This is a genomic window from Leucobacter sp. Ag1 (genome assembly GCF_000980875.1).
Classification (GTDB): Bacteria; Actinomycetota; Actinomycetes; order Actinomycetales; family Microbacteriaceae; genus Leucobacter; species Leucobacter iarius.
This window is the reverse complement of the sequence record NZ_LAYO01000105.1, coordinates 1-57,312: the sequence shown is the minus strand read 5'-3', so window position 1 is coordinate 57,312 and position 57,312 is coordinate 1. Positions and strand designations below refer to the sequence as shown.

Below are 57,312 nucleotides of genomic sequence, written 5' to 3'. Positions count from 1 at the left end.
GCTCCAAGCTCGCCGAGCTCGGCCTCACCGCACGCACCGCGTGAGCGAGCAGCCCGCACGGTCCCGGATCCTGTCCTCCGGGCTCGTGGCCGAGATCGAGGACGACCGCTTCGTGCCCGGCGCCGTGCAGCTCGTGGTCGACGGCACTCCGCAGTCGCACGTGAACCTCGACGACCCGTCGGACCTGTTCTTCGAGTACATCCGCCGCATCGGCCACGTCATCGACCTGTTCCGCCCGAGCGGCGCCCCCATCTCGGCGCTGCACCTCGGGGGCGGCGCCTTCACCCTGCCGCGCTACGTCGAGGCCACCCGCCCCGGCAGCCGGCAGCAGGTCATCGAGATCGAGGACGCGCTCGTCGATCTGGTGCGCGAGCACGCGCCGCTGCCGAAGCGAGCGAGCATCCGCGTACGTCGCGGCGACGCCCGCGCGGTGCTCGCGAAGCTCCCCGCCGGGATGCAGGGGGCGATGGACCTCGTGATCGTCGACATCTTCGCGGGCGCCCGCACGCCCGCGCACGTGTCCAGCCTCGAGTTCTACGATCTCGTCCGCCCGCTGCTCGCCCCCGACGGACTCGTGGTGCTCAACGCCGCGGACGGCACCGGCCTGCCCTTCGTCCGCGGTCAGGCGGCAACGCTCGCCGCCCGCTTCGCGAACGTGGCCGCCGTGGCCGAGCCCCAGGTGCTGAAAGGCCGACGGTTCGGCAACGTCGTGCTGATCGCGTCGAACGGCGACGTGAGCGAGCTGGACTGGCTGCCGCGCCTGCTGGCCGGCGGGCCGCACCCGGCGCGCATGCTGGAGGGCGCCGAGCTCTCGGAGCTCATCCGGGGCACCTCGCCCGTGACCGATGCGACGGCGGTGGACTCCCCCGCTCCCGCGCGCGAGCTGTTCGGCCGTGGCTGACCTCGAGCGCGTCCGCGTGTGGGCCGATGCGCTCATCCGCATGCACCTGGATCCCCGGGCCTGGAGCTTCGGCTTCGACCACGCCCGGCGCCGAGCGGGCCTGTGCGACTACACGAACCGGCGCATCACCGTGTCGAGGCATCTCGCGGCGAAGTTCGACGACGACGAGATCCACCAGGTGCTGCTGCACGAGGTGGCGCACGCGATGGCCGGCCCCTCGGCCGGCCACGGCCCGAAGTGGCGGGCGGTCGCGGCGGGGATCGGCTACGTCGGCGGACGGACGCACGACGGCGAGATCGCGCACGAGCTGGCGCCGTGGGTGGGCACCTGCCCCGCCGGGCACGAGCACTTCCGCTTCCGCAAGCCGACCCGGGTGTCGTCCTGCGCGCGTTGCGCTCGGGGGTTCCGCCCGGAGCACACGATCAGCTGGCGGCGGCGCGAGGACGCCCAGCGGGGCTGACCGTCGCCCAGCGGGGCCGCGACCGCCCGTCGCCGAGGCCGCCGACTCAACACCCGACGGTGGCGAGCACCTGCCGGAGCAGGCGGCCGCGCCCGCCGACCAGCTCGGCGAGCGTCTCGGGCGCGAGCGCTTCCTCCGGCGACATCCAGGTCACCTCGAGCGCGTCCTGACGCGGTGTGCAGCTGCCCGTCACCGGCACCACGTAGACGAGCGACACCGCGTGCTGGCGCTCGTCGACGTAGGGTGTGAGACCGGGCAGCGGGAAGTACTCGGCCACCTGCGCGGGCACCGGGGCCGCCGGGATCAGCGGAAAGGCCATGTGGCCGAGGTCGTTCTCGAGGTGCCGGAACAGCGCGTCCCGCAGCGCCTCGTCCTTCCGAACCCGACCCGAGACGAGCGCCCGGGTCATGCCGCCGTCGGCGGTGCCGCGCAGCAGCAGACCGACCTCGGTGACCCGCCCGACGCCGTCGACCCGCACGGGAACCGCTTCGACGTAGACGAGCGGCACCCGGCCGCGCACGAACGAGAGCTCGTCGTCGCTGAGCCATCCGCTGCCGTCCGGGCCGAACTGCGGACGGTCCTCGGGGTCCTGCGGTTCCGGCAGCTCGGCGGTGTCGATGCTCATGCGGCCCATTCTGCCCGACTCCGCTCGGGAACGCGCCGCGCCGGGAGGAATCGGCGCACCGCGGCGCCCAGGCGGTTTCGAACTACGCTGGACCCATGGCAGAGCTGCAAATCGACCCGGCCCGCGTTCGATGGGCCGTCGACGGTGCACCGGCGTCCGAGGCGGAGGCGCTCGCCGCACTGGCCGACCGCCCACTGCTCGTGCTCATGCACGGCTACGGATCCTTCGAGGGCGATCTGATCGAGCTCGCCCCGTTCCTGCCGTCGGCCGTCTGCGCTTCGCCGCGCGCACCGCTGGTCGCCCCCGCGCCGGTCGAGAACGGCTACGCCTGGTTCCCGCTGTCGTTCGGCGCGCAGGGCCTCGCGCACGATCCGACGCCCGACCGGTTCGAAGGCACGGCGCCCCACGCCGCGGCCGTCGCCGCACTCGCCTGGATCGACGGCGTCGTCGAGCGCGCGCTCGAGGCCGGGGCCGAGCGCCGCCCGTCCGTCGCGCTGCTCGGGTTCTCGCAGGGCGGAGCGATGGTGACCTCGCTGCTGCGACTGCGCCCCGGAGGTTTCGCCGCGGGTGCGATCTGCTCGGGCTTCGTCCCCGCCGGCGCCTACGACGGGGATCGGGAGCTCGCCGCCGCGCGCCCGCCGGTCTTCTGGGGCCGCGACGTGGAGGACCCCGTGATCGACGCCGCCCGCATCGCGCGCACCGCCGAGTGGCTGCCCGAGCGCACGTCGCTGGTCTACCGGGAGTACACCGGGATCCTGCACGGCATCGGTCGCGACGAGCTCGACGACATCGCCGCGTTCCTCCGACCGCTCCTCGCGGACGAGCGCGCTTCCGCGGCGGGCGCCGACGGAGCGGATCAGCGATGAGCGCGGATCCCCAGGCCGGTCCCCGCGACAAGACCAGGCGGGTCTACGACCATGTGATGGAGCGGATCGTGGCGGGCGACTTCGCCGCGGGCGACCCGATCCACATCGGCACGCTCGCGGGCGAGACGGGCGTCAGCCTGATCCCGGTCCGCGAGGCGCTGCGCCGCCTGGAGTCCGAGGGGCTCGTCGAGTTCGAGTTCCACCGCGGCGCCCGGGTCGCCGAGCTCGGCGCCGAGGGGTACCGCGATGTGATGCAGACGCAGGCCGTGCTCGAGGGGCTCGCGGTATCGCTCTCGGCGCCGCTGCTGACCGCGGAGGACCTCGACCGGGCTCGGGAGCTCAACGCGCTGATGGACGCGGCGCACGAGCGCGGCGACTTCCACGCCTACAACGAGGCCAGCCTCGAGTTCCACGGCCTCCTGCAGTCGCGCTGCCCCAACCATTACCTGCGCGACACGCTGCAGCGCGGGCAGCTGCGGGTGGCGGCCATGCGGGCCTCGGTGGTCGGGTACCGCGGGGAGATCAGCGAGCGGCTCTCGCACGAGCACACCGAACTGGTCGACCGGATCGCCGCGGGCGCGCCCGCCGACGAGATCGAGGCGCTCATGCGCGCGCACCGCACGGGCACGCTCGCGCACGACTCCGCCGGGATCGCGGAGCGCGCAGCGAGCGCGGATTCCGCGGTGTCGGAGGTCGACTCTAGGCTGAGGGCATGACCGTATCCGAGAAGGACCTGCTCCGCGCGAAGCTCGACGAGGTGCGCGGCGCGCTGCTCTGGAAGCTCGACGGGCTGGGCGAGTACGAGCTGCGTCGTCCGATGACCCCGACGGGCACCAACCTGCTCGGGCTCGTGAAGCACACGGCGAGCGTCGAGCTCGACTACTTCGGCCGGGTCTTCGGCCGTCCTTCGGGCATCGCGCTCCCCTGGCTCGCCGACGACGCCGAGCCGAACGCCGACATGTGGGCGACCCCCGACCAGACGAGCGCCGAGATCATCGCGCTGTCCCGCGCGGCGGCCGAACGCACCGCCGCCACCGTCGACGCGCTCGACCTCGACGCCGAGGGCACGGTGCCCTGGTGGACCCGCAACCCGGTCACGCTCCGGCAGATCTTGGTCCACGTGACCGCCGAGTACGCCCGCCATGCAGGCCACGCCGACATCGTGCGCGAGCTCGTCGACGGCTCGGCGGGCATGCGCCCGGGCGCGACGAACCTGCCCGCGGTGGACGACGAGTGGCTGACCGACTACCGGCAGCGACTCGAGGCCGCGGCGCACGAGGCGGCCCGGCGCAGCGACGCCCGCGTGAGGATCGACGCATGACCCGCGTGCTGCTCGCGCAGGTGGCGAGCCCCGACGATGAATCGCAGCCGGACCGCATCGCGCGCGTCGAGCAGCTGCTGCTGCGCGAGGCCCCGGGCGCCGATCTCGTCGTGCTCCCCGAGCTGTGGAGCGCCGGCTACTTCTCGTTCGACGCGTACGCCGATCGCGCCGAGCCGCTCGACGGCCCGACGGTGGCCATGGGCCGCCGCGTCGCCCGCGCCACGGGGGCCGCCGTGCACCTCGGCAGCATCGTCGAACGCGACGGCAGCGGCCGGCTGTTCAACACCGCCGTGCTGCTCGACCGCGACGGGCGCATCACGCAGACCTACCGCAAGATCCACGTCTTCGGCTACCGCTCGCTCGAGGCCGAGCTGCTGACCCCGGGCGACCGTCTAAGCGTCACGAGCAGCCCCGTCGGCGCGCTCGCCAGCACCACCTGCTACGACCTGCGATTCCCCGGGCTCTGGCAGCAGATCAGCTCCCGCGGCGCCGAGAGCGTCGTGGTGCCGGCGGCCTGGCCCGCCGCGCGGCGCGAGCACTGGCAGCTGTTCACCCGCGCCCGCGCGGTCGAGCACCAGCTGTTCGTCATCGCGGTCAACGCGTGCGGCACGCAGCGCGGCGTCGAGCTCGGCGGCAGCAGCCGGGTGGTCGATCCGTCGGGGCTCGTGCTCGCCGAGTGCGGCGCCGGCGAGCAGCTGCTCGCCGTCGACCTCGATCCGGCCCGCGTCGCCGAGGTGCGCGCGGAGTTCCCCGTCATCGCCGACCGGCTCGTCGACTATGCGGGTCTCTCCGCAGACGCGGGGGCCGAGCCCGAGGCCTAGCCCTCCAGCTCGCCCAGCACGGCGTCGAGCGCGGCGACGAACACGTCGGCCTCGGCGATCGTGAGGGTCATGGGCGGCTTCACCTTGAGCACGTTCTGCCGCTCGGAGGTCGCCTGCATGATGATCCCGTGGTCGAGCAGCCGCTCGCAGATGCGAGCGGTCTCCTCCTGCGCGGGCTCCAGGGTCTCGCGGTCGCGCACCAGCTCGACGCCGAGGTAGAGCCCGCTGCCGTGCACCCTGCCGATCAGGCTGCGACGGGCGGCCAGTTCCTCGATCCGCGCGCGCAGGTGCGCGCCGACGATCGCCGCGTTCCGCTGGAGCCCCTCGTCGCGGATCACGTCGAGCACCGCGGACGCGGCGATCGCACTCGCGGGGGCTCCCGCCGCGGACGAGAAGAACATGCCCTCGTCGCGCAGCGCGTCGACGATCTCGCGTCGGGCGATCACCGCTCCCACCGGGTAGGCGTTGCCCGCGGCCTTCGCGACCGCGATGATGTCGGGGACCGCGCCCTGCAGCTCGGATCCCCAGAAGGCGCCGCCCAGGCGACCGTAGCCGACCTGCACCTCGTCGGCGATCGCGAGCCCGCCGTTCGCCCGGATCGCGTCGTATGCGGCCGCGAGGTACCCCTCGGGCGGCATCACGCCCCCGGCGTTGCCGAGCACCGGTTCGCAGATGAATGCCGCGGCCGGCCGGCCCTCGTCGCCGAGGCGGGCGGCGACCCGGCCCACCTGCGCGGCATAGGCGGCGCCCGCACCCGCGCCCCGGTGCGGGCCGCGGTAGTCGTTCGGCGCGTCCACGAGGTGGACCCACTCGGGGCGGGAGGCGAGCGCCGACGGGTTGTCGAAGGCCGAGGTGCTGACGGCGTCCGCGGCCATGGTCCAGCCGTGGTACCCCTCGCGGGCCGCGATGAGGTCGCGCCGGCCGGTGGCCGCCTGAGCGAGGCGGATCGCGAGATCGACCGCCTCGGAACCGCTGTTGACGGGGATCACCGTGTCGAGCGAGGGATCCGGCGCGTGCGCGAGCAGCTTCTCGGCGAAGTCCGCGTAGGCCTCGTAGAGGAACCGGGAATTCGTGTTGAGCAGGTGCAGCTGCCGACCGACCGCGTCCGCGAGCCGCGGGTGCGAGTGCCCGATCGCGGTCACGTTGTTGACCAGGTCGAGGTACGCGCGACCGCGCGTGTCGATGAGCAGGGTGTTCCAGCCGCGTTCGAACCGGGGCGGGTCGAGGTAGTACCGCTCCGCGGCCCCGCCCATGGCGTGCTCGCGGCGGCGCTGCTCATCGCGCAGCTCGCGGGTGGGGTCCGGCACGGCGACGAGCCCCAGCAGCGCCGAGGGATCGGCGGCGCCCTCCGGCGCGTACTCGTCGAGCGCGCCCGCGAAGAGCGGAGCCGGAGCCGCATCGAGCATGCGGCGCGCGACCACGAGCCGGCCGAGGCCCGGGGCGTACGCTCCGACGCGTCCGAGCTCCGCCCCAGCGCGGACCTCACCGGAGGACGGGGACACCGCGGGGTCGATCCCCTCGATGCGCAGCACCACGCCGTCGGCGCGCAGCTCCGCGAACCCGGCCCCCGTCTCGATGCGCCCGGCGAACGGAGCGGTCACCGTCGCCCCGGGCCGGGTCCAGAGCTCCACGCAGCGGGAGCGGGTGTCGACGGGTTCGCGGACATCGGTCGAGACCCGGCTCAGGCGGGCCTCTCCGAAGCGCATGACGGCGACGGACGCGGTGCCGAGCGCCGCGCGGGCGAGCTCCTGCTCGACCCCGGCGTCGGTCCAGCGCCCGCGGTCGAGCGCCTCGCTGCGGATCCCGAGGTCGATGACCCGCGCGCGGTCGAGCCCGGGCACCAGATCCCGGTAGGCCAGGCCGGCCCGGTGGGTCAGTCCTGCGGCCAGCCGCAACTGCGCCTCGACCGGGTCGGGATCGAGCGCGGCGGCGCGTTCGAACACCCGCCACTCGTGCTCGAGGCGCTCGCGCGCGTACGCGTTGTCCGGATCGATGCGGATCTGGCTCCATCCGCTCACCGCGAGCACGGCGCCGCGGAGCGTGACGAGGGGCCAGAGCGCGGCGAGCTCCGCGTCGGTCAGCGGATCCTCGCACGTCGCGGCGAATCCGCTCACGGCGCGGGCCGCGGTCGCGAGGCTGCCCGTGCGTCCCAGCACATCGGCCACGAGCACGGCGAGCTCCGCGATGCGCCAGGAGCGGGCGGCGTCGCCCAGGTCGATGACCCACAGCGCTCCGGCGGCGTCGAGCATGATGTTGTCGCTCGTGAGATCCCCGTGGATCAGCTGGGCGCGCAGCAGCGGACGCACGGCATCGAGCCGCTGCAGCGCTTCGTCGACCGCGCGACGGCACGCGTCCCTTCGTTCCTCGGGCAGTTCTCCGATGAGCCGCTCGACCACCGCTGCCGCGTTGCCGAGCTCCCACTGGTGTCTGCGCCGCGCCGCGGGATGATCGACGGAGGCCAGCGCGTTCGCGACGCGCGCCGCCAGGGATCCGAGCTCCTCGGCGCGGGCCCCGTCGATCTCGTGGCGCTCGGCCAGCGCGACGCCCCGAACCGTCTCGTAGGCGAGGACGCGGGACTCGCCGCCCTCGCGGTCCGCGATCGCGAGGGAGCGCTGACCGGACGCGGCGGTGAGGATCCGCGGAGTGCGCACCCCGGCCTCGCGCAGCGCGTCGGAGACCCGGACCTGGAGCGAGACCTCGGCCTCGGTCACCGTGGGGTGGACGACCTTCAGCAGGATGCTCGCGTCGCCCGCCGGATCGCCGATCAGGAAGTTGCGGTCCTGCTGGCTGCCCAGTTCGCCGAGCGTACCCGTCGCACCGAATTCGGCCTCCGCGATGCGGGCGACCTCTGCGAGGTCCGGTTCCGGGCGCCGGAGCAGCCAGTCTTCACGCAACGCATCACCCATCGATCCCACTCCATCCAGTCTGGTCATTTTTCATTACCAAACAGAGCGTACCAGTAACTTTTCATCCTCGATACACTGGTCAGTGTTCGCCCGCGACTCCACGGAGGCCCCATGCACGACGCACCGCACGACACCCCGGACGTCCTCGACGACATCGATCGCGCCCTGCTGACCGCGCTGCAGGAGGACGGCCGACTCGGGTACGCGGAGCTCGGGCAGCTCGTCGGGCTCACCGCCGGGGGCGCCCGCAAGCGGGTCATGCGGCTCGAGGAACGCGGCACCCTGCAGATCGTCGGCGTCACGAATCCGCTCCGGCTCGGATACCGCAGCATGGCGATGGTCGGGGTCGTCGCCGACGGCGATCTCGAGGTCGTCGCCGAGGCGCTGAGCGAGATCGAGAACGTCATCTACGTCGTGCTGGCCGCGGGTCGCTACGACCTGCTCGTCGAGGTCATCGCCGAGGACCAGGAGGCGCTGTTCGAGCTCATCAATCGACGCATCCGCCCCACCCCCGGGGTCTCCCGCGCCGAGACCTTCACCTACTACGGCATCCGCACCCACCGCTTCGGCTGGGGCGCCCGCTAGCCCCTCCGCAGACGGAAAACCCCGGTGCCCGCCTTGCGGGCGGGCACCGGGGGCGGATCGGGACGGGCTGGTTCGGGGGACGAGGACTCGTCCCGATCCGACTACTCAGAGCGCTCGCGCGAGCGAATGTGACGCGTTTCGGCGCGCGATTTCGAGAGCGGTCTGCCGGCCCACCGCAGGTAGACGACCGCGAGCAGGATCGCACCGGTCATCGCCGGGATCCACCAGGGGAAATGCGGCACCGCGGAGGGCTTGCCCGCCGCCTCGACGTCCGCGGGCGGCGTCGGAGTGATCCGTTCGCCCGTGACGAGGATCCGGTGCGAGTTCACTCCGAGCGGGGTGCAGGTGATGAGCGTGACGAGGTCCTCGCCCGCGACCTGATGCAGCGTCTCGGTGTCCTCCGGCGCCACCACGGTGACGTCCTTCACACGGTAGGTGAGCACCTCGCCGAAGGTCTCGATCGTGAAGGTGTCGCCGGTCTTCACCCGATCCAGATTCGTGAACATCTCAGCGCTGGCGAGCCCCCGATGACCGGTGATCACCGAGCGCGTGCTCGACCCGCCGACCGGGAGCGACGTGCCCTCCAGGTGTCCGAGCCCGCGCAGCAGGGTGTCGTCATCGGTTCCGTGGAAGATCGGCAGGTCCAGGTCGATGGCCGGCACCCGCAGGCGGGCCATCATGCCGCTCGGGGTCACCAGCTGCGATCGGTACGGCCGCGCGCCGGAGTCCCGGGACTCCCCCGCACCGACCGGGGCGTTCGCGCCCGCCGGCAGCAGGACCCCGGACGACAGCGCCTCGTTGTAGGCCCGTGCGTTCTTGATCTGGGTCCGCCCGTCGGGCGACGCGTGCTCGACCTGCCGGTCGTAGAAGCCGATCAACGTGGACTGGTTGTATTGCGAGATCCAGGCCGCGGCGGTCGGGTACAGCAGGATCGCGACGCCGAGCACCCAGCAGGCGGCCGTGATCCAGGGGGCTGCGCCGAGCGGTCTGCGTCCGCGCCGCGCGCGCAGCTCGCGGCGCGTGACGGACGGCCCGGGGCGCGCCTCGGCGGTCTCGGCCGGGTGCAGCTCGTGATCCATGCGCGATGTCTCCGATCAGTTCGGGAGGTTCGGGGTCTGGGGGCGGGTCCCGGGGTTTCGGGAACGACCGCGGCCGGTCCGGCGCTCCCGCGAGGGTGCGCCGGACCGGCCGGGAGCCGCGTACGGCAGGCGGGAGGCTAGGCCCGCTGCTGCTTGCGGCGCGAGATCAGCACGGTGCCCGCGGCGACCGCGACGAGCGCGAGCCCGCCCGCGATCATGAGGACCTGGCCGGCCGCACCCGTGAGGGGCAGCTCGGGAACCTCCTGCTGCTTGTTCTCGATGTCGATCGCGGCGTTCGCGGTGGTGCCCGGCTTCACGACCACGTTCGTGAGCGCGTCCGCCCCGGTGGGCAGCACGAAGCCGGCGGGAGCCTTCACCTCGACGAGCTGGTAGCAGCGCGTGGCGAGCCCGATGGTCTCCTCACCCTTGTCGTTCACCGAATCGCTGCCGACCCACAGGCCGGGGATGTTCACGACGCCGTTCGCGCCGGAGGAAATCACCAGCTTCTTGCTCGTGTCGGCGGGATCCTTCACGTCCGCGAACACGGTGTCGGCAGTGCACTCGGCGGTGTCGCCCATGCGCACCTCGAACTCCGCGCCGGTCAGCCCCTTCTTCGAGGGATCGACCTTGGTGATCTGCGCCTGGCCCCAGCGGGTCTTGACCGTGTTGGTGGGGTTCTCGGGGTCCGGACCGCCGGGCTCGCCCGGCTTCGCGGGCGTGTAGTCCATGTCGTTCACGTTGACGAACGCGGTGTTCTCGATCTTGCCGTCACCGACCGAGGTGATGGTCGCGGCGAACTCGAAGCGCACCTTCGCCCCGGCGGAGAGCTTCGCGAGACCCGACGCGGTGAGCTGCACCTTGACGGTCTGCCCCGCGGATCCGGTGGTCGTGAAGTCCGCGGCGGCGAGCGCGACGCCGTCGACGAGCACCTTGACGGTGCCGACCTTCGGGCTCAGCCGGCCGTCGAGCGTGTCGGACAGGGTGAACTTCTGGTAGGTCTCGCCCGCGGCGATGCCGGGCACGATCTGCTCGACCGAGAACTGCACGTCAGAGCCGACGGCGGCGCTGCTGGGCGCCTGGCCGTCGATGCGCTTGACGGGCGGATTGCCCACGGTGTTCTTGGGGTACACGTTGACGTCGTAGACCCAGGCGCCCGTGCCGGTGCCCGAGTTGACCGACGGGGTCGGCACGGTGACGATGAACGGATCGGCCTTCTTCGCGGCGTTCGCCGGTGCCTTGACCTCGCGCACCAGGTAGGCGCCGAGTGCCAGGCGGCCGGAACTCGCGACGCCCGCGGCGTCGGTGTCGGGCAGCGCGGTGCAGTTCGACAGCGTGTAGCTCGCGAGCTGGGTGCCGCTCTGCGCGGCCAGCAGCTGCGCGTTCGACACGGCCTTGACCTGATTCCAGCCGGTGTTCCCGGCCGCGGTGAGGTCGATGCCGTCGACGTGGCAGACCTCGAAGCCGACGCCCGCGATGGGCTTCGTCTTCGGGGCGGAGCCCGTGCCGTCGGGGTTCATCGTCCCGTTCCCGGGGTTCTCGAACTTGTGGACGATGATCGAACCGGTCTTCGCCGTGTCGATGTTGTCGGCGAAGGCCGCGGTTCCTCCGACGAACAGGCCGGCGGCGCCGACGGCGAGCGCCGCGGTCGCGGCCAGACCGCGCGACAGGGCGCGCGATGCGGTGTGCTCAGACATGGAATGCCTTTCTTTTCATGGGTGTGCCGAGAATCGGCGTCCGGTTCTCCTCCTCGCGGAGAAGAGATCTGGGTGGTCAGTCGACGGCGAGGCGCCGTCTGCGGGTGGTGCGGATCACGAGGAACGCGGTGACCGCGATGAGCAGGCCTCCGCCGATCGAGAACACGAGGGTTCCGATCCCGCCGGTCAGCGGGAGCACGGGCACGTCGATCTGTCGGTTCTCGATCTGCCCGACCGCCACGGCGGTGGTGCCGGCGACGGTCACCTTCACGGGCGCGGTGAGCTTCGCGAATCCGGCCGGTGCGCGGGTCTCGATCAGGTGGTAGTCGCCCACCGGGACCTGGCGGAGCAGGAACTTCCCGGCCGCGGGATCGGCATCGGGGCCCAGGCATCCGGCAGCGCTCTGCTGCACGCAGTCGGTGACGTGGACGACGGTGCCGCCGGCGATCGGCGTGCCCGCCCCGTCGACGGGGACGAGGTCCCACTCCGATCCCGCCAGCCGCTGGTGCTGCGGGTCGACCTTCTCCCAGCTCACGTCGACGCCCGGCTTCACGTTCTTCACGTCGCCGATCCGGTAGATCCAGCCGGCGGCGTCGAGACCGCCCGGCCCGACCACGACGCGCACCGGGTCCGTGGGGAGCACGTAGCCCGCCGGGGCCTTCGTCTCGCGCAGGTCGTAGCTGCCCCACGGCACCCCGACGACGCGGAACTTGCCCGGCGCGGGATCCTGATCCGGCCCGGTGCAGGGCGCCTGGCCGCAGTCGACGATGGTCTTCGGCCAGGTGCCCGCAGGCGCGGGTGCGCCGGCGACGACGACCGGGGTCAGGGTCCATTCGGATCCGGCGAGGAGCTTGCTCGAATCGAGACCGTCGACCTTGTTCCAGGCCAGATCGGGCGCGAGCTGCAGGCCGACCTTCGGCGCCTCGTTCGGCAGCATGGGGATCCCGCTCGAGTTGCGGTTGCCCGCGATCGCCACATTGTTCCAGGCGATACCGGTCAGGTCGCCACCGCTTCCGGCGCGGGCCGGGAAGGTCGCGGTGTAGGCGTCGAGCGGCTTCCAGACGAGCGATCCGAAGTCGATCCGGATCCCGGTGACCTTCGCCCAGTCGGTGCCGATCGCCGCTGCGGCGACCCAGGTGTCGTCGCAGCCGGTCGGCGCCGAGCTCCGCGTCCCTCCGCCCGCGCCCGCGAGTTCGCCGCGGCACGGGTTCGGCGCGGTCGAGTAGAGCACCGTGGTCCCCGCGGGGAGGCCCGTCACCGGTCCGGTCATGAACACGTCGAACGCGGATCCTCGGACGTCCGCGCCGGGGCGCACGCCGTGGTCGCCGGTGCGGGGCAGGAGGTCGTAGACCACCACGTCGCGCATGTCGACGTTGCCGGTGTTCGAGACGGGGATCCGGTAGCTCGCGGCGCCCGCGCGATCGGTCGAACCGATCCCGGGCGACGGCACGTAGTCCGGGTCGTAGGCCCCCTTGACCTGCTTCTGCGATCCCATGCCGGGGCCCTCGACCACGGTGTAGGGCTTCTGCGTGCGGCACCCGGTGTCGGCCTCTGGCCCCTGCACGGCGTTGCTGAAGCTCAGGTCGCCCCAGCTCTTGACCGGGTCGGAGACCTTGGGGTCGGCGTACGCCCCGGGGTAGGAGCAGGTGAGATAGCCGGTCGCGGCCTCCTTCGCCTGCACGAGGCTGTAGTTCTGGTAGGTCGCCGCAGGAGTGCCCTCCTTGACGCGGACGTCGAAACCGACGGTCAGCTTCTCCTCCCGCCCCGTGGCGGGGTCCCAGATGAAGAGCCCGCTGCCGTCGGCGGCGTTCGGGAAGTCGACGACGATCTTCGTGCGCGTCTTGCCGCCGATCACGACCTCGCTGACCGTGACCCGCGGCGTCCCGAGCTTCGCGATCACCGCCGAGGCGGGGCGGTCGGGGTTGCCCTCCAGCCCCAGGTACACGGGGTTCGCGGGATCCTTCGGGTCGTAGACCAGGTTCTCGGGAAGGATGTCGGTGATGGTCGGCGTGAAGCGAGCAGCCCGCATGGTCGCGTCGTCGCCTCCGCCCCACGAGGAGCGCTGCGTCTGGATCTCGACGCGCAGCCGGTCGCCGGGCTGGGCGCTGGCCTGCGCCTGCTTCTGGGCGACGGTGGTCGCGGTGCTCGGGTTGTACACCCGCTTCTCGGAGTAGATCGAGACGGGGTCGCGCGCGATGCGGTTGTACCCGCAGCGCCCCTCCTGGTTCGAATCGACCAGGCGACCGTTGGTGGTCATGCTGCCGCCGTTCCACGTGATCGTGTTGTCGGCGGTGCAGTTCTCCACAGTGACCCACAGCGGGTGCTCGGAGGACGGTGTCACGCCGCGCACCGGAGTGGGCTGCGCTGTGCCGGTGGTCAGGAAGTGCGGCTGGTAGGTTCCGGCGGCCACCGCCGCGGAGTTGTCGATGGGGATGTCGCGGCTGATGCTGCCGAACAGCAGCAGCTTGCCCTTCGTCCCGCCCTTCATCGGGTTCTGGTCGAGCCAGAACTTCGTGATCCACTCACCGGCACCCATCGGGATCGGATCTCCCGCCGAGACGCCGTTGCAGAATCGGACCGTGCTGTCGCCCGCGGTGAACCCCTCGGGGATCGTGCAGACGCCCGTGCGCCCCTGGTTGGTGATCCAGTGCACCGTGAGTTCCGACATGGCGCCGTTCGCGCCGAATGAGATGTCGCGGTACGCCGGCTTCGCACAGGTCGTCGCGTTCGGATCGGACAGGGAGGTCCAGCCGCACGGCAGCACGTCGGTCATCGACCAGGACCCGACGGCGTTGCCGGTTCCGGTGACGCTGAAGCTGTGCAGGTAGCCGCGCACCCAGTCGCCCTGCGAGGAGTCCTCGCCCCGGGCCCACTGCCGCGAGGTGCTGTTCGACGCGGCGTAGGGGATCCCCTTCTGCACGGTGAACTTGCCGTCGGCGCCGATCCGCAGGTAGTGCTCCGCCTTCGCGCTGTCGGACAGCGTGGTGCCGGGCCGCAGCCAGGGCTGCGCCGTCGCGGACACGGTGTTCGTCTGCAGCAGGTGCTGGTTCGCCGCGTCCGTGAACGTGCTCGCGGGGAAGTTCACCGTGACGAGCAGATCCTTCGCGAAGGTGCTCGCATCGCACGAGGCGACACCGTTCGCATCCACCTTCGCCGAGTCGCCGAGGTTCCAGGTGACCGTGTGGTTCTGGGCGTTGTAGACGCCGTTCATCGTCGCGCTCTTGAACACGGTGCCCGGGGGCAGCTGATCCACGATCACGAGGTTCTTCATCGCCCACAGCCCGGGCGCCTTGCAGAACGAATCGTTGCCGTAGTAAAGGTGGCTCCCGCTCGCTGGGAACTGGCTCGGGTAGCCGGACTCGATCAGGTAGGTCACGTCGCCGTCGACGTAGGGATCCTCGGTGGGTGCGGACTTGGTCTTGCGGATCTTCAGTCCGAGCTCCGCTGTGATCGTGGCGGGCGCGGACGTGGCCGAGGCCGTTCCGAGGCTCGAGGTGAAGGTCGCCGAGGGCGTCACCGTCGTCCGTCACCCAGTTCTGCGACTTCAGCATGAAGGTGACGGTGCCCGCGTTCGAACCGGTCATGGTCGGCGGCAGGCTCCACACGATCTTGCGATTCGCGCCGGTCCCCTGCACGCTGACCGGGTAGCTCGTGCCGCCGATCGTCACCGCGGTGAAGCTCTCGACGCTCAGCGAGACCCCGTCGGGCTGGCCGTCGGGAACGGGCACCACGATCTGCCCGTTCGCGCAGGTCGGCGAGTTCGTGCTGCCGCACTCCCACTGCACCTCGAACGAGATGTTCTCGCCGGATTTCACCTGGGTGTCGAGCGGCCGGATGGCCACGGACATGTCGTTGCCCGCGGCCGACGCGGGCAGCGTCACCCCCATGAGCACAACGAGCGCCGCGGCTCCCGCCGCGACGAGCGCGCGCACGGGCCTGGCCGCGTCACGGAAACGCCACCGAGATCTCATTCTTCCTCCGCTGATCGAGTTCGACGTTCGGGAGGTCCCCTTCCGCAGCATTCGGCGCTGCGGTCGTCCCCCGCAGAGTCAGAGTCGGTTCCCGGGGAATGTGACGCGGTTGCGGAAAAGTTTTCGCTACACGCTGCTACGCTTCTGGGCATGCAGGCTCCGGACGAGGCGCACGGCCCCGGTCCGGGCCCGAACGAGGCGTCCGATTCCGAGCTCTGCGACCTGATCCGCGCCGGCAGCGCCTGGCCGATCGAGACGCTCTGGCGGCGACATCACGGGCTCGTGCTCGGCTGGGCCGTGCGCAAGGACCCCGCGGTCGCCGAGGACGCCGTCGCCGAGGCATTCGATGCCGTGTTCCAGGCGCTGCTCGCCGGGGGCGGCCCGCGGGAATCGTTCCGCGCCTACCTCTTCCGCACCGTGCAGACGCGTCTCGGGCAGCACTGGGAGTCACGCAAACGCGGCGCCCCGCTCGAGGATCTGCCACTCGAGGGAGCCTCGCTCGAACCGCACGATGACTCCCTCGAGTCCGCGGAGCAGCGGGCCGCGGCGGCAGCTGCGCTGCAGGATCTCCCTCCGCGCTGGCAGCAGATCGTACTCGCCGTCGACGTCGAGGGCCGATCCGTGCAGGAGGTCGCCGGCGAGCTGGAGCTCTCCCCGAACTCGGCCTCGGTGCTGCTCAAACGCGCCCGCGACGGCCTGCGCAAGGGCTGGGTCGAGCGCATGCACCCGACCCGGAACCTACCGGAGGACTGCGCGACGAGCGTGGGGCGGTTCAAGGATCTGCGCTGGGGCAAGAAGAACACCCGGCGCCGAGCGGAGGCTCAGGCCCACCTCGACGGCTGCGCGGACTGCCGCAGGCGGTGGGTGCTGTTCGGGGAGCAAGCGGGCGCGATCGGGCTCTCCCTCGCGGGGATCCTCGCGCTCACCCGCGACTGGCGCAGGCGCACCGCGACCGGGACCCTCGCGGCGCTCTCCGCCGCAGGCGTCGTGCTCGCCACCGCGGGCACGATCGGCGGCCTCGCGATGCCGGGTTCGATCCCGGCCGAGCCGCACGCACCCGCGTCGAGCACGAGCGACGTCGACCGGTCCGCGGGGGACGCCCCGGATCGGGCACCGGCCCCGGTGCGCGATGCGCATCGTGCCGGTCGCACCGCGTCCGGCACCGGGACCGGAGGCGGGCCCGAAAGCCGCATCCCCGAGTCCCCGCGGTCGCCGGAGCGCCCGCCGACCGTGCCCGGACCCGAACCTTCACCGGCCCCGACGCCGGGCACCGACCCGCCGGCGCTCTACTTCGGCGACTGGACCGGGTGGTGCGAGCGCTCGCAGACGTTCTCCGCGGACTGCTGATCAGGCTCGCGGACGCCGGCTTCCACGCCGGGCCGTGCCGACGATCCAGGCGCCCCCGAGCAGCAGGATCACCGCCGCCCAGACGGCCGTGCCCCGGCTCGCGGCATCGGATCCGGTCGCGCTGAGTTCGGCGGGCCGGCTCCCGTCTCCGGTGCCGCTCGCCCCCTCGACGGCGCCGGTCGCCGGCCCCGCCTCGATCGCCGTGCCGTCGGAACCTCGATCGCCGTCGCCGGCGGCCGCGGAACCCTCCGGCGTCGCCGTGCGCGGCGGAGCACCGCTCGCGGAGGCCCCGCCTGCGCGTGCGCCGCCGTCGGAGCCGCCCGTCGCGGATCCGACGGACCCGGCAGCCGTGCCCGTCCCGGCGGCGGTGCCCGAGCCGGCAGCGGCCCCGTGCCCCGTGCGGTCGTCGGGCATGATCACGAACGGCGGGGGCGGGTCGAGCGGGTCGATGTTGCCGACCGGCGCCGGTTGCGGACCGGACAGTCCCCCGGCGTTCGGGAGCACCCCGTGCCCGGAGAGATGCAGCGGCTTGCTCTGCACCCGTGTCTTCGCCCCGTCGACGTCCGCCGTGACCGTGGCCGAGACCTGGGCGATGCCGCCGATCATCAGGTCGTCGACGCGCCCCTCGAATCGGACCGTCCGCAGTTCGCCGGGTTGCAGCTCGCCCTCGAGGGTCTGAGCGTTCCAGGGCGCACCGTCGACCGACACCCGCACCCCCGTGAGCGCCGCGTCGCCGCGGTTGCGTACCAGCACGAACACCTGCACCGGCTTGTCGACGGTCACGAAGCCATCGCGAACAGCATCGACGACCCGCGCCTTCACGTCGGTGTCGAGCAGCACCGGATCCGGGCGGAACGCGGGGAAGGAGACCGGAGCCGATGCGGGCACCGGATCCGACTCGTTCCCCTGGACCGAGACCGTCCACTGCTGGGTGTACGCGGATCCGGAACTGATCATGCTGAGCGCGAAGTCGTGCTGCCGCTCCTCCCCCGGCTGCAGCGGACCGCCGACGCAGAGGAATCGTCCACCCGATTCGGCGCAGCCCTCGGGCATCTCGACTGCCCGGTTGTCGGGGCGCTCGGGACCGAAATCCAACTGGTAGCCCGACGAGACCGTGGTGCCCTCGTTGCGGACCACGGGGATCAGGTGCACCGGCTTGCGCCCGCCCGACCACTCGGCCATGAAGCGCACGCTCAGGTGCACGGGCGCCGCCGGGATCAGGGCCGCGTCCAGGTTGCTCGACGCCGGGCTATCGGCGTAGCCGACGAGCTCGGCCTTCGCGGGGTCATCCGTCGCCAGACGCAGCTGCACCGCGCCTCCGCTGTTCGCCAGGAAGCCGAGGTTGCCGTTCCCGTAGGTCCACGCTCCGCCGAACGATCCGCCGCCGAACCGGGTCCCGTCGACGCCGGGCACGGGGGCCTCCTGGAGCCGTCCGTCGAGCCCGAGCCGGGTGAGCACCGCTTGCCGATCCACGATGCGCAGGCCCCAGAAGTACCCCCGGCTCCAGGCGAAGTCGACCGGGACGAAGGAACCCGTCATCGGGATCGCGCCTTGCTCCCGGGTCGCGACATCGACCCAGGCCAGCTGCTTCGATCCCCGCGGGACGTAGTACATGCGATCCGGATGCTCGGAATCGGCGAAGGCCCCGACCACGCTGGCCGCGCCGAGCCGCATCACGGTCCGCGTCGTCCCGTCCCCGAGCACGCGAATCAGATCGCCGCTCGCGTCCTCGATCGCGTAGAGCGCACCGTCGGCCAGGTGCGCGGCGAGCGCGTTGTAGGAGCGGCCCGTCGGCGCGCCGACCGGGTCGAACGCGATCCCGCCGTCGCTCCGCTGGCTGCCCCGCATCAGCTGCGTCGGGGATCCGAGCGCCAGGTAGAGCCCCGGCTCGTGCGATTCCGGCGAATCGGCCTCGGCCGAACCCGCCGGCGCGATGAGCAGCGTCGCCACGATCAGCGCACCGCACGCGAGGGCCAGAACGGCCCGCGCGACGGCACGCACCCCCTTGAAGCGCATGCGCGTGTACCCCTGTTTCTCGCGGCGGGTTTCCCCCGAAACGACCGGCCGCGCATCACTTGCGCTACTGAGTGTTGCATATTCATCGGATTCCCACCAAGCACCGGTCTAGGGTGTGTGCATGAACCAGGGCCGACCGCGCGATACCGATATCACCGAACGAGTGCTCGAACTCGCCCGCGCGCAGCTGCTCGACGGCGGCCTCGCGGCGCTCAACTACGACGCGCTGGCGGTCGGTGCCGGCACGAGCCGCACCGCGATCTACCGACGCTGGCCGAACCGCACCGACCTCGCGCGCGACGTGGTCGAGGCCTCGACCCTTCCCTGGGTCAGGCCCGAGACCGGATCCGTCGTCGAGGACCTCGTACAGCACTCCATGCAGAACGTGCTCAACCAGCAGATGGTGCTCCGCGGCCGCGACGCGTCGTCGCTGTGGCTCACGATCCTGAGCCCCGAGATCCTCGACCACTTCATGGAGCGCATCGGCCGCCGCCGCAGGGATCTCGGCCGCGAGATCATCGCGGCGGGCATCTCGCGCGAGGAGCTCCCCGCCGATACCGACGAGGAGCTCCTGCTCGATACGCTCGCGGGGCTCGCGCTCTTCCGCAGCGTCGTCGCCCGACGCCCGGCGGCCGAGCACGAGATCCGCACCGTCGTGCGATCCCTGTGCGAGACTCCGCCCCGTCGGGGTGCGGCGCACCCCGACGGGCCGGCGACGACTACCTGACGGGGTCGTCGATCCCGTCCTGGGCCAGCAGCTCCTCCTCGACCTCGCCGCCGTAGCCCTCGGACTGCGGGTCCCCGTGCAGGCCACCCGAGACCGCGTACTCCTCCTCCGGCGAGAGGATCAGCCGGTGCCGGGTGTAGACGCCGAACACGATGAGCCCGATCGCGTAGACGATCGCGATCGCGACGATCGCCGGGCGGAACGTCTCGTTCAACAGGAAGCCGAGGAAGATCAGCGCCGAGATCACGGCCGCGGCGCCGGCCCCGAACACGCCCCACGGGCTCAGGTAGGGCCGCTTCGCGTTCGGGTACTTCCTACGCAGGATGATGAAGGACAGCATCTGCATGAAGTAGGCGACCACCGCTCCCCACACCGCGATGTTCAGCACGACCGCGCCGCCGACGCCGCTGCCGCCGCCCGTCAGGTCGACGACGACGAGCGCCGCGAAGCCGATGAGCGCGCCCGCAATGAGCGCCACCCAGGGGGTCTGGCGCTTGCCCGTGAGCGAGAGGAACTTCGGGTAGTACCCGGCGCGCGAGAGCGAGTACAGGTTGCGCCCGTAGGCGAACATGATGCCCTGCAGCGAGGCCAGCAGGCCGAACAGCGCGAAGAGCGCGAGCAGACCGGCGACCCAGGCGAGGTCGTCGCCGAGGATCTTGCGGAAGCCGTCGAGCAGCGGCTCGCCAGCCTTACCGGTGTCCTTGGCTCCGAGCACCGCGGTGTTGAGGAACAGCACGAGCAGGCCGGTCACGATGAGGGTGCCGCGCGCCCAGAGGCCGGCGCGCGGGATGTCGCGGACCGGGTTGTGCGATTCCTCGGCCGCGAGCGGCAGCTCCTCGATGCCGAGGAACAGCCACATGGCGAACGGCAGCGCGAAGAGGATCGGGAGCACGCCGTGCGGCAGGAACTCGCTCTGCCCCGGATCGGGCGCGATGTTGAAGAGGCTGCCCCAGTCGGCCGAGCCGCTGAAGAGCGCCATCGCACCGAACAGCACCAGCACGCCGATCGAGATGAACGACACGACGATCGCGAACTTCAGCGAGATGGAGGCGCCCGCCGTGTTGAGCCCGACGAAGGCTGCGTAGAGGATGATCCACCACACCCAGGTCGGCAGCGAGAAGCCCATCAGCCCCTCGGTGACGCCGTTCGCGTAGCCCGCCGAGAAGTAGACGATCACCGCGGTGGTCGCGACGTACTCGATGGACTCCGCGAGCCCGGTGACGAAGCCGCCCCAGGGTCCCATCGCCGCCCGCCCGAACGAGTAGGCGCCGCCCGTGTGCGGCATCGCGGCCGCCATCTCGCCGATCGAGAAGACGAGCCCGTAGTACATGACGACGAGGATCGCGAAGGCGATCATCATGCCGCCGAAGCCCGCCGCCTCGATCCCGAAATTCCAACCCGAGAAGTTGCCCGAGATCACCGCGCCGACCGCGAGGCCCCAGAGCCCCCAGACGCCGGCGGAGCGCTTGAGCTGGCGCTTCTCGAAGTACCCTGCCTCCGCCGTGGTGTACGTCACCCCGGAGACCTTCAGCGTGTCCTTGGCCATGCCGGCCCCTTTCACTTCGTTGTGAACGGTCCGCCCAGAAGCTGCATCTTTGCGGCGCGTCATGATGACTATAACCGCCTATTGGTACTTCACAACAACCTTTTTCGAGCATCTTTTCGGATCGAATCCGGCGCGAATCGAGCCTCGGCGTGATGTAATGGTCGGAGTTCCGACCATTCGGGATCGCGGCCCCCGAGTCGCGGCCGTAGGATGGCACCGCACCCCCGACTCTCGACGATGAGCAGAAGGAGAACCATGATCCCCGCGAGCGGAAACCTGACACCCGACGAGCTGCGCGGAGCCGTGAGCTCCGGCGAGATCGACACCGTCATCATCGGATTCACCGACATGCAGGGCCGCCTCGTCGGCAAGCGGGTCTCGGCCCGGTTGTTCGTCGAGGACACGCTCGAGCACGGCGCCGAGTGCTGCAACTACCTCCTCGCGGTCGATGTCGAGCTCAACACCGTGGACGGCTACGCGCTGACGAGCTGGGAGCACGGCTACGGCGACATGGCGATGATCCCCGACCTCTCGACGCTGCGCCGGATGCCCTGGCTGCCCGGCACCGCGATGGTCACCGCCGACCTGACGACCGCGAACGACCACACCCCCATCGAGGTCGCGCCGCGGCAGATCCTGCGCCGCCAGGTCGAGCGGCTCGCCGCGCACGGCTTCGAACCCTTCGTCGGCACCGAGCTCGAGTTCATCGTCTTCGACACCGACTACCGCACCGCCTGGCGCCAGCGCTACAACGACCTCACCGCGGCGAGCGACTACAACACCGACTACGCCCTCCAGGGATCGACCCGCCTCGAACCGCTGCTGCGCGATATCCGCACCTCCATGGACGGAGCCGGGATGTACTGCGAGGGCGTGAAGGGCGAGTGCAACCTCGGCCAGCAGGAGATCGCGTTCCGCTACACCCACGCGCTCCCCACCTGCGACAACCACTCGATCTACAAGAGCGGCGCGAAGGAGATCGCCGAGGCGCACGGCAAGAGCATCACCTTCATGGCGAAGTTCAACGAGCGGGAGGGCAACAGCTGCCACGTGCACACGAGCCTCCGCTCGGAGTCCGGCGAACCGCTGTTCGTCGACGGCACCGCCCCCGACGGCATGTCGAAGCTGTTCCGCCACTACCTCGCGGGCCAGCTCGCCGCCCTGCGGGAGTTCACCCTGCTCTACGCCCCGAACATCAACTCCTACAAGCGCTTCGCCGAGGGCAGCTTCGCCCCCACCGCCGTCGCGTGGGGCCACGACAACCGGACCTGCGCGCTGCGCGTCGTCGGTCGCGGCATGGGCATGCGCGTCGAGAACCGCGTGCCGGGCGGCGACGTGAACCAGTACCTCGCGGTCGCCGGCATGCTCGCCTCCGGCCTCGAGGGGATCGAGCAGGAGCTCGAGCTCGGCGAGCCGCTCGCCGGCAACGCCTACGCGAGTGGCATCGAGCGCGTGCCGAGCACGCTCGCCGAGGCGGCCGACCTCTTCGAGGTATCCGCGCTGGCCCGCCGGGTGTTCGGCGACGAGGTCGTCGAGCACTACGTGCACGCGGCGCGCGTCGAGGTCGCGGCGTTCAACGCGGCGGTCACGGACTGGGAGCGGGTGCGCGGCTTTGAGCGTCTCTGAGTCCCGGGTTTCGAGCACGGCCGGCGCCGTGCGCCCCCTGATCGGCATCACCAGCTACCTGGAGCAGGCGCAGACGGGCGTCTGGGACGTCCGCGCGTCGTTCCTGCCGAAGGTCTATCTCGACGCGGTCACGGACGTCGGCGGGATCGCGATCGTGCTGCCGCCGCAGCCGGCGGATCCCGAGGTCGCCCGCAGCATCGTCGCGTCGCTCGACGGGCTGATCCTCTCGGGCGGCGCCGACGTCGATCCCGCCCGCTACGCGCAGGAGCCGCACGAACGGACCGGTGCGCCCCGCACCGACCGCGACAGCTTCGAAGCGGCGCTGCTCGACGCGGCCATCGAGGCCGAGCTCCCGTTCCTCGGCATCTGCCGCGGCGCGCAGGTGCTCAACGTCGAGCGCGGCGGCACCCTGATCCAGCACCTCCCCGACGCGGTCGGCGACGACCGCTACCAGCTCGGCGACGGCGTCTTCAACCCGATCGAGGTCGAGGTCGACGAGGGATCCCGCCTTGCCGGTCTGCTCGGCGAGGATCCGCGCGCACGGGCCCACCTGTACCACCACCAGGCGATCGACGAGGTCGGCGACGGCCTCACCGTCACCAGTCGCACCGCGGACGGCGTCATCGAGTCGATCGAGCTCGATTCCGTCCCGTTCGGCGTCGCCGTCCAGTGGCACCCGGAGGAGAACCCCGAGGACCGACGGATCTTCGAGGGCCTCGTCCGCGCCGCACGGGAGCACCGCGCGTCCCGCGCACCGTCCACCGCAGCCCCCGCGAAGGAGCAGCCATGAGCTACACCGTCATCAATCCCGCCACCGGCGAGGCCGTCACCGAGGTCGCCCACCTCGACGTGCCCGAGACCGATGCCGCCATCACCGCGGCGGTGCGTGCGCAGCGCGACTGGGCGAAGGTCGCGCCCGCGGATCGCGCGAAGGCGCTGCGCCGCTTCGCGGACGCCGTCGACGCCGACCTCGAGCGCCTGGCGCAGCTCGAGACCGCGAACTCCGGGCATCCCATCGGGCAGTCGCGCTGGGAAGCCGGGCACGTCCGCGACGTGCTCGAGTACTACTCGGCCGCCCCCGAGCGCCTCATCGGCAAGCAGATCCCGGTCGCCGGTGGCATGGACGTCACGTTCCACGAGCCGATCGGCGTCGTCGGGGTGATCACGCCGTGGAACTTCCCCATGACCATCGCCGCATGGGGATTCGCCCCGGCGCTGGCGGCCGGCAACGCGGTCGTGCTGAAGCCCGCCGAGTGGACGCCGCTCACCAGCCTGCGCCTCGGCGAGCTCGCGCTCGAGTCCGGGCTGCCCGAGGGCCTGTTCCAGGTGCTCGCGGGCCGCGGATCCGTCGTCGGCGAACGGTTCGTCACCCACCCCGATGTGCGCAAGCTCGTGTTCACCGGATCCACCGCGGTCGGCAAGCGGATCATGGCCGGCGCGGCCGAGCAGGTGAAGCGGGTGACGCTGGAGCTCGGCGGCAAGAGCGCCAACATCGTGTTCGAGGACGCCGACATCGAACGCGCCGCCGCGACCGCGCCCTACTCGGTGTTCGACAACGCCGGGCAGGACTGCTGCGCCCGCAGCCGCCTGCTCGTGCAGCGCAGCGTGTACGACCGATTCATGGAGCGCTTCGAGACGGCCGTGCAGGGCGTCAAGGTCGGCGACCCGACCGACGAGTCGACCGAGGTCGGCCCGCTCGTGACGCAGGCCCACAAGGAGAGCGTGGCCGCGTTCCTCGACGAGGACGCCCCCGTCGCCTTCCGTGGGTCCTGCCCCGACGGCCCGGGATCCTGGTTCGCGCCCACCGTCGTCACCCCCGAACGCGGATCGCGCGTCGCGACCGAGGAGATCTTCGGGCCCGTCGTCGCCGTCCTGCCGTTCGACGACGAGGCCGACGCGATCCAGCTGGCCAACGCCACCGAGTTCGGGCTCAGCGGCTCCATCTGGACGCAGGACCTCGCCCGCGGCATCCGCACGGCGCGCGCCGTCGAGGGCGGGAACCTCTCCGTCAACTCCCACTCCTCGGTGCGCTACTCGACCCCCTTCGGCGGCTTTAAGCAGTCCGGCCTCGGCCGCGAGCTCGGACCCGACGCCGCCGAGCACTTCACCGAGACGAAGAACGTCTTCTTCGCCACCGAATAACCCGTCTTCTTCACGCACGACACTTCAGAAGGAAGCACCATGAACGACATCACCCCGATCGACCTGACCCAGCGGCTCGCCGGGAAGGTCGCCGTCATCACCGGCGGCGCGAGCGGCATCGGCCTGGCCACCGCCCGTCGCATGCGCGCCGAGGGCGCGACGATCGTGATCGGCGACATGAACCCGGCGGCCGGCGAGGCCGCCGCGGCCGAGGTCGGCGGCCTGTTCGTCCAGGTCAACGTGACCGACGAGGCCCAGGTGAACCACCTGTTCGACACCGCCGCCCGCGAGTTCGGCTCCGTCGACATCGCGTTCAACAACGCCGGCATCTCGCCCGACGACGACGATTCGATCGAGATCACCGAGCTCCCCGCGTGGGAGAAGGTGCAGGACGTGAACCTCAAGAGCGTCTACCTGTGCTCCCGCGCCGCGCTGCGGCACATGACCGCGCAGGGATCCGGCTCGATCATCAACACCGCGTCGTTCGTCGCCGTGATGGGATCCGCGACCTCGCAGATCTCCTACACCGCGTCGAAGGGCGGCGTGCTCGCCATGACCCGCGAGCTCGGCGTGCAGTTCGCCCGGCAGGGCATCCGCGTGAACGCGCTCTGCCCCGGGCCGGTGAACACCCCGCTGCTGCAGGAGCTGTTCGCGAAGGATCCGGAGCGCGCGGCCCGCCGTCTCGTGCACGTCCCCGTCGGTCGCTTCGCCCGTCCCGAGGAGCTCGCGGCCTCGGTCGCGTTCCTCGCGAGCGACGACGCGTCGTTCATCACCGCGTCGACGTTCCTCGTCGACGGCGGCCTGACCAGCGCGTACACGACCCCGCTCTGAACCGCGCCCCGAGGCCCGGGCGACGACGCGCGTCGTCGCCCGGGCCTCGGCGTACACTCGCAATGGACCGAACGGCAGGAGGAGGATCGATGCATCCCTCGGCAGACGGCGTCGAGCTCCTGATCCGGGCCGAACGCCCCACCAACGCCTACGAGGAGACGGTGCAGCGGCTGCTGCAGTCGATCCGCCTCGGCATGATCGGACCGGGCGAGCGGCTGCCCGCCGAACGCGATCTCGCGGCGATGCTCAAGGTCAGCCGCGATACCGTGCGCGAGGCGCTCGCGACGCTCACCGAGGCGGGCCTCGTGCTCTCGCGCCGCGGCCGCTACGGCGGCACCTTCGTCGTCGACGCCCTGCCCGACGAGTCCGCCCTGCGCCCCGCCCACGCCGAACTCGGCGAGGCGGAGGTCGAGGATACGACCGTGCTGCGGCGCGTGCTCGAGGTCGGGGCCGCGCGCGAGGCCGCGGCCCGCGACCTGACCGCCGACGAGCGGGCCGCGCTCGCCCGCGCGCTCGAGGAGTGCCGCGCCTCCGACGACGCGAACCACCGCCGACTCGACTCGCGCCTGCACCTCCTCATCGCGGAGCTCTCGGGCTCCCCCAGCCTCGTCCCCCTGGTCGCGGACCTCCGCACGCGCGTCAACGCGCTGCTCGACGAGATCCCGATGCTCCGCCCGAACCTCTCGCACTCCGACGCGCAGCACGAAGCCATCGTCTCGGCGATCCTCGCCGGCCGCCCGCAGTCCGCCGCCGAGGCCATGCTCGAGCACATCGAAGGATCTGCGGCGCTGCTGCGCGGCTTCCTGTCGAGCCGCTGACGGCGAGGTCGGCGGGGCAGCTCGGTCGGCTGGGCTGTTCGGCGGGCGGTCGGGCTCCGGGTTCGGCCTGCGATCGCCGGTTCGCTGGATCACCGGTTCGACGACTGGACCTCGAACCGACGACTGGACGCCCAACTGCCGTGCGACTCGCCGTCCACTCGTCGCGCAGGTGTCCAGTGGCGCCTACGAGATCGATGCCGGAACGAGCGGAGACGGGGCCGGTGCCTGTGGAGGCAGCACCGGGGCCGACTTCCCGGGATGTCATCGGAGTCGACGCGGACGTTCCCCGGCGCCGGCGCACCCGCACCACACCCGTTCTCCTTCGTCATCGTGTCCGAAACGTGTCTGCACCATCGAGACCACTCGCCCCGAAAACTCAGAAAGCCCCGGAGCGCCCGCAGAAATCTGCGGAAGCTCCGGGGCTTCTCAGTCGGGATGACAGGATTTGAACCTGCGACCCCGTCGTCCCGAACGACGTGCGCTACCAAGCTGCGCCACATCCCGATTGCGCCGAGGCGCAGGGAACAGCTTAGCGTGCTCCGGGGTGCAAACGGAAATCGGGGCGTTCGGGCGTGTGGCGCATGGGAGACTGGAGCAATGCTTGCCCAACCGCTGCCCGACCTGATCGCATTCGACCTCGACGACACCCTCGCGCCGTCCAAGTCGCCGCTCGAGCCCCGCATGCTCGCCGTGTTCGAACGGCTGCTGGACCGCACCTCGGTCGCGGTCATCTCGGGCGGCAACTTCGAGCAGTTCGAGAACCAGCTCGTCTCGCAGCTCGGCGACGCCGCGGAGGACGCCCTCGAGCGCCTGCACCTGCTCCCCACCTGCGGTACGCGCTACGAGCGCCGCAGCGCCGGCGTCTGGCAGACCGTCTACCGCGAGGAGCTCACCCCCGAACAGCGGGACGCCGCCTTCGTCGCGCTCCGCGAGGAGGCCGAACGCCTCGGCCTCTGGGAGGCGAAGCCCTGGGGCGAGATCCTCGAGGATCGCGGCTCGCAGGTCACCTTCTCAGCCCTCGGCCAGCGGGCCCCCGTCGACGCGAAGCACGCGTGGGATCCCGACGGCACGAAGAAGAACACCCTGCGCGCCGCCGTCGCCGATCGCCTGCCCGACCTCGAGGTGCGCAGCGGCGGATCCACCTCCGTCGACATCACCCGTCGAGGCATCGACAAGGCCTACGGCATGCGCAAGCTCACCGAGCAGACGGGGATCCCCCTCGACCGCATGCTCTTCGTCGGCGACCGCCTCGACCCGGACGGCAACGACTACCCCGTGAAGGCAATGGGCGTGCGCTGCCACGCAGTCACCGGCTGGGAGGACACCGCGCACTACCTCGAGCAGCTGCTCGCGGAGCAGTAGACAGCAGCCGGGCGGGCGCGGGACCGCGAAACGCCAGAGGGGCGGGATCCGGTCGGATCCCGCCCCTCTGGCGTTGAAGCTCGTTACTCGGCCGCTGCGGCCTCGACCTGCTTCGGCAGCAGCCCGAGCACGGCGCCCGTCTCGGCGAGCGTCTGCGCGGCGAGAGCCGCATCGTGGTTGACGCCCGTGCCGTAGGCCGGGATCTGCGCCAGGAACTCGTCGCGCCAGCGGGCCTCGAACTGCTCGGGGAAGCACTTCTGCAGCACGCCGAGCATGGCGTGCACCGCGGTCGAAGCTCCCGGCGAAGCGCCGAGCAGGCCGGCGATGGTGCCGTCGGCGCCCGTGATGACCTCGGTGCCGAACTGCAGCACTCCGCCCTTCTTCGGGTCCTTCTTCATGACCTGGACGCGCTGGCCGGCGGTGATCATCTCCCAGTCGCCGCGCTTGGCGGAGGGCATGTACTCGCGCAGGGTCGAGAGCTGCTTCTCGCGGCTCGCCATGAGCTCGGTGAGGAGGTACTTCTCGAGCGAGAACTCGCTGAGGCCGACCCGGATCATGGGCCACAGGTTGTGCAGGCGGATGGAGCCCGGCAGATCCCACCAGGAGCCCTTCTTAAGGAATTTCGGGCTGAATCCGGCGTACGGCCCGAAGAGCAGGCTCTCCTTGCCGTCGACGATGCGGGTGTCGAGGTGCGGGACCGACATGGGCGGTGCGCCGACCGCGGCCTTGCCGTAGACCTTGGCGCGGTGCTCGCGCACGACCTCGGGGTTGTCGCACTTGAGGAACTTGCCGCTGATGGGGAAGCCGCCGAAGCCCTTGATCTCGGGGATCTTGGAGGACTGCAGGAGCGACAGCGCACCGCCGCCGGCACCCACGAAGACGAAGCGCGCGTTGACGGTGCGCTTGCCGAAACCGGCACGGTTGCGCACGGTCACATCCCAGGTGCCGTCGGCACGACGGCGCAGCTTCTTGACCTCGTGCCCCAGGTTGACGGTGACGCCCTGGTCCTCGAGGTGGCTGATGAGCTGGCGGGTGACCGCGCCGAAGTCGACGTCGGTGCCGCTGAGCGAGCGCGTGGCCGCGAAGACCTCGTCCTTGCTGCGGCGCTCGACGAGCATCGGGGTCCACTCGGCGATCTGCTCGGGGTCGTCGCTGAACTCCATGTCGGAGAACAGCGGTTCCTCCTTCAGGAGCTCGTAGCGTCGGCGCAGGTAGTCGACGTTCGACTCGCCGCGCACGAAGGTCATGTGCGGGGTCGCGTTGATGAAGCTGGAGGGCTCGCCGAGCACGCCCTGCTTGACCAGCGAGGACCACCACTGGCGGGACAGCTGGAACTGCTCGTTGATGTCGATGGCCTTCGCCGCCGACAGGCTGCCGTCCTTGCCCTCGGGCATGTAGTTGAGCTCGCACAGGGCCGCGTGGCCGGTGCCCGCGTTGTTCCATGCGTTGGTGCTCTCGGTCGCCACCTCGGTGCGCGATTCGAACAGCTCGATGCTCCAGTCGGGCTCGACCTGGGAGATCATGGTGCCGAGGGTGGCGCTCATGATCCCGCCACCGATGAGGACGACGTCTACCGTGTTGTTGCTCACGATCCTCGATTCTACTCCCCGAGCGCGAGCGCTCTCGCCCGTGCGAGGGTTCCGCTGTCGGAATCGACGAGTCTGCGGTATCCGAGTCGCTGCGCCTCGGCGCGCCGCTGCTCGCCGCCGACGACCGGACGGACCTCGCCGGCCAGGCTGATCTCGCCGACAGCGGCGAGTTCGTGCGCCAGCGGCTGGTCGGTGATCGCCGACAGCACCGCCAGCGCGATGGCGAGGTCGGCCGCAGGTTCTGCGAGGCGGACGCCGCCGACCGTGGAGACGTAGACGTCCTTGTCGTGCAGTTTGACCCGTGCACGGCGCTCGAGCACCGCGAGCACCATGGCCACGCGCGCGCTGTCGACGCCGCTGGTGACGCGCCTCGGGTTGGGCGCGGTCGTGCTGGCGACGAGCGCCTGCACCTCGACGGGGATCGCCCGGCGCCCCTCGAGCGCGATCGTGGCGCAGGTGCCGCTGACCGGCTCCGTGCTGCGACTGAGGAAGAGCCCGCTCGGATCCGGCACCTCCTGGATTCCGCTGCCGCTCATCTCGAAGCAGCCGACCTCGTCGGTCGGGCCGAATCGGTTCTTGAGGGTGCGCAGGAAGCGCAGGGTGGATCGGCGGTCCCCCTCGAAGTGGCACACGACGTCGACGAGGTGCTCGAGCAGCCGCGGGCCCGCCACGTTGCCGTCCTTCGTGACGTGACCGACGAGGATGACGGGCACACCGTGTTCCTTCGCCACCCGGATCAGCGCCGCAGCGACCTCGCGCACCTGCGCCGGGCCGCCCGCACCGCCGTCGACCCGATCGCTCGCGAGCGTCTGCACCGAATCGACGATGACGAGCTCGGGCTGCACCGCCTCGATGTGCCCGAGCACCGTCGCGAGATCGGTCTCGCTGGCGAGGTAGAGCGTGTCGTGCAGGGCGCCCGTGCGTTCGGCGCGCATGCGGATCTGCCCCGTGGATTCCTCGCCGCTCGCGTAGAGCACCCGCCCGCCGCGTTCGGCCGCGCGCGCCGCGGCATCGAGCAGCAGGGTCGACTTGCCGACGCCGGGTTCGCCAGAGAACAGCACCGCGGCGCCCGGCACGATGCCGCCGCCGAGCACCCGGTCGAGCTCGCCGATGCCGGTGGGACGGTGCCGCACGGGCTCGCCGATCAGCTCGGTGATGGGCCGCGCTTCGCGCCCCGACGAGGGCGCCGAGGCCTGCACCGTACGCGCCAGCGTGGCGCCGGGAGTACCCACGACCTGCACCGTGCCCCACTGCTGGCACTCGCCGCAGCGCCCGACCCACTTGGGTGCGCGCCAACCGCACTCGGTGCACGCGTAGCCGCCGCTCGATTTCGCCATGCGGCGAGCCTATCCGGGACCGCCGACATCGATCCCGGAGACGGCGATGGCGGCCCGTGCGCGATGCACGGGCCGCCATCGGCTGGTCAGGCCGAGACCTCGACGGGCGCCTTCGTCGGCGGACTCGCCGCACGCCCCATCGCTGACCTCCAGCGATCCTTCACCCCCTGGCTCACCTTCTGCCAGCTGCGGTCGCGGATGAAGATCGAATCGATCGCGATCATCGTCAGCGAGAACCACGGCAGGCCCATGAGCACCGCGATGGCGATGTGGAAGCCGAGGATCCCGAACAGGGCGATGATGCGCGTGGGGCGCGACAGCAGCGCGAGCGGGAACGCGACCTGCAGGATGATCGATCCCCAGGAGGCGACCGCGACCATCGGCCCCCAGGTCGTCACCAGATCGCTGAGCACGGGCCAGGTGCCGAAGCGCATGGTGTGCAGCGGGTTGTAGACCGCGTAGCCCTCCGACCAGGGACTGCCGCTGGCTTTGTAGAGGCCGCCCGACGCGTACACGAACATGACCTGCGCGGTCAGCGCGATCAGCGCGAGGTTGTGCAGGGCGTTCCCGATCTGCCGGGGACCGCTCTCCTCGGCGAACCACTCCCGCTTCGCGCGTCTGCGCGCATCCAGCGACCAGCGGGCGGCAGGATCCGCGAAGAACAGCAGGATCATCGCGATGCGGAACATGTTGTCGCCCTGATCGCCGACCATGTCGTTCGCTTCGATGAAGCCGACCCAGCCGACGAAGAAGATCGGCAGGACGATGCGGAACCGCCATCCCAGGATGAACAGCACCGCGAGCGCCATCAGCGCGACGTAGCAGACCGTGTAGAGCACGGCGTCTCCGGCAACGGCGTGGAACAGGCTGAAGATCCAGATCTTCGGGAAGTCGCTGACGGGCTCGGCGAGCTCCCCGTTCCACGCGGACCCCGGCCCGAACGTGTACAGCCGCGTCGAGAAGTTCGCCAGCAGGAGCCCGAGCCCGGTGGCTCCGAACAGGATCCGGGTGACCGCGAGACCGTAGAGGGACTTCTTGCTGACGAGCAGCCAGTTCTCGAAGAACGCGAGCCCCTTGCCGATCGTCACGATCGGGGTTCGGACCGCGACGACGATGAGGCTCCAGACGAATGCGCCGAACTGCGCGACCCGGTTCATTTGCTCATCCGTTCGTACTGCGCGCGGAACACGTCCGCGAAGTCCTGATCGCTCTGGCCGGGCTCGGTCACCAGCGGGCGCCAGCCCGGCAGGATCACCGTCGGAGCGGGCCTCTCGGCCTTCGGATCGTTCCGCTGCGCGAACGGGATCACGTTCTGCCGGCTCACTCGGTACTGCACGCGCTCGACGCCCTCGCCCCAGATCGCCTTGGCCACCTGAGTCGCGTAGGCGGTCGACATGTGCTCCTGGCCGAGGTAGGTGCTCATCTGGTCCGAGGTCACCGAGACCCCGGAGTTGCCGTTCGCCGCGGCCTTCTCATCGAGCTTGTCGTAGAGGGCCGTCTCCCACTCCGCATTCGAGTAGTCGCCGCCCACGAGCTTCTGCTGGTCCGCGTTGAGCGCGTCGAACGCCGATTTGTAGTTCGACGCGACCTCACTCGACTGGATCCCCGCTCGAGGCGGGAAGAGGTTGTAGCGGATCATCGAGATCTCGACGTCGGTGGCGCTCACCCACCCCGTCGTGACCTCCTTGCCGTCCTGCTTGATGACGGCGCGCACGTTGAAGTGGTAGTCGCCGTTGATCGGCTCGGGAGCGAACACGCTCCACGACTGCCCGAAGAACGGGATCATGTACGAGGTGAGGAGGTTCCCGGGAACCACCTCACGCGCATTCGCGGAGTAGGGCGCGATCCACAGGAACGACGCGAACACCTGCCAGGCGGTGAGGAGCACCGCTCCCCAGGCGATGACGCGGACCACCGGCTTGCGCTTCTTCCTCGGAGCGCGGACCGACCCGGAATCGGGGGGAGAGTCTGACGCGGATGGCGGCTCTGCATCGCCGCCCTGCCCGGCACGAGTCGGAGTTTCCTCAGACTCCCCGAGCACCTTCTGTTTCACCAAGACCTACAGCTCCTTTCACAGTTCCCTCCCGCGGCTGAGTCTACTGACCCCGAGAAGGAACGGAGAATGGCCGGGACTGCGTCGCAGCCCCGGCCATCTCGTCACCCGACTAGCAGGACGGTCGGTTGTTCAGCACCTTGTCGCTGACCACACCGGTGCCGCCCAGAACGAATCCGGTCTTCGGCTTGATGTCCGTGAAGACACCGTAGACATCCTTCGGGATGCAGTACCGCTGCGTCAGCATGATCGGAGCCGACTGAGCACCGGCGACCGCGGAACCCGAGAGGGCATCCGGGAAGTCGAGACCGGTGGCCAGGTAGACCAGGCCGTTCTTCGTGTTCCACTTCGCGGCGAGCAGCGCCGAGGTCTCGTAGCGGTCGAGACCCGCGTAGCGCTTCACGTTGGTGGCGGAGGACCGCACGGAGGTCGCGACGCCCTTCGACACCACTCCCTCACCGCCCGCGATGTAGATGTTCTTCAGGTGGAACTGCTTCAGCTCGGCGAGCGCCGCCTTCGAGGCCGCCGGTCGCAGACCGTCGACCAGGAGGACCGGGGCACCGATCGCACCCGCGGCACTGCCCGCGGACAGCGCGTCCGGGTAGTCCCGGCCCGTCGCCACGAACACCGAGTCCGTGCCGCTCGCGCCCCAACCGGCCTCCGCGATCTTCAGCGAGGTCTCGTAGCGGTCGATTCCACCGAGGCGCACCGTCTTGATGCCGAGCGCCTTGATCGCGTTCTCCGTCGCGGTGCTGACCGCACCGGTCTGGCCTGCGATGTAGGCAGTCTTCGGCTTCAGCCGCTTGAGCTCCGCAGCGGTGTCGGGGCTCAGAACCTTGGTCTGCGTGAGCAGCACCGGCGACTTCAGCTTCGCGGCGAACGGAGCCGCCGACAGTGCATCGGGGGCGATGTCGCTGCGCGCGATGACCACGCTCTGCGAACCCTTGGGGAAGGTCTCCTGCGAGATCTTCACCGCGGTCTTGAACCGGTCGGCACCGCCGAGGCGCTTCCACTTCGTGTTGTTGACCGGGCCGTCGGCATCCGCCGAGGCGTCGCTCGAGGAGTTGGACTGAGCCGCCGCCTGCGATGCCGCACCGGCGTTCGCGTTTCCGCGGGTCGATGCGTTCGCGTGCGTCGCCGAGTTGGCGTTCGAGTCCGCCGTCGCGGCAGCGGCCACCTGTGCGGCGGCATTCGCCGCAACGGCGGTGTTCGACGTCGCGTTGGCCGTCGCGTTGGCGTTCTGGTTCGCCGCGGCCTTCGCCGCGATCGACGCATCACCGTTCGCCGCGGCCGAGGCCTGGCTGCTGTTGTCCGCCATCGCCGCGGCCTTGGCCGCCGCCTGAGCGTTCGCGTGACTCGTGCTGTTCGCGTTCGCCGAAGCCGACGCCGACGCGGTCGCGTTGGTGTTGGCCTGGGAGTTCGCGTTGCTCGAGCTGCTCGAGGTGGCGCTCGCAGCGGCGTTCGCCGATGCGTTCGTGCTCGAATTCGCCGTCGCCGCAGCCTTCGATGCCGCTTCGGCGTTCGCCGTCGCGGCCGCCGAAGCGTCGGCCTTGGTGTTGGACGATGCGTCGGTGTTCGCCGCGGCCTTGGCCGACGCGCTCGCGGCTGCGTTCGCAGTCGTGGTCGCCGTCGTCGAGGCGTTGGTCGATGCCGCAGGGTCCGCAGCTGCCTTCGCCGCGGAATCAGCGTTCGCCGTGGCTGCTGCCGAGGCCGTCGTCTTCGCGTCGGCCGTAGCCGCCGCCTGCGCCGCGGCCTGCGCCGCTGCGTTGGCGTTGCTGTCGGCCTGGGCCGAGGCCGCTGCGGACGCCGAGGCGTTCGCGTTGGCCGCAGCGTTCGAATCAGACGACGCGTCCGAGCCGCTCGTGCCCTTCGTCACCGTCACGGTCGCCTTCGCCACCTTGTTGCTGGTGCCGCCGGTCGCGGTGAACTCGAGCGAGCCCAGAGCCTGGTTCGCCGGAACGGCCCAGGTCTTGGTGAAGGTTCCGTCGTTGCCGGTCGTCGCGCTGATCGGGGTGCCGACACCCGGAGCGATCGAGACGGTCTCGGTGGGGGTGAAACCGTCGCCCTTGAGCGTGACCGTCGCGCCCTGCTCCACCGAGCTCGGCGTCGCCGTCAGCTTCGGATCAGCGGCGGCCTTGACCGTCGAGGAACCGAGCTGGAGCTTGACCGCATTGTTGCCCAGCAGCGCCGGGAGCAGCGTCAGCGACAGCGGACGGACCGTGAAGCTCCCGCTTCCGAGATCGCCGTCCTGCGCGGGCGAGAGCTTGGTCGGCTGCTCGTTGATGCGCAGGGTGACGACCTGCTCGAGCACCGGCTTCAGTGCACCGAGCAGGCTTCCCGCCGCAGGATTCGCGGGATCGCCGACGAGCGGGGACACCACGTTCATGATGGTCGTCTGCAGACCGCCGACAACGCCGTCGACCACGGGCTTCAGCACGTTGGCGCCGACATTCGCGAGCACCGGGGTCACGAGGTTGATCACCGGCTGCACGAGGCCGCCGAGGTTGATCCCGGCGACGGTCAGCCCGCTGGTGTCGATCACAGGCGCGGGGTAGCCGGGCTGGCCGAGCAGGCCGCCCACCGAGGCGTGCACCTTGACCGGCGCCTTGACGAGTCCGAGCACCGCTCCGACCTCCAGGTCGACGTTGAGCGTCGCGCTGTAGAGGCCGTCGGTGACCAGGGCGACCGCCTTGCTCACCAGGGAGTTCGGGCTGTTGCCGACGAGCGCCTCGGTGACCCCGTTGAGGATCGCGCTGACCGTCGTGGGGTCGAGCACCTCGGTGTTCGCGGGAAGGTCGTTGAGCGAGGTCGCTCCCGGGTGCCCCTTGATCGCGAGCTTCGCGAGGTCGAGGTGCACGAGGCCGTTCTTGAGGTCGATCTTCACGCTGCTGTCGCTGTTGCTCAGCGGAGTGTTGAGCAGTTGCTGGTGCACCGAGTTCACGAGCCCCGAGAGATCGAGGGAGACCGCGGTGACCTTGCTTTCGAGGACCAGCGGCACGCCGCCGTCGAGCAGGTTCTTGAGCGTCGTCTCGAGGGTGCCGCCGGGTCCGGCGAGCGCCACGATCGGCGCGATCGCGTTCGTGACCACTCCGTCGAGCGTGGTGACGAGTCCACCGACCAGGTTGCTGTGGACGTCCGCGCCGAGGCCCGCGAGCATGTACTCCGAGCTGTTCTGCCCGTAGTTGCTCTCCGCATGCGAGGCGAGGGCTCCGATGTTCACCGAAGCCTGGTCCAGCACCGTGTCGGTCACCGTCTGCCCGAGCACCTGCTCGAGCAGTGCTGAGACGTCGAGCTTCGCCGGCTTGTAGTCCGAGGCGCTCGAAGCGTCGAGGTTCAGTGCACCGTCCTGCGTGATGAGGCCGGATGCCGCCACGGACTTCGTGGAAGTCGGCGAGGCGCCGTAGCTCGAGATCGCGCCGAGGCTGCCGAGATCCAGCAGCCCGCCGGCCCCCGGGTTCGCCGGGTCCTTCAGGAGCGGCACCTTGACATTGCCCAAGTCGACCTTCAGCGCACCGAGCAGCGAGACGTTCAGCGCGTCGCGGTTCGGACCGACGGAATCGGAGTAGTACGAGTTCGCCTCGGCACCACCCAGGACGTTCAGGTTGAGCGCGTCGACCCAGAGCCCGTGCCCGTGCGCGGCGGATGCCGCGGTCGAGATCGGTCCCGAGGTCTTCGAGTCGGCGTTGGCCGCGGATGCGACGCCGAAGGCTGGAGCGAGGATGGTCGCGGCGGCGGTGACCAGGGCGATGCCCCGGACTCTCCGCTTGCCGGCATCCGTTCGCCGGAGTTGCTTGGTCAAGTGTTCCCCCAAACGCTTGATGATGAGGTTCGTGAGGCTCCCGGGGTCGCAGGTGTTCCTGCAACGTCCCGACGCTCTCGTCGCGAGCGTATCCAGGGGTCCAGCGAACTCCCAGGACTCTGCGTAACCCGGACTACGCGTACGCACATACGATTGAAAGCGGTGCGGAATACGGATTCCCCGGGCTCCCTCTACTGAGACTCCTGGACGCATGTCTGAGAGTCGAGACATACAACTCCGAATGTTTTTCGGCAGAGCGCACTGAGATGGCTAGGCTGCTGCTCATACCGTCGATGACGGGGTATGCGGCTGGGGGGAACGGTTCGCACAAACATTGGTGATCTTCAGGAGATGTGACCCATGGTGGATCGGCTCTTTCAGCTGCGCATAGGAATAACGGACGCGATACTCGCGGAGTTCGAACGGCACTCGCTCGTGCTCGTGCTCGGCGAGACCGGACTCGGACACAGTCACGAGCTCCGCGCGGTGCAGATCCGCCTGGGATCGGCCGTCGGCCGGAGCGAGCTCATCGACTGCACGGTACCGGGCGCGGCCGAGCGCGTCGCGGCGATGCAGCCCCACCGCGTGCTCCTGCTGGACCGGCTCGAGCGCTCCGACCTCGAGACGCTCCGCGCGCTCAAGTCCTTCATCGACGCCGGAGGTCACGCCATCGGGGCCCTCGAGATCAGCGAACTGCGCAACAGCTACTCCGACGCCGTCGAGGCGCTCGTCGCCGAGGACCCGAGCACGCTGGCGTCGCTCGAACGCGCGGTCCGGATCCGGCTCGAACCGTTCGAACTCGAGCAGATCGCGGATCTGGCCCACCGGCACGCGCAGCAGCCGCTCGACTCGGCGACGGTCGGAGCGATCCAGCAGCTCTCGCTCGGGCGCCCCCACTGGGCCCTCGATCTGCTGGCGATCGCGGAATCGGGGCAGCTCGTGCCTGGCCCCCGACCCAGTATCCGTCATGACCGACTCCACGAGCTCAATCTGCCGGCCATGCAGGCGGCCTCTCGTCTCGCGCACGGACTCGACACGCAGACCCTCGCCGCGGCCGCAGTGCTGTCCGAGCTCGATCCCCTCGACCCCGCGTCCGCGGAGGAGCTGACCGGTGGCGACCTGCTGCGCGAGCTCACGGATCGTGGCATCGCCCTCCAGTACGGGTCATCGGATCTGCTCCACGTTCCCGAATTCATCGCGGTGCCGCTGCGCAGCACGATCTCCAGCCAGGAGCTCGAGGTCACGCGTCGGCGCATCACCGAGGGGCTGCTCAGCCTCGAGATGCTCGGCCTCCCCCTCTCGGATCGGGACGCCGAGTTCTGCGCGCGCACTCCCCTGTCGAGCGAGATCCCGCGCGCCGCGCAGGCCGCCGTGCTGCACCGAGTGCTCGAGCAGCGGTTGACCTTCGGCGTCGACGGGCTCACCCGGGCGCTGTTCCTCCGAGCGGGCGCGCTCGGCCAGCCCTTGGAACCGCAGACGCGGGTCCGCGCGCTCGCCGGGCTCAAGGGCGCTCCGACGGGCCTCTCCGCCCTGGTCGGGACCGCGATCCCCGCGGAACCGGTGCCGCGACTCGCCCACCTCAACGCCTGGGCGGTGCTGAGCGCGGAATCGGGAGTCGATCCTTCGGATCCGCACGCGTTCGCGCAGTTGGAGCCGGCGGGCGCCTCGGAGGCTTCGACCGCTCTGGTGCTGAGCCGTCTCAACGACACCGAGCCCCTGGGCCCCGACCGCGCGACCATCACCGCGTGCGCCGCGTCCCACCCCTCTCCCGAGGTGGCCTGCGCGGCCGGGATCCTGCAGGTGCTCGACGCGGTGCCGCGCGGGGCGATCCCCGCGCGGTCCCTCGCGGCTGCGGCCCGGACGCTCACCGGCCGCATGGGCCTGCCCGAGTCCCGGGTGCTCCACCACCTGCACGGGTCGATCCTGCTGGGATGGGCCCTCAACACGCTGTTCACCGATACCTTGCGCGAGCACGCCGAGGATCTGCGCGGGGTGGCTCGGCGCCTGCCGGCCGGAGCCTCCCACCTAATCTGGCTCGGCCATCTCGAAGCCGCCGCGGGCGCGCTCTCCGCCGGAGACGCGCACCACGCACTGCTCGAGTGGCAGCGCATGGAGCAGCGACTGCCGATGTTCCTCCCGAAGCGTCTCACCCACACCGTCGCCCTCATCGCCCGCGCGCTGACCGCCGAGAATCATCGGGACCGCACTGCGCCCTCGAGCGTCGACACCACGTTCACCGGCATCGTCGGCTACCTCGCCGGCCGCCTCGAATCCCTCGACCCGTCCGTCGTGCGCATCGACATCGAAGAACAGCCGGCACCGCTCGTCGCCGTGGCCGCCGCGCACCGTCGCGCATTCGATCAGCAGAACCCGGTCGAGCTGCTCCGCATCGCCGAGCACCTCTGCGACAGCGAGCACTGGGCCGCGGCCGAGAACGCCGCGAGCGCCGCGCGGCGGATCCAGCTGAAACGCCGCGCGTCCGGCGCGGTCGGGCGCTGCGACCGCCTGCTCGAACGGATCGACACCGCGATCACGCTCTCGCTCCCGTGGCGCATGCGCGAACAGATCCCCCGGCCGACGCAGCAGCCGGCACGCACCCCGTTGACCGCCCGGGAGCGGACGGCGGCCGAACTCGCCGCGCAGGGCCTGGGGAACCGCGAGATCGCGGAGCGGATGGGCTGCGGCGTCCGGACGGTCGAGTCGCACATCGCCCAGGCCCGCGCCAAGCTCGGAGCCGCGAATCGCAGCGAGCTGGTCGAGCGACTCGCGCAGGAACACGCCGATTTCACATTCGGCGCCCGCATCCCCTAAGCTCTTTCTCGGTGACGTGTCCGAGCGGCCGAAGGTGCAACTCTCGAAAAGTTGTGTAGGGTAACCCCCTACCGTGGGTTCAAATCCCACCGTCACCGCCAGAGCTGAGGCCCTGACTCCCCTTGCGGGGAGCCGGGGCCTCAGTCATTTCCGGCGGCGTTTGCCCACGCTTCCGGCCGGTGGTCCGGCTCACCGACCGGACCACCGCTCGCGCTCACCCGAGCCGCACCGCCTCGCCACTCGCGACGGAGCGGCGCGCCGCGTCCACGACCTCGAGCGTCCGCAGTCCGACGGCGCCGTCGGGCCTGGGCGCTCGCCCGGAGCGCACCGCGTCCAGGAACTCCTCGAGCATGGCCGCATCGAGGTTGTCGCCCGTCGACGCCCAGACCGCCCCGTCCGACGCGATCCCGGCCACGTGCTGGGCGAAGGGATCGATCGTGATGCTGCCGCGCGTCCCGATCACCTGCAGGGTCAGCCCGCCCCAGGTCGGTCCGCTCTCGGGCATGCTCCACGTGCAGTCGATGCTCGCGATGACCCCGCCGGGGTAGTTCGCGGTCACGAGGCCACCGGTCTCGACCGCGGCTCCCGCGTGGATCGTGCGGTTCGCCACGGCGTAGACCGTCTCGGCTCGCGCGCCGAGCAGCTCGTCGATGAGGTCGGCGCAGTGCACGACGTGGTCGACGAGCGCGCCGCCGCCGGCCAGCTCCGGGTCGGTGAACCAGGCGCGATCCGACGGGAGCTTGCCGTTGTTCGTGCCGCGCACCGCGAGGATCGTGCCGAGCGCCCCATCGCGTACGCGACGCACCAGATCGGCGAAGGCGGGCGCGAACCGCACCGGGTACGCCGTCATGAGCGCGACCCCGGCGCGTTCCGTCGCTGCGAGCATCGCCCGGGCGTCCTCGAGCGTCGTGGCGAGCGGCTTCTCGCAGAGCACGTGCGCCCCGGCCTCCGCGGCGAGCTCGACCAGCTCCCGGTGCCGCGCGTTCTCGGCGGTGACGATCACCGCGTCCGGGCCCCACGCGAGCGCGTCGGCGTAGCTGTCGACGTAGTCGACGCCCAGGGAGGCCGCCAGCTCCGCCCCTCGCGGCGCGTCGTCCGGAGCTGCGGCACCGTCCGGATCGGCGGCGACGAGTTCGATGTCCGCGCGACCCGACAGCGCCTCGCAGTAGCTGATGGCGTGCGTGTGGGCGAACGACAGCACCGCGATCCGGAGCGGCGTGTTCTGTTCGGCGTTCATCGGGTCTCCTCCGATTCGATCGGGTCGAGCGCGACGTCGACCGGCTGACCGGTCCGCAGCGACGCCGAGGCGGCTTCGGCGAGCTGCACGGCGCGCACGCCGTCCGCCGGGCTCACCGCTGCCGGGGATCCGGCCGCGATCGCCTCGACGAATGCGCACAGCTCGGCGGTGTAGGGGCTGACGGCGTTGGCCTGCGGCGGCAGGTACCCGGTTCCGTCCGTCGCACCCGGCAGCTCGATCCGGCTCGGATCGTGGGCGGTCGAATCGATCGACAGGGTCCCGCCGCTGCCCGCGAGATCCGCGCTCGTCCGGAACCGCATTCCCGGCGGCCCCCAGGTCCCCTGCACATGCGACACGGCCCCGCTCGCGTGCGTGAGCACGACGTGAGCGGTCACGGCGTCGGGCGCGACGGCATCGTCCGCCGGAGCGCTGCGCACCGCGTAGACCCGCACGACGTCCCCGGCCAACCAGAGTGCCTGATCCAGATCGTGGATCATCTGGTCGCGGATGATCCCGCCGCCCTCGGCCTCGTCGTGGAACCAGGATCCGGTGCGCGGCGCCTCTCCCCCGCGCAGGAAACGCAGCACGGCGAGGTCCCCGATCCTCCCGGCGACCGCCTGCTCGTGCATGGCGACGTAGTCGGGGAAGTAGCGGACGACGTGCGCGGGAAACAATCGCACCCCGGCGCGCCGGGCCGCATCGACGATCTGCCGCGCTTCGTCCGCGGTGCCGGCGAGCGGCTTCTCGCAGATGACGTGCTTGCCGGCGAAGATCGCGGCGTGCGCGAGCGGGCCGTGGCTGGGCGTCGAGGTCACGATGTCGACGATGTCGCACGCGGCGAGCAGCGCATCGAGATCGGACGCGATCGCGAATCCGTACTCGGCGGCGAGCGCCTCGGCGCCCTCGTGCGAGTAGACGGTCACGTCGGCGTCGAGCGCTCGCCACCCGTCGGCATGGACGCGGGAGATTCCGCCGGCTCCGATGAGGCCGATACGCAGGGGGTTCACTGGAGGAGCACCTTTCTTCACGGGTTACTTCAGCCCCGAGAACGCGATGCCGTCGATCACGCGCCGTTGCATGGAGAGGAACAGGATGAGCACCGGTGCCATCGCCAGCAGGCTGGCGGCGAGGAGCAGCGGATAGTCGGGGATGGAGCGCTGGCTGGTGAGCGTCGCGATCCCCGGCGCGAGCGGCATCTGCGTGGCGTCGGTGGCGACGATCAGCGGCCAGAGCAGGTCGTTCCAGGAGGCGAGCACCGTGATGATCGCGAGCGCCGAGAGACCGGGCTTCGCGAGCGGCAGCATGATCTTCCAGAAGATCTGGAAGTGATTCGCCCCGTCGAGCCGCGCGGCCTCCGAGAGCTCCTCGGGCAGGCCCATGAAGAACTGCCGCATCATGAACGTTCCGAACGCGCTGAAGATACCGGGGGCGGCGATGCCCGCGATCGTGTTGAGCCAGCCGAGGCCCTGGACGATCTGGTACTGCGGCAGCAGGTAGACCTGCGGCGGCACCATCAGGATCGCGAGCACGATCGCGAAGATCGTGCGCTTGAACGGGAACTCGAGGCGTGCGAACGCGTACCCCGCCATGGAGCAGAGCAGCAGCTGCCCCACCGTGCGGATCGTCGTGACCGCTGCCGAGACCCAGAGCTGGTTGAGGAACGGGAGCTGGTCGAAGACGTGCGCGAAGTTCTCGAAGTGCAGCTCGCCCGGCCAGAAGGTGGGCGGCACCGAGGTGACCTGGGCGTTGGTCGCGAGCGACATGAGGATCTGCCAGAGGAACGGGAAGATCATCGTCAGCGACGCGACGATCAGGACCGCGTGCGTGACGCCGTTGCCGAGGCGGAGGCGTTTGCCCGCTGCGCGCTGCCGGATGGCGAGCGCGGTCGTCTGCGTGTCAGTCATAGGTCACCCACCGCTTCTGCATCCGGAACTGGAGCATCGTGAACACGCCGACGAGCAGCAGGATCGCCACGCCGACCGCCGCCGCGTACCCGTTGTCCCCGGCCTGCTGGTGCGCGAAGAAGAGGTAGACGAGCGACTGGGTCTGGTTGATCGCGGGGTTCTGCGTGCCCATGAGCGCGTAGAGGAGGTCGAAGACCTGGAACCCGGTGATCACGGTCATGACCGAGACGAAGAAGATGGACGGGCTGAGGAGCGGCACCGTGATGGAGAAGAACTGCCGGGTGCGGCTCGCTCCGTCGAGGGTCGATGCCTCGTACATCTCGGGCGGGATCCCCCGCATGCCCGCCGAGAGCACGATCAGGTTGAAGCCGAGCGAGATCCACATGCCGACGAGCCCGACGGACAGCAGCGCGAACCACTCGGTGCTGAGCCAGTTCGGCCCCGTGATGCCGACGAGCGACAGCGTGTAGTTGAGGATCCCGAAATCGCCGTTGAAGATGATCCGCCACACCATGGCCACGGCCGCCGGCATGGCCACGTAGGGCAGGAAGAACGCGGTGCGGTAGACCGCCGCGAACCGCAGGCCGGGCCGGTTGATGAGCGCGGCGAAGAGCACCGCGACCGGGATCCCGAGCAGCAGGATGCCGACGTAGATCAGCGTGTTGACGATGGCGCGCCAGAAGTCGGGATCGCCGAGCATCGTCTCGTAGTTGTCGAGCCCGGTCCAGGTCGCACCGCCGAACGCGCCCCACGTGGTGAAGCTGAAGTAGGCGTTGCGGAAGATGGGCCAGATGTAGAAGACGAGCACGCCGAAGAGCAGCGGGCCGACGAACAGGAGCGCCCAGAGGGAGCTCCTGAGGCGGGCCCGAGGGCGCGGATCCGAGGATCCGCGCCGCCCGGTTCGGGGTGCGGTCGCCTGCGCGGCGACCGCACCCGGAGCAGAAGCGAAGCCCGTCACTTCTGCTCTTTCTCCAGCGCCTTGTTCATCTCGGCCGCGAGCTTCTTCGCCACGTCGGGCACCGGCTGCTCACCGCTGAACGCGGCGGGCAGCAGGTCGTTCTCGAGCTTGTTCCACGCCGCCGTGTTCTTCGAGATCGGGTACGGGAAGGCGTACTCCGTCGCCGCGTTCTCGAAGATGTTCAGGTCCCAGGGCGCCGAATCGACGAAGGCCTGCTGCGTGCCGTTGAAGGCGGGGTTCGCGGCGCCCAGCTTCGCCTGGGTCTCGGCGGCCTGCTTGCTTCCGAGGTAGTTCTGGAACGCGAGCGCCGCGGCCTTGTTCTTCGATCCCTTCGCGACCGCATTGGCGAGGCCGTGGATCACGGTCGCCTTGCGCTCGCCCTTCGGCAGCGGCGCGACCGCGATCGAGTCCTTCACCTGCGAACCGAGGAATTCGGAGTTCGACCAGGTGCCCGACCAGATCATCGCCGACTTGCCGTTGATGAACCACTGGTCCTGCGGGGTGTCCGAGAGCTGGGACGGGGTCGGCGACGAACCGTCGGCGACGAGGTCGCGCACGAACTGCAGCCCGGCGATCGACTTGGGATCGTCGTAGCCCGACTTCTTGCCGTCCTCCGAGATGATGCTGCCGCCGGCCTGCAGGATCGTGTTGTAGTAGACCTCCTGCCCGCCGTTGAGCCCGCTCGCGACGCCGTAGATGCCCTTGGACTTGAGCTTGTCGGAGATCGCCTTGGCCTTCTGATGGAACTCGTCCCAGGTCCAGTCCGCCGTCGGGTAGGCGACGCCCGCCTCGTCGAAGATCGCTTTGTTGTAGTACACGGCGATCGTGTCGAAGTCCTTCGGTGCACCGTACTGGGTCCCCTGCCAGGAGTAGAGATCGTTGAGCGCCTTCGGGTAGTCCGCCGGCTTCAGATCCTTGCTCATCGGCTCGAGCATGTCGTTGGAGGCATACAGCTGGAAGTTCGGGCCGTTCAGCCAGAACACGTCGGGCAGCGTATTCGAGCTGCCCTGCGTCTGCAGCTTCGTGAAGTAGTTCGCGTAGGGGGTGATCTGCGTCTTCACCGTGATGTTCGGGAACTCCTTGTTGAAGTCCTTGATCAGCGCTTCCATCGCCGGCTTCTGGTTGACGTCCCAGAACGCATACGAGATCTCGGCCTTCAGGTTGTGATCGCTGGCCGCCTCGGAGGCGCCGCCGCCGGAGCATCCCGACAGGGCCAGCGCGGTCACCGCGAGCGCCCCGGCGAGTGCGAGGGTCTTCTTCTTCATGGATTCTCCTTTGAATACAGGGGTCTGAATGGGTCGACTGCGGCCGGCGGATCAGAGCCGCGCGGCGACGCCCGGATCCACCGGACGCACGCGGCGCGGCGCGCCTTCTGACCGGATCGACTCGGTCGCGGCGACCGCGGTGGCGACCGCGTCGCGAGCTGCGACCGCCGAGGTCGTCGTGGCGATCCCGTCGCGCACGAACGCGACGAACTCGGCGACCGTCAGCCGGTCGGCATCGCCGTGCCCGCCCGCGTCCCCGCTCACCGGGTACTCCGCGTCGCCGTGCTCGGAGTAGAGCGTGCGGGTGTTCCAGACCCGCACGATCGCTCCATCCCCGTCGCCGAAGTTCTCGAGCCGCCCCTCGGTGCCGATCACGGTGTAGTTGCGCCAGTAGTCGGGCGTGTAGTGGCACTGCTGGTACGACGCGAGCACACCGTTGTCGAGGCGCATCGCGACCATCGACAGGTCCTCCACGTCGATGACCGGGTTCAGCTCGGTCTGGCTCAGCGGGGGCCAGGAATCGAGCGAGAACCACTCCGGCATGGTGCGATCCGAATTGTCGCGGCGATCGTCGATCCCGCCGTAGAGCGTGAGCCCGCCGAGGCCCGTCACCAGTTCGGAGGTGCCGCCCGCGAGCCAGTGGATCACGTCGATGTCGTGGGCGCCCTTCTGCAGCAGCAGCCCGTTCGCCTTGGACCGGTCCGCGTGCCAGTCCTTGAAGTAGTAGTCGCCGCCGTTGCCGACGAAGTGGCGGCACCAGATCGCTTTGACCTCACCGATCTCCCCACGGAGGATCAGCTCCCGCATCGTGCGCACCACCGACATGTGCCGCATGTTGTGCCCGACGTAGAGGCGGGTTCCCGAATCGGCCGAGGCCGCGAGGATCGCGTCCGCGTCGTCGACGTCGATCGCGAGGGGCTTCTCGAGGTAGACGGCGATCCCCGCGTTCAGCAGCGCGACCGCGATCTCGGCATGGGTGTCGTCGGGCGAGGTGACGAACGCGGCGTCGATGTCGAGGCCCGATGCGGCGGCCGCGATCAGCTCGTCGAGGGTTTCGAACGTCGCCTCGCAGGCGAAGGACGCCGAGGCGCGAGCCCGCGCATTCGCGCTCGGATCCACCGCGGCGACGATGCGCGCGTCCCCGGACTCGACCGCGTGCCGGGCGATCGCCGATCGGGCGCCCGCGCCCACGACCGCAAGACGGAGCACCGTCGGTTCCCCGTGCTGCGGGTTCATTCGTCGGCTCCTTCCGGCTGGGCGCTCGCGCGCTCGATGGCCGCGCGCACCTGCGCGAGGTCGAATCCCGGATCCGTGGGCGGCTCGCTCGGATGGCGGATCTCTGCCGCGCGCTGCGCGGCGAGCGACAGCGCGCCGAGCGCCACCGACTCCGCCCCCAGCCGGGACGGCACGATCTCGGGTTCGACCGGCAGTGTGATCTCGGCGTTGACCGCTCGACGCAGCGGCCCGAGCAGTTCCTCACCGGCGAGCGAGAGGCCGCCGCCGACGATCACCAGATCGGGATCCACCGCCATCGTGACGATCGCGACGCCGACCGCGAGGCCCTGCGCGAACCGCACGATCTCCTCGCTGGCCGCCCGATCGCCGGCCGCCGCTGCACGGAACACCTGCTCGCCCGACTCCGCGCTGCTCCACCGGAGCTTGCCCGTGCTGTCGACCTGGGAGGAGAACGCGAAGCCGCCGAGGCCGATCTCGCCCGCGACGGAGTGCTTGCCCCGCCGGATCTTGCCATCGATGATGAGGCCGAGCGAGACGCGATGCCCCGCGAAGACGTAGGCCACGTCGTCGACGTGCTTCGCCGCGCCCAGGCGGAACTCGGCGAGAGCCGCGAGCCGAATGTCGTTCTCGACCACGGCGGCGCAGCCGAACTCGGCGCTCAGCAGTCCGGCGAGATCGATCCCCTCCCACTCCGGGAAGTTGTGGGAGATCAGGATACGGCCCCCCGGGTCGACGACGCCCGAGACCGCCAGCGCCAGACAGGAGTGGCGGAGCAGCCGTTCCGGATCGATGCCCGAGCTGCGGAGCGCCGTGCGGACGGTCGAGATGACGAGGGCGATGCGCTCGTTCCCGTCGATGCCGAGCGCGCTCTCGGTCTCGTGCCATCCGACGACGCGGCCGTCGAGCTCGGCGAGCACGACGCGCAGCCGGTGGATGCCGACGTCGACCCCGACGAGGAGGCCGGCGTCGGCGCAGAACTCGAAGAATCGGGCGGGACGTCCCGCCCGGCGCTCGCCCGCCTCCGCGTCGTCGACCACGCGCGCGAGCCCGAGCTCCCGCAGCCGGGTCAGCTCTGCATCGACGGTCGGACGGGACAGTCCCGTGCGCTCCGCGATCTGGGTCACGCTGGCGCGCCCGCTCTCGAGCAGCGCAGCGGCTACGCGTGCGTTCACCGCGCTCGGCAGCCCGCTGCCTCCGGGCGCATCGCTCGCATTGGGTGCCATGGGGACCTCGCCGTCCGAATTAAGAAAGTGACTTTCGTAATGTGCTCGCAAGTACACCACGCGCCATCGAGGCATGTCAAGACATGCCTCGATGCGCGGACGTTCGGACGAGCAGACGCTCAGACGAGCAGCGCCAGGCCCCAGAACCCGGCCGCCGCCGCGAGGGTCGACAGCACGGCGGTGCCTCCCGCGTAGCCGAGGGCTGCGTTCCAGCGACGCGCCGCGATCAGGCGGGCCGCGTCGACGCTCGCGGTCGAGAACGTCGTGTATCCGCCGAGGAACCCGGTGCCGAGCACCGCGAACCACTCGTGCGGCAGCACTTGCGTTCCCCCGGCGAGGCCCGCGAGCGCGGCGAGCATGCCGAGCACGAGGGAGCCCGACACGTTGATGAGCAGCGTCGCCCAGGGGAAGCCGTGGGACCCGGGGCGCTCCAGTCGCCGCAGCAGCGGCTGCATCGCCGCGTCGAACGAAAACCGGGCGACGGCGCCGACGCCGCCGGCGAGCGCGATGCCCAGCAGCAGGAGCGGGGTCATGCCGGTTCCTTCCGGCGACGCAACCGGCCGCCGAGGAGGATCCCCAGCGTCGCGGTGGCGATGCCGAGCAGGACCGAGAGCGCCAAATACCCGATCCCAACCCAGGGCAGCCCGCCGTGAGCGAGCTCGACCGTGCCGAGCGCGAGCGTGCTGTAGGTCGTGAAGCCGCCCATCACTCCGGTGCCGAGCAGCAGCCTCAGGTCGGTGACCGCCACGGGCTCGGGTACGGGACGCAGCAGCGCTTCCAGCAGAATCCCGAGCAGGAGCGCTCCGAGCACGTTGATGACGAGGATCGCGAGGGGGAATCCGCCCGGCTTCGGGATCGCGGCGTCGAGTGCCGCCCGTGCCGCCGTGCCGACCGCACCGCCGACGAAGACGAGCAGCAGCGCGCGGATCCTCACGGCGGCCCCCTCTCTGCCCCTCCTGCGGAGCGGTACGGATTTCTGGCGGTCAGGCGAAGAGTTCGGGGAGCTCCGCCTCGGCGAACGTGCGCAGCTGCTCGCTCTTGCGGAACACGATGGTGTCCCATTCCTCGTCGGTGGTGGAGCTGTCGGCGAAGTCCGACGGCACCTTCAGGATCACGAGTTCCAGATCGAAACGCGCGCAGAGGGCCGCGATCGCGTAGCTCTCCATGTCGACGAGCTCGGCGCCGAGCTCGGCGATGCGGGCGCGCTGCGCGTCGTCCTGGACGAAGACGTCGCCGGTCGCGACGGTCAGCTTCGGCGCGAGGACCGGACCGCGCGGCTCGATCGTGGGCGAGGGCAGCGAGAAGTCGTGCTGCTTCACGGCACCGATCTGGTACACCGTGTCGAGGTCGGGGCCGTCGTCGACGACGCCGGCGGTGCCGAGCACGATGACGCGCGACACGGCTCCGGCACGGCTCGCCAGCTCCCCGGCGAGCGACACCGCTGCGTTCACCTTGCCGACCCCGGTGACGAGGTGCGGGACGTCGCTGAACGCGGATGCTTCGTCGCGGTGCGCGAAGACCAGCAGAGTGGATCCGGGGGCGGCCGTTCGCTGCGGCGTTTCCGCCGTGGATTCTCCGTGCTGCATGCCGCCCTTTCCGCGTCATCGTGCGATTCTTCAGCACGGCTCGACGCCGCGCACGGGCCGAGTCTAGCAATTCTCAAACTTTTCGGTTATGCTTATGGATTGAGCTTGCGCAGCCGCATGCCGTGTCCGCCAGAAGCCATTCATTGGCCGGCGTCGACACCGGCTCGCTCCCGGCCGCAGCGCTCCATTCCACCGGGATCCACGGATCCGCTCCGGAAGCGTTCGTTCGAACGTTCCGATCCCACCGGTCGACCGCATTCGCGTTCGATCACATACCGCGTTCCCGCCGTTCGGCGAGGATCGCTCGGCGCCGCGCCGCGAACCGCGAGCGGCTGCCGCACACACAGAAAGGACAGCACCATGCAGCACACTCTGCACGCCAGCGACGTCGCGACGCGCCACTTTGCACCGGTCGCTCCCGTCGCGCAGGCTCCGCGCACCCCGTACCACGCCCTCGGTTCCGATTCCGCTCCGCGGATCCCGGCCTGGGCCGAGCACCGTTCGGTGTACCGGGGGTCCGGTCGCACGCTCTACCTCGTCGAGACGAAGAATCTCGATGCGGCGGGGAACGACCTGCAGCGGCTCTCGGCCGACGGCTGGGATGTTCGCGTCGAGCGCTCGGCCGATTCGGCTCGGGTCGCTCTGATGGCGGCCTGACCGCCGCGACAGTGCGGGCGCGTTCGCGCTCGCACTGTCATCCGCGGTCACGCGGGCTCGTTTCACGGCGGTGCGGCGTAGCGTGGGTTCGGAAGAACCCTGCTGCGCCGCACCGCCGTTCTGCTTCTGGCATTTGCTTCTTGCTCCGGTGCGGTGTTCGAGATCCGAGGAGGAGCCGTGGGCGAAGTCGAGCTGGCCGAGGTCGAGAGCTTCGCGCTCGATCACACGAAGGTGCGTGCGCCGTATGTGCGCCTCATCGGGGTGGAGCGCGGGCCGAAGGGCGATGCGATCTCGAACTTCGATATCCGGCTGGTGCAGCCGAACGAGGGCGAGATTCCGACCGCCGGGCTGCACACGATCGAGCACACGATCGCGGGCCTGCTGCGCACGCGTCTGGATGGCGTGATCGACATTTCTCCGTTCGGCTGCCGCACCGGTTTCCATCTGATCGTGTGGGGCGAGCCGAGCAACGCGGACGTCGCGTCTGCGATCAAGGCGTCGCTCTCCGATATCGCTGAGCGGGTGACCTGGGACGACGTGCCGGGCACGGAAGCGGTGAGCTGCGGCAACTACCGCGACCACAGCCTGCACTCGGCCCGCGAGTGGTCGCGCGCCGTGCTCGAGCAGGGCATCAGCGTCGACGCGTTCGATCGTTCGGTGCTCGCCTAGGTCTGCTCCCGTTCGGTGTCGGCTCGGGGCTGTTCCCGTTCGGTGCCGGCTCTGGTCTGTTGCGGTTCGGCGCCTGCCCGGCCCGGCGTACCGTTCGGTGCCGATACCGGGGTCGGCGGAGCTGACGGCTTCGACAGATCTCGCGGGCTCGGGGCTCCGGAAGCGCGTCGAGGCGCGAGCTCCGGCTGCGCTCGGAGCTGACCGGACAGTCCGAGCCCGAGGGCGACCGCACCGAGCACGATCCAGCCTGCGGCCCCGAGCGGACTGACGAGTGCCGGATCGAGCGGCGCGCCGGACGCCGCGAGCAGCATGAAGGTGCCGGCCGCGGCGTTCAGTGCGCCGTGTCCGACGACGGCGGGCCAGACCGATCCGCTACGCAGGCGAAGCCAGCCGAAGAATACGCCCCAGGCCACGCAGCCGAGCACCATGAACGCGACCCCGGTCCAGTCGGTGCGACCGAAGTTGTACCCGAGCAGGATCAGCGGCGAATGCCAGAGTCCCCAGATCGCGCCGGACCCGAGGAGCGCCGGCCAGGTACCGAGCGGTCGCAGCGCGGGCAGCAACCACCCGCGCCAACCCACCTCTTCGCCGAATGCGAGGAGCGCGTTGAACAACGCGCCGAATGGCATGGAGAGCAGCTGGAGCGCCACGAGCACCGCGATGGGTGGAAGCGCTTCGATCGGGCTCTGCGCCGGGAGGGAAGCCCGAATGGTGTCCGCGTAGGCGGAGAACCCGACGAGATCGAGACGCAACCAGCCGAACGCCGCAGCGACTCCGACAGTGACGAAGGTCAGCAGGATCGGCAGGAATAGCGCGGCGACCGTGAACCACACGACCCGTTTGGCCGGCCGGAGCGGCCACATGCCGAGGAACCGCAGGAACCCGCCCCGTTCCTCGGGTGCAGCACCGAGACGCCTCTCGCGACGCCGCCCGGGTGCTCCCAGAAGCCGCACCGCCAGCACGGCGATGCCCGGCGTGAGCATGGTCACGGAGGCCAGCAGGCTGAACAGCACCGGGAACGCGGGAGCCGTCGGATCCATGTTCCAGAGCGGGAGGCAGACGAGCCAGGCCAAGCCGAACGACACCGCGATGAACACGGCGATCGATCCCCAGGGAACCGCGGACGCGCCCCGCCGAACTTCGACCGGCAGACTGGGCGTTGCGGGCGCAGCGGCTTCCCCGGACCCACCCCCGGTCGGGTGCTCCGGGAACACCGGCAGTTCGGCGCCGCTCATCGCGTGCCCTCCGATCCGGTGCGGGCGCTCCGAGCGGCCGCGGCGAGCACGGCTGCGCCGGTCTCCGCGTCGTCGACGGTGATGCCGAAGATGCTCCCGCTGCGTCGCGTGACGACGATCCCGGGGCCCGTGCGCAGGACGACGCCGAACCGTCCGGGCATCCATCGGAATCCCCATCCCCCGAATTCGGCGAGGGGATTGATCTCGGACGCCGCCACGCGGTCGATGTCGGCCGCGCGCACGCGCACGACCGGCCACCCGAGCACCGATCGCGCTTCGAGGCCCGCCGCGTCGATGCGCACGCGGAAACCGATGGTGATGATGATCAGAGCGCTCACCAGGGCGCCCACCAGCGCGAGAACCCACCATCCCGGGAATTGCCCGACCAGGCTCCCCAGGCAGAGGGTCAGCATGAGCACGACCATGATCCCCGCGAACCATCGGTAGCCGGCGTTCGGCAGGGAGCGACCGATCCAGACGGCTCGCTCGTGCTCGGTTAGCGGGAGCGGCTCGCTGTCGTCGGAAGCCGGCGCCGCGACCGTGACCTTGGGTTGCACGAACCACCCCAGGGCTCCGGCAGTGACGGCGGCGAGCACCGCCGCCACCATCGGCCCAGCGACGGTCCCGACGGTTCGAGCATCGGCGACATCGAGCTGGATCTGCACGAGCCCGACGATGAGCACCGAGATGAACACGATCGTCGCCGCACCGAAAGCCGCGAGAAAACGGGAAGCGCTCGACCAGGCCGGGAATCCCAGGCGCCGCCCTCGGGGGATCAGCAGGATCACCGCGAAGATGAGCGTCATGCCGATCCCGGTGATGGCGAAGAACAGGATGTTGCCCCATGGGCTGGAGAATCCGTCGGGCCCGCCGCTGCCGCTCCAGTGCGTGGCGATCGGGTCGGGCAGGCGCGGAATCCAGAGCATCTGCAGGAGCACGCCCAGCGCCACCACGATGAGCGGCGCCCAGACGCCGACCCACAGCGCGGCCCGGCGCGCACGCGCGACATCGGAGGAGGCTGCATCGATCTTCGCGCCCGATGAGCTGGACGAGCCCGGGACGCCGGTCGGCTGAGGGGTCATCGAAGGCTCCTATCTGTTTCGGATACGACTTCGCCACTGAGATGCGCGGGGTCGGTGATCATCGCGGCGAGAGTACTCGGGGCGACCCCGAGGGCACGGGCGCGCGCCACCAGAACCGCGACGTCGACGTGCAGGGCGACCAGCTTGGGTGCGGCCTCCGTGACTACCGCGCCACGTCCCCTGCGGAGGTCGACGAGACCTTCGTCGCGGAGCGCCTGATAGGCGTGGAGCACCGTGTGCGCGTTGATGCCGAGGCCCTCGGCGATCTCGCGGGCCGGTGGAAGCAGCTGCCCGGCGAGGACGCGCTGTGCGGCGATCGATCCTCGAATGGAGTCGGCGATCTGCGCATAGATGGGACGCTCGCTCGCGGCATCGATCCGGACCAGCATGCACACCTCCTTGATGGCAAAAATTATAGCCGAATATGAACTTTTACCGATATTGCGATCCGATTTTCTTGGAATCAGCTCGGCAGGAACGCAGCTTCCACGAGGGCAGGGGCCTGAACCCGGCCGAGCTTCTGCGCGAGCCGAGCGATCAGTCGCCCGCGGGCACCGGCCTCGAACAGGTCGATGGAATGCGCGCGGATCACCGTCCAGCCGGCATCCCGTGCCCGATCGAGCCGTCGGATGTCACGCAGGTACTGCGTGCGGCTCCTGCGGTGCTGTTCTCCGTCGTATTCGAGGATGACCCGCCACTCGACGCAGACCAGGTCGAAGCGGCCGATGAAGCCCGTGCCGTCGCGAACCTCATGCTGGAGTTCGAAGCACCCGGCCAGTCCGTACGCTTCGAGCAGCAGCCGGAGCAGAGTCTCCATGCGGGACTCCGCACCGACCCGAGAGAAGTCGAGCGCCCGGCGGAGACGCCGCGCACCCCGTCCGGTGTAGTCCGCCGCCGCAGAAGACAGCTCGTCCCATGTGGACAGCGACCATACCGTTCCGTTCGAGGACCGGCGTTGCCCGACGATCGCGTCAGCCGCGACCACCAGCTCCACCAACGGGAGCAGTCCAGCCGATTGCAGCAACGCTTGCGCGGGCTCCACTGTCGGGATCGCAGGGAGACGACCGCCGGGAGGGAGCCAAGGCATTGTTTCGAGCGCGTCGAGCGGGATACGGGTGAACTCCGTCGGCCAGGTGTGCCCTCGCACTGTGGAGAGCCGCCGGCCCCGGTTCGGTGCCGGAATCGTGAGATGCACGAGACCGTCGTCTGTGATCGGGCATCCGTGGAGCCGCAACGCAGTGGAATGACTGATGGCTTCACCCGGTCGCAGGAGCGGGACGCAAGCTATCACGCGCTTCATCCAGGCTTCGTCTTCGAATGCCCCCTCGCCCTGCGGCGTCGCCGCCAGCCCGGCCCGCACGATGCCGCCCGCCGACCACCGCATCCCTCTATGCACCGCTTCGAATCGAGCATTTTCGAGGGCTCGACGGCTCACTCCGGCGCGCAGCGCTTCCGCAGTCGAGCAGGGTGTTCCAGCGAGCGGTGCGGCAGCCTGGCGAGCAGAGAGATGTTCCATCGCTCAAGCTTCCATGGCGGCGTCGGGCCCGGAAGCGTTCTCAACAGGCGCGGAGTGCCGAATCCCGCTGTGTAGAACGTATCCGGCCAGCTTCCATCTGCCGCACAAGCCCGGGCTCCCCGCTCTTGCCCACTACACAACAATCGAGAGGGCTCGATTCCACCTCTTCTCGAAAGAAACAGGTGGAATCGAGCCCTCTCGATACCGAACCGGGGGGCGGGCCCCCAGGTCCAGGCCTAACTCCCTAGAACGCGGCGATGCCCGTCAGCTCGCGGCCGATCACCAGCTGGTGCACCTCGTCGGTGCCCTCGTAGGTGCGCACCGACTCGAGGTTCGCCATGTGGCGCATCACGGGGAAGTCGGAGGTGATGCCGTCGCCGCCGAGGATCGAGCGGCAGGTGCCGGCGATCTTGATGGCCTCGCGCACGTTATTGAGCTTGCCGACGGAGATCTGCCCGTACGACAGGTTTCCGGCGTCCTTCAGTCGGCCGAGGTGCAGGGCGAGCAGCAGGCCCTTCTCGTACTCGACGAACATGTCGGCGAGCTTCGCCTGGATGATCTGCTTCGAACCGATGGGGGCCCCGAACACCTCGCGGGTCTGCGAGCGCTCCACGGCGACCTCGAGGCAGGCACGCGCCGCCCCCATGACGCCCCAGGCGATGCCGTAGCGCGCCTCGTTGAGGCACTTGAAGGGCGACGACAGGCCCTTCGAACCGGGCAGGATCGCGTCGAGCGGCAGGCGCACGTCCTCGAGCACGATCTCGGTCTGCAGCGAGGCGCGCATCGACAGCTTGTTCTCGATCGCGGTCGCGGTGAAGCCGGGGGTGTCGGTCGGCACGACGAAGCCGCGCACGATCCCCTCTTCGTCCTTCGCCCAGATCACGCCGACCTGCGCGATGGTGGCGAGGCCGATCCACCGCTTCTTGCCGTTGAGCACCCACTGGTCGCCCTCGCGGCGCGCGTGGGTGAGCATGGTGTTGGGGTCGGATCCGCCCTGGGGTTCGGTGAGTCCGAAGAAGCCGATGGCCTCGCCGCGACCCATCTTGGGCAGCCACTCCTGCTTCTGCTCCTCCGAGCCGAACTTGTAGATCGCGCCCATGGCGAGCGAGCCCTGCACGGAGAGCGCGGTGCGGAAGCCGGAGTCGACGGCTTCGAACTCCATCGCGACGAGCCCGTAGGCGACCGAGGAGGCGCCCTTCAGGCCGTAGCCGTTCATGTACATGCCGAAGGCGCCGAACTCGCCGACCTCGGGCAGCAGTTCGACGGGCAGGCGGCGGTCCTCGAACGCCTGGTCGATGATCGGCTTGATCTTGGTCTGCGCGAAGTCGCGGGCCTTGAGCTGCCACTCCCGCTCCTCTTCGGTGACGAAGTCGGAGACGTTGAACAGCTGGTCGATGGTGGTGGTCATTGCGGGTCCTTTCGGAACGGGACTGACGGATCGAAGACGGTGGATCAGCGCGGCAGCCACTCGGCGCCGGCGTGCTCGCCGAGTCCGGGCGGCGGGGCCGAGTAGCGGGACGGGGTGGCCGAGAACGAGATGGGCGTCGCGACCGAGCGCAGCACGCGCTCCTGCCCGTCGGCGTCGGTCGCGCGGGTCTCGGCGACGGGCTCCAGCCCGAGGGTCTCGGCGAGGTCGAGCGCCTGGGCGATGGTGTTCACGCGGCCGGCCGGGATGTTCGCGGCGGTGAAGGCGTCGATCCACTCCCCTGCGGGGCGAGCGGCGAGCAGCCCTTCGAGCAGCGCCTTGAGCTCGAGGCGGTGCGCCACGCGCGACGGGTTGTCGACGAAGCGCGGGTCGCTCGCGAGTTCGGGGGCTCCGAGCACCTCGCACAGGCGGGAGAACTGGCCGTCGGTGCCGACCGCGAGCGCGACCTCCTGGTCGGCAGCGGCGAAGGTCTCGTAAGGCGCGATCGACGGGTGCGCGTTGCCCATGCGGCCGGGAGCCCGTCCGGTCTCGAGCGTGGACGACGCCTGGTTGGCGAGCGCCGAGAGCAGCGAGCCGAGCAGCGTCACCTTCACGTGCTGGCCGCGCCCCGCGGTCGGCGACTCGGCGGTGTCGCGGGCTCGCAGCGCCGCCTGGATCCCGATCACGGAGTTGAGACCGGTGAGGATGTCGACGAGCGCGACGCCGACCTTGGTGGGCTCGCCGCCGTCGGCGTCGCTCTGCCCGGTGATGCTCATGAGGCCGCCGACGGCCTGCACGAGCAGGTCGTAGCCGGGCAGGTCGCGACCTGCGGCGTCGCCGAAGCCCGAGATAGAGCAGTACACGACGCCCGGGTTGTCGGCGGCGACGGCGTCGTAGCCGAGGCCGAACTTGTCCATGGTGCCGGGCTTGAAGTTCTCGATGACGACGTCGGCCGTTGACGCCAGCGAGCGGGCGAGCGCCTGCCCCTCCTCGGAGCGCAGGTCGCACACGACCGAGCGCTTGCCGCGGTTGACTCCGGCGAAGTAGGTGCTCTGCCCGACGGCGTTGACGGGCGGCGACCACTGCCGGGTGCCGTCGCCCTCGGGGCTCTCGATCTTGATCACGTCGGCGCCGAAGTCGGCCAGGATCATGGTGGCGTGCGGGCCGGCGAGCACTCGCGAGAAGTCGGCCACCCGGATGCCGGACAGCGGGCCTCGCGTCGTCGTGTCGTTCGCCTCGGTCATGCCGTCTCCCTCTTGCGCCGGTGCTCGGGTCGGGCCGCGTTCCGCTGCCCGCTCGCCCTCAGTCTAGGCGCGAGCAGGAAGCCCGCAGATGCCACTCTGCACCGCGGCCCGCCGCCCTGCTGTGCAAAGATGTCGTCATGGCACGCCTCTCGCACCTGCTCTCCACCCCCGGGCTCGGGCTCCGCCTCGTGCAGGCCGGCGTCGGGGATCCCGACCTGAGCTGGGTCTCGACCACCGAGCTGCTCGATCTGGGCGCCTACCTCGACGGCGGCGAGCTCGTGCTCACGACGGGGCTCGCGCTCGAGGAGGACGATCCTCGGTGGCACGACTTCGTCGCGAGCCTGGGCCGGGCGCGGGTGGCCGCGATCGGCTTCGGGGTCGGCATCGCGCACGCACGGATCCCCCGCCCGCTCGTCGCCGCGGCCAGCGCTTACCGGGTCGCTCTGATCGAGGTCCCGCCGCCGACCCCCTTCATCGCGGTCAGCAAGGCGGTCGCCGCGCTGCTCGAGGCCGACGAGCTCAGCGCCGCGCACCGCGCGCTCCAGGCGCACCGGGAGCTCTTCGTCGGCGGCCAGAATCCGGCGGCCACGATCGCGACGCTCGCGCAGGCGACCGGGCGCAGGATCGCGGCGCTGCGCGCCGACGGCAGCCTGCTGGCCGGCAGCAGCGGACTCGCGGGCGGTTCGGATCCGGGCGCGCACGCCGAACGGATCCCCCTCGATACCGCGGGCACCGTGCTCGTCGTCGCCGGCGACGATCCCCTCTCGCCCGACGCACGGGCGCTGCTCGCGGCGGGCGCGATGGCGCTCGGCATCGAGCTGCGCAGCGCGGGCGGCGAGCAGGATCGCGAGCGCGAGCGCTG

48 protein-coding genes and 2 tRNA genes (1 of these 50 only partly in view) are annotated in these 57,312 nt (G+C 70.4%); 21 read left to right on the top strand and 29 right to left on the bottom strand.

Annotation, left to right across the window (positions count from 1 at the left end):
- The 3 genes in view from XM48_RS12545 to XM48_RS12535 are tightly spaced (each overlapping or abutting the next) and all read left to right on the top strand, a layout consistent with a single transcriptional unit that may run on beyond the window.
- Positions 1-44: the final stretch of a glutaredoxin domain-containing protein gene (locus XM48_RS12545; protein WP_046456170.1), read on the top strand. The gene continues 247 nt to the left of window position 1, outside the view; the window shows 44 of its 291 coding nt (coding positions 248-291); the start codon falls outside the window, past its left edge; the stop codon is at positions 42-44.
- Entirely contained in the window at positions 41-901 is an 861-nt protein-coding gene (locus XM48_RS12540; protein ID WP_046456169.1) for a spermidine synthase, read from the top strand. The genes XM48_RS12545 and XM48_RS12540 overlap by 4 nt, the downstream gene beginning before the upstream one ends.
- Positions 894-1,361 carry a SprT-like domain-containing protein gene (locus tag XM48_RS12535; RefSeq protein WP_046456168.1) on the top strand — a complete coding sequence of 156 codons (468 nt, stop codon included), beginning with the start codon at positions 894-896 and terminating at the stop codon, positions 1,359-1,361. The genes XM48_RS12540 and XM48_RS12535 overlap by 8 nt, the downstream gene beginning before the upstream one ends.
- Positions 1,362-1,407: 46 nt before the next feature.
- Here XM48_RS12535 and XM48_RS12530 read toward each other — a convergent pair whose 3' ends face one another.
- Positions 1,408-1,986: a DUF4916 domain-containing protein gene (locus XM48_RS12530; RefSeq protein ID WP_046456167.1), complete on the bottom strand. Its 579-nt coding sequence runs from the start codon at positions 1,984-1,986 to the stop codon at positions 1,408-1,410.
- Between the two features lie 95 nt (positions 1,987-2,081).
- Here XM48_RS12530 and XM48_RS12525 point away from each other — a divergent pair, with 95 nt between their 5' ends.
- From XM48_RS12525 to XM48_RS12510, 4 genes are read left to right on the top strand one after another with little or no spacing between them, the layout of a single operon-like run.
- The gene (locus XM48_RS12525; protein ID WP_046456166.1) at positions 2,082-2,852 is read left to right on the top strand and encodes an alpha/beta hydrolase; all 771 of its coding nucleotides are present in this window, start codon (positions 2,082-2,084) and stop codon (positions 2,850-2,852) included.
- A complete protein-coding gene (locus XM48_RS12520) occupies positions 2,849-3,568 on the top strand; it encodes a GntR family transcriptional regulator (protein ID WP_046456165.1) in 720 nt (239 codons plus the stop codon). Before XM48_RS12525 ends, XM48_RS12520 begins: the two co-directional genes overlap by 4 nt.
- The gene (locus XM48_RS12515) at positions 3,565-4,173 is read left to right on the top strand and encodes a DinB family protein (RefSeq protein WP_046456164.1); all 609 of its coding nucleotides are present in this window, start codon (positions 3,565-3,567) and stop codon (positions 4,171-4,173) included. The genes XM48_RS12520 and XM48_RS12515 overlap by 4 nt, the downstream gene beginning before the upstream one ends.
- The gene (locus tag XM48_RS12510) at positions 4,170-4,994 is read left to right on the top strand and encodes a carbon-nitrogen family hydrolase (RefSeq protein WP_046456163.1); all 825 of its coding nucleotides are present in this window, start codon (positions 4,170-4,172) and stop codon (positions 4,992-4,994) included. Before XM48_RS12515 ends, XM48_RS12510 begins: the two co-directional genes overlap by 4 nt.
- Here the strand turns inward: XM48_RS12510 and XM48_RS12505 are convergent.
- On the bottom strand, positions 4,991-7,900 hold the full coding sequence (locus tag XM48_RS12505) for an aminotransferase (protein WP_046456162.1): 2,910 nt from the start codon (positions 7,898-7,900) through the stop codon (positions 4,991-4,993). The two genes, XM48_RS12510 and XM48_RS12505, sit on opposite strands and share 4 nt — an antisense overlap.
- 111 nt (positions 7,901-8,011) lie before the next feature.
- Between XM48_RS12505 and XM48_RS12500 the strand changes: the two genes are divergently transcribed.
- Positions 8,012-8,485, top strand: coding sequence for an Lrp/AsnC family transcriptional regulator (locus XM48_RS12500; RefSeq protein WP_046456161.1), 474 nt, complete (start codon positions 8,012-8,014; stop codon positions 8,483-8,485).
- A 101-nt stretch (positions 8,486-8,586) separates the two neighbouring features.
- On the opposite strand, the gene XM48_RS12495 is transcribed toward XM48_RS12500, so the two are convergent.
- The 3 genes from XM48_RS12495 to XM48_RS12485 form a co-directional block, all read right to left on the bottom strand.
- Complete coding sequence (locus XM48_RS12495; RefSeq protein ID WP_046456160.1) at positions 8,587-9,564, bottom strand: class C sortase; 978 nt, start codon at positions 9,562-9,564, stop codon at positions 8,587-8,589.
- A gap of 137 nt (positions 9,565-9,701) precedes the next feature.
- Positions 9,702-11,258: a SpaH/EbpB family LPXTG-anchored major pilin gene (locus XM48_RS12490; protein WP_052961497.1), complete on the bottom strand. Its 1,557-nt coding sequence runs from the start codon at positions 11,256-11,258 to the stop codon at positions 9,702-9,704.
- 76 nt (positions 11,259-11,334) lie between these two features.
- The gene (locus tag XM48_RS12485; protein WP_046456159.1) at positions 11,335-14,775 is read right to left on the bottom strand and encodes a prealbumin-like fold domain-containing protein; all 3,441 of its coding nucleotides are present in this window, start codon (positions 14,773-14,775) and stop codon (positions 11,335-11,337) included.
- Between the two features lie 604 nt (positions 14,776-15,379).
- On the opposite strand from XM48_RS12485, the gene XM48_RS12475 reads away from it, so the two are divergent.
- The gene (locus tag XM48_RS12475) at positions 15,380-16,576 is read left to right on the top strand and encodes a sigma-70 family RNA polymerase sigma factor (protein ID WP_046456157.1); all 1,197 of its coding nucleotides are present in this window, start codon (positions 15,380-15,382) and stop codon (positions 16,574-16,576) included.
- Here XM48_RS12475 and XM48_RS12470 read toward each other — a convergent pair whose 3' ends face one another.
- Positions 16,577-18,592, bottom strand: coding sequence for a hypothetical protein (locus tag XM48_RS12470; protein ID WP_046456156.1), 2,016 nt, complete (start codon positions 18,590-18,592; stop codon positions 16,577-16,579). It lies immediately after the preceding gene.
- A 121-nt stretch (positions 18,593-18,713) separates the two neighbouring features.
- Here XM48_RS12470 and XM48_RS12465 point away from each other — a divergent pair, with 121 nt between their 5' ends.
- A complete protein-coding gene (locus tag XM48_RS12465; RefSeq protein ID WP_046456155.1) occupies positions 18,714-19,319 on the top strand; it encodes a TetR/AcrR family transcriptional regulator in 606 nt (201 codons plus the stop codon).
- Here XM48_RS12465 and XM48_RS12460 read toward each other — a convergent pair.
- Positions 19,312-20,865, bottom strand: coding sequence for an amino acid permease (locus XM48_RS12460; RefSeq protein ID WP_046456154.1), 1,554 nt, complete (start codon positions 20,863-20,865; stop codon positions 19,312-19,314). The two genes, XM48_RS12465 and XM48_RS12460, sit on opposite strands and share 8 nt — an antisense overlap.
- A 255-nt stretch (positions 20,866-21,120) precedes the next feature.
- Here XM48_RS12460 and XM48_RS12455 point away from each other — a divergent pair, with 255 nt between their 5' ends.
- From XM48_RS12455 to XM48_RS12435, 5 genes are all read left to right on the top strand, one after another.
- A complete protein-coding gene (locus tag XM48_RS12455) occupies positions 21,121-22,491 on the top strand; it encodes a glutamine synthetase family protein (protein WP_046456153.1) in 1,371 nt (456 codons plus the stop codon).
- Between the two features lie 28 nt (positions 22,492-22,519).
- A complete protein-coding gene (locus XM48_RS12450) occupies positions 22,520-23,281 on the top strand; it encodes a gamma-glutamyl-gamma-aminobutyrate hydrolase family protein (RefSeq protein WP_231580877.1) in 762 nt (253 codons plus the stop codon).
- Positions 23,278-24,633: an aldehyde dehydrogenase gene (locus XM48_RS12445; protein WP_046456151.1), complete on the top strand. Its 1,356-nt coding sequence runs from the start codon at positions 23,278-23,280 to the stop codon at positions 24,631-24,633. The genes XM48_RS12450 and XM48_RS12445 overlap by 4 nt, the downstream gene beginning before the upstream one ends.
- A 39-nt stretch (positions 24,634-24,672) precedes the next feature.
- Positions 24,673-25,464: a 3-oxoacyl-ACP reductase gene (locus tag XM48_RS12440; RefSeq protein ID WP_197074207.1), complete on the top strand. Its 792-nt coding sequence runs from the start codon at positions 24,673-24,675 to the stop codon at positions 25,462-25,464.
- A gap of 89 nt (positions 25,465-25,553) precedes the next feature.
- Positions 25,554-26,282, top strand: a complete 729-nt coding sequence (locus XM48_RS12435; protein ID WP_046456150.1) for a FadR/GntR family transcriptional regulator — start codon at positions 25,554-25,556, stop codon at positions 26,280-26,282.
- A gap of 430 nt (positions 26,283-26,712) precedes the next feature.
- On the opposite strand, the gene XM48_RS12430 is transcribed toward XM48_RS12435, so the two are convergent.
- A tRNA-Pro gene (locus tag XM48_RS12430) sits at positions 26,713-26,786 on the bottom strand.
- A 93-nt stretch (positions 26,787-26,879) separates the two neighbouring features.
- On the opposite strand from XM48_RS12430, the gene XM48_RS12425 reads away from it, so the two are divergent.
- Positions 26,880-27,644 carry an HAD-IIB family hydrolase gene (locus XM48_RS12425; protein WP_046456149.1) on the top strand — a complete coding sequence of 255 codons (765 nt, stop codon included), beginning with the start codon at positions 26,880-26,882 and terminating at the stop codon, positions 27,642-27,644.
- An 83-nt stretch (positions 27,645-27,727) separates the two neighbouring features.
- Here XM48_RS12425 and XM48_RS12420 read toward each other — a convergent pair whose 3' ends face one another.
- The 5 genes from XM48_RS12420 to XM48_RS12400 form a co-directional block, all read right to left on the bottom strand.
- On the bottom strand, positions 27,728-29,233 hold the full coding sequence (locus tag XM48_RS12420) for a malate:quinone oxidoreductase (RefSeq protein WP_046456148.1): 1,506 nt from the start codon (positions 29,231-29,233) through the stop codon (positions 27,728-27,730).
- A gap of 11 nt (positions 29,234-29,244) precedes the next feature.
- Positions 29,245-30,570: a DNA repair protein RadA gene (gene radA, locus XM48_RS12415; RefSeq protein ID WP_046456147.1), complete on the bottom strand. Its 1,326-nt coding sequence runs from the start codon at positions 30,568-30,570 to the stop codon at positions 29,245-29,247.
- A gap of 86 nt (positions 30,571-30,656) precedes the next feature.
- Positions 30,657-31,727 carry an HTTM domain-containing protein gene (locus XM48_RS12410; protein WP_046456146.1) on the bottom strand — a complete coding sequence of 357 codons (1,071 nt, stop codon included), beginning with the start codon at positions 31,725-31,727 and terminating at the stop codon, positions 30,657-30,659.
- Positions 31,724-32,485, bottom strand: a complete 762-nt coding sequence (locus XM48_RS12405; RefSeq protein WP_046456145.1) for a DUF5819 family protein — start codon at positions 32,483-32,485, stop codon at positions 31,724-31,726. The genes XM48_RS12410 and XM48_RS12405 overlap by 4 nt, the downstream gene beginning before the upstream one ends.
- A 250-nt stretch (positions 32,486-32,735) precedes the next feature.
- A complete protein-coding gene (locus XM48_RS12400; protein ID WP_046456144.1) occupies positions 32,736-36,422 on the bottom strand; it encodes a choice-of-anchor G family protein in 3,687 nt (1,228 codons plus the stop codon).
- A 360-nt stretch (positions 36,423-36,782) separates the two neighbouring features.
- On the opposite strand from XM48_RS12400, the gene XM48_RS17075 reads away from it, so the two are divergent.
- Both XM48_RS17075 and XM48_RS12390 read left to right on the top strand, forming a co-directional pair.
- On the top strand, positions 36,783-39,233 hold the full coding sequence (locus XM48_RS17075; RefSeq protein WP_052961496.1) for a helix-turn-helix transcriptional regulator: 2,451 nt from the start codon (positions 36,783-36,785) through the stop codon (positions 39,231-39,233).
- Positions 39,234-39,243: 10 nt separating this feature from the next.
- A tRNA-Ser gene (locus XM48_RS12390) sits at positions 39,244-39,334 on the top strand.
- A gap of 113 nt (positions 39,335-39,447) precedes the next feature.
- Here the strand turns inward: XM48_RS12390 and XM48_RS12385 are convergent.
- The 10 genes from XM48_RS12385 to XM48_RS12340 form a co-directional block, all read right to left on the bottom strand.
- The gene (locus tag XM48_RS12385; protein WP_046456143.1) at positions 39,448-40,470 is read right to left on the bottom strand and encodes a Gfo/Idh/MocA family protein; all 1,023 of its coding nucleotides are present in this window, start codon (positions 40,468-40,470) and stop codon (positions 39,448-39,450) included.
- Entirely contained in the window at positions 40,467-41,477 is a 1,011-nt protein-coding gene (locus XM48_RS12380) for a Gfo/Idh/MocA family protein (protein ID WP_046456142.1), read from the bottom strand. The genes XM48_RS12385 and XM48_RS12380 overlap by 4 nt, the downstream gene beginning before the upstream one ends.
- Before the next feature lie 24 nt (positions 41,478-41,501).
- Positions 41,502-42,374, bottom strand: a complete 873-nt coding sequence (locus tag XM48_RS12375) for a carbohydrate ABC transporter permease (RefSeq protein WP_052961495.1) — start codon at positions 42,372-42,374, stop codon at positions 41,502-41,504.
- Entirely contained in the window at positions 42,367-43,332 is a 966-nt protein-coding gene (locus tag XM48_RS12370) for a carbohydrate ABC transporter permease (RefSeq protein WP_046456141.1), read from the bottom strand. The genes XM48_RS12375 and XM48_RS12370 overlap by 8 nt, the downstream gene beginning before the upstream one ends.
- The gene (locus tag XM48_RS12365; RefSeq protein WP_046456140.1) at positions 43,329-44,597 is read right to left on the bottom strand and encodes a sugar ABC transporter substrate-binding protein; all 1,269 of its coding nucleotides are present in this window, start codon (positions 44,595-44,597) and stop codon (positions 43,329-43,331) included. The genes XM48_RS12370 and XM48_RS12365 overlap by 4 nt, the downstream gene beginning before the upstream one ends.
- 51 nt (positions 44,598-44,648) lie before the next feature.
- Entirely contained in the window at positions 44,649-45,833 is a 1,185-nt protein-coding gene (locus XM48_RS12360) for a Gfo/Idh/MocA family protein (RefSeq protein WP_046456139.1), read from the bottom strand.
- On the bottom strand, positions 45,830-47,056 hold the full coding sequence (locus tag XM48_RS12355) for an ROK family transcriptional regulator (RefSeq protein WP_052961494.1): 1,227 nt from the start codon (positions 47,054-47,056) through the stop codon (positions 45,830-45,832). Before XM48_RS12355 ends, XM48_RS12360 begins: the two co-directional genes overlap by 4 nt.
- Positions 47,057-47,175: 119 nt before the next feature.
- Positions 47,176-47,589 carry a CrcB family protein gene (locus tag XM48_RS12350; protein ID WP_046456138.1) on the bottom strand — a complete coding sequence of 138 codons (414 nt, stop codon included), beginning with the start codon at positions 47,587-47,589 and terminating at the stop codon, positions 47,176-47,178.
- Positions 47,586-47,990 (bottom strand): CrcB family protein, encoded by a 405-nt coding sequence (locus tag XM48_RS12345; protein ID WP_046456137.1) that lies wholly within the window; start codon positions 47,988-47,990, stop codon positions 47,586-47,588. Before XM48_RS12345 ends, XM48_RS12350 begins: the two co-directional genes overlap by 4 nt.
- A 49-nt stretch (positions 47,991-48,039) precedes the next feature.
- Positions 48,040-48,642: a purine-nucleoside phosphorylase gene (locus XM48_RS12340; RefSeq protein WP_046456136.1), complete on the bottom strand. Its 603-nt coding sequence runs from the start codon at positions 48,640-48,642 to the stop codon at positions 48,040-48,042.
- Positions 48,643-49,002: 360 nt separating this feature from the next.
- On the opposite strand from XM48_RS12340, the gene XM48_RS12335 reads away from it, so the two are divergent.
- Positions 49,003-49,299 (top strand): hypothetical protein, encoded by a 297-nt coding sequence (locus tag XM48_RS12335; RefSeq protein ID WP_046456135.1) that lies wholly within the window; start codon positions 49,003-49,005, stop codon positions 49,297-49,299.
- A 177-nt stretch (positions 49,300-49,476) separates the two neighbouring features.
- Positions 49,477-49,968: an S-ribosylhomocysteine lyase gene (locus XM48_RS12330; protein WP_197074206.1), complete on the top strand. Its 492-nt coding sequence runs from the start codon at positions 49,477-49,479 to the stop codon at positions 49,966-49,968.
- Here XM48_RS12330 and XM48_RS12325 read toward each other — a convergent pair.
- From XM48_RS12325 to XM48_RS12300, 6 genes are all read right to left on the bottom strand, one after another.
- Positions 49,965-51,203: a CPBP family intramembrane glutamic endopeptidase gene (locus XM48_RS12325; protein WP_084821165.1), complete on the bottom strand. Its 1,239-nt coding sequence runs from the start codon at positions 51,201-51,203 to the stop codon at positions 49,965-49,967. The two genes, XM48_RS12330 and XM48_RS12325, sit on opposite strands and share 4 nt — an antisense overlap.
- On the bottom strand, positions 51,200-52,285 hold the full coding sequence (locus XM48_RS12320; RefSeq protein ID WP_046456134.1) for a DUF1648 domain-containing protein: 1,086 nt from the start codon (positions 52,283-52,285) through the stop codon (positions 51,200-51,202). The genes XM48_RS12325 and XM48_RS12320 overlap by 4 nt, the downstream gene beginning before the upstream one ends.
- Complete coding sequence (locus XM48_RS12315; RefSeq protein WP_046456133.1) at positions 52,282-52,674, bottom strand: GntR family transcriptional regulator; 393 nt, start codon at positions 52,672-52,674, stop codon at positions 52,282-52,284. The genes XM48_RS12320 and XM48_RS12315 overlap by 4 nt, the downstream gene beginning before the upstream one ends.
- Before the next feature lie 74 nt (positions 52,675-52,748).
- On the bottom strand, positions 52,749-53,801 hold the full coding sequence (locus tag XM48_RS17580; protein WP_084821164.1) for an endonuclease domain-containing protein: 1,053 nt from the start codon (positions 53,799-53,801) through the stop codon (positions 52,749-52,751).
- Between the two features lie 244 nt (positions 53,802-54,045).
- Positions 54,046-55,209, bottom strand: a complete 1,164-nt coding sequence (locus XM48_RS12305) for an acyl-CoA dehydrogenase family protein (protein WP_046456132.1) — start codon at positions 55,207-55,209, stop codon at positions 54,046-54,048.
- A 44-nt stretch (positions 55,210-55,253) separates the two neighbouring features.
- The gene (locus XM48_RS12300; protein ID WP_046456131.1) at positions 55,254-56,450 is read right to left on the bottom strand and encodes a CaiB/BaiF CoA-transferase family protein; all 1,197 of its coding nucleotides are present in this window, start codon (positions 56,448-56,450) and stop codon (positions 55,254-55,256) included.
- A gap of 137 nt (positions 56,451-56,587) precedes the next feature.
- On the opposite strand from XM48_RS12300, the gene XM48_RS12295 reads away from it, so the two are divergent.
- Positions 56,588-57,312 (top strand): PucR family transcriptional regulator ligand-binding domain-containing protein (locus XM48_RS12295; protein ID WP_197074205.1); only part of this gene is annotated, 725 nt, incomplete at its 3' end.

Bases quoted from the DNA above. Each gene is read 5' to 3' on its own strand.
- XM48_RS12455 (WP_046456153.1), top strand. From the start codon at position 21,121: ATGATCCCCGCGAGCGGAAACCTGACACCCGACGAGCTGCGCGGAGCC.
- XM48_RS12300 (WP_046456131.1), bottom strand. From the start codon at position 56,450: ATGACCGAGGCGAACGACACGACGACGCGAGGCCCGCTGTCCGGCATC.
- XM48_RS12460 (WP_046456154.1), bottom strand. From the start codon at position 20,865: ATGGCCAAGGACACGCTGAAGGTCTCCGGGGTGACGTACACCACGGCG.
- XM48_RS12335 (WP_046456135.1), top strand. From the start codon at position 49,003: ATGCAGCACACTCTGCACGCCAGCGACGTCGCGACGCGCCACTTTGCA.
- XM48_RS12525 (WP_046456166.1), top strand. From the start codon at position 2,082: ATGGCAGAGCTGCAAATCGACCCGGCCCGCGTTCGATGGGCCGTCGAC.
- XM48_RS12470 (WP_046456156.1), bottom strand. From the start codon at position 18,592: ATGCGCTTCAAGGGGGTGCGTGCCGTCGCGCGGGCCGTTCTGGCCCTC.
- XM48_RS12490 (WP_052961497.1), bottom strand. From the start codon at position 11,258: ATGTCTGAGCACACCGCATCGCGCGCCCTGTCGCGCGGTCTGGCCGCG.
- radA (WP_046456147.1), bottom strand. From the start codon at position 30,570: ATGGCGAAATCGAGCGGCGGCTACGCGTGCACCGAGTGCGGTTGGCGC.
- XM48_RS12425 (WP_046456149.1), top strand. From the start codon at position 26,880: ATGCTTGCCCAACCGCTGCCCGACCTGATCGCATTCGACCTCGACGAC.
- XM48_RS17580 (WP_084821164.1), bottom strand. From the start codon at position 53,801: ATGGAACATCTCTCTGCTCGCCAGGCTGCCGCACCGCTCGCTGGAACA.
- XM48_RS12435 (WP_046456150.1), top strand. From the start codon at position 25,554: ATGCATCCCTCGGCAGACGGCGTCGAGCTCCTGATCCGGGCCGAACGC.
- XM48_RS12360 (WP_046456139.1), bottom strand. From the start codon at position 45,833: ATGAACCCGCAGCACGGGGAACCGACGGTGCTCCGTCTTGCGGTCGTG.
- XM48_RS17075 (WP_052961496.1), top strand. From the start codon at position 36,783: ATGGTGGATCGGCTCTTTCAGCTGCGCATAGGAATAACGGACGCGATA.
- XM48_RS12315 (WP_046456133.1), bottom strand. From the start codon at position 52,674: ATGCTGGTCCGGATCGATGCCGCGAGCGAGCGTCCCATCTATGCGCAG.
- XM48_RS12520 (WP_046456165.1), top strand. From the start codon at position 2,849: ATGAGCGCGGATCCCCAGGCCGGTCCCCGCGACAAGACCAGGCGGGTC.
- XM48_RS12325 (WP_084821165.1), bottom strand. From the start codon at position 51,203: ATGAGCGGCGCCGAACTGCCGGTGTTCCCGGAGCACCCGACCGGGGGT.
- XM48_RS12320 (WP_046456134.1), bottom strand. From the start codon at position 52,285: ATGACCCCTCAGCCGACCGGCGTCCCGGGCTCGTCCAGCTCATCGGGC.
- XM48_RS12385 (WP_046456143.1), bottom strand. From the start codon at position 40,470: ATGAACGCCGAACAGAACACGCCGCTCCGGATCGCGGTGCTGTCGTTC.
- XM48_RS12375 (WP_052961495.1), bottom strand. From the start codon at position 42,374: ATGACTGACACGCAGACGACCGCGCTCGCCATCCGGCAGCGCGCAGCG.
- XM48_RS12475 (WP_046456157.1), top strand. From the start codon at position 15,380: ATGCAGGCTCCGGACGAGGCGCACGGCCCCGGTCCGGGCCCGAACGAG.
- XM48_RS12355 (WP_052961494.1), bottom strand. From the start codon at position 47,056: ATGGCACCCAATGCGAGCGATGCGCCCGGAGGCAGCGGGCTGCCGAGC.
- XM48_RS12510 (WP_046456163.1), top strand. From the start codon at position 4,170: ATGACCCGCGTGCTGCTCGCGCAGGTGGCGAGCCCCGACGATGAATCG.
- XM48_RS12305 (WP_046456132.1), bottom strand. From the start codon at position 55,209: ATGACCACCACCATCGACCAGCTGTTCAACGTCTCCGACTTCGTCACC.
- XM48_RS12515 (WP_046456164.1), top strand. From the start codon at position 3,565: ATGACCGTATCCGAGAAGGACCTGCTCCGCGCGAAGCTCGACGAGGTG.
- XM48_RS12365 (WP_046456140.1), bottom strand. From the start codon at position 44,597: ATGAAGAAGAAGACCCTCGCACTCGCCGGGGCGCTCGCGGTGACCGCG.
- XM48_RS12530 (WP_046456167.1), bottom strand. From the start codon at position 1,986: ATGAGCATCGACACCGCCGAGCTGCCGGAACCGCAGGACCCCGAGGAC.
- XM48_RS12445 (WP_046456151.1), top strand. From the start codon at position 23,278: ATGAGCTACACCGTCATCAATCCCGCCACCGGCGAGGCCGTCACCGAG.
- XM48_RS12500 (WP_046456161.1), top strand. From the start codon at position 8,012: ATGCACGACGCACCGCACGACACCCCGGACGTCCTCGACGACATCGAT.
- XM48_RS12340 (WP_046456136.1), bottom strand. From the start codon at position 48,642: ATGCAGCACGGAGAATCCACGGCGGAAACGCCGCAGCGAACGGCCGCC.
- XM48_RS12440 (WP_197074207.1), top strand. From the start codon at position 24,673: ATGAACGACATCACCCCGATCGACCTGACCCAGCGGCTCGCCGGGAAG.
- XM48_RS12410 (WP_046456146.1), bottom strand. From the start codon at position 31,727: ATGAACCGGGTCGCGCAGTTCGGCGCATTCGTCTGGAGCCTCATCGTC.
- XM48_RS12495 (WP_046456160.1), bottom strand. From the start codon at position 9,564: ATGGATCACGAGCTGCACCCGGCCGAGACCGCCGAGGCGCGCCCCGGG.
- XM48_RS12465 (WP_046456155.1), top strand. From the start codon at position 18,714: ATGAACCAGGGCCGACCGCGCGATACCGATATCACCGAACGAGTGCTC.
- XM48_RS12505 (WP_046456162.1), bottom strand. From the start codon at position 7,900: ATGGGTGATGCGTTGCGTGAAGACTGGCTGCTCCGGCGCCCGGAACCG.
- XM48_RS12350 (WP_046456138.1), bottom strand. From the start codon at position 47,589: ATGACCCCGCTCCTGCTGCTGGGCATCGCGCTCGCCGGCGGCGTCGGC.